This is a genomic window from Paenibacillus foliorum (genome assembly GCF_013141765.1).
GTDB classification, from domain to species: Bacteria; Bacillota; Bacilli; order Paenibacillales; family NBRC-103111; genus Paenibacillus_S; species Paenibacillus_S foliorum.
Map to the genome: position 1 here is coordinate 1 of NZ_WHOD01000087.1, position 57,671 is coordinate 57,671.

The 57,671-nt window shown below is 45.5% G+C and carries 50 protein-coding genes (1 of these 50 running past the window's edge); 39 read left to right on the top strand and 11 right to left on the bottom strand.

What is annotated here, in order from left to right; genetic code table 11:
* The coding region (locus GC093_RS35540; protein ID WP_216624766.1) for a hypothetical protein at nt 1-223 on the top strand (223 nt) is incomplete at its 5' end.
* 112 nt (nt 224-335) lie between these two features.
* Here the strand turns inward: GC093_RS35540 and GC093_RS22525 are convergent.
* Nucleotides 336-437 carry a small, acid-soluble spore protein, H family gene (locus tag GC093_RS22525; RefSeq protein ID WP_171654164.1) on the bottom strand — a complete coding sequence of 34 codons (102 nt, stop codon included), beginning with the start codon at nt 435-437 and terminating at the stop codon, nt 336-338.
* Nucleotides 438-522: 85 nt separating this feature from the next.
* On the opposite strand from GC093_RS22525, the gene bluB reads away from it, so the two are divergent.
* From bluB to GC093_RS22600, 15 genes are all read left to right on the top strand, one after another.
* Nucleotides 523-1,170, top strand: coding sequence for a 5,6-dimethylbenzimidazole synthase (gene bluB, locus GC093_RS22530; protein ID WP_171654165.1), 648 nt, complete (start codon nt 523-525; stop codon nt 1,168-1,170).
* A gap of 111 nt (nt 1,171-1,281) precedes the next feature.
* Nucleotides 1,282-1,971: a TraX family protein gene (locus GC093_RS22535; protein WP_171654166.1), complete on the top strand. Its 690-nt coding sequence runs from the start codon at nt 1,282-1,284 to the stop codon at nt 1,969-1,971.
* Between the two features lie 152 nt (nt 1,972-2,123).
* The gene (locus GC093_RS22540; RefSeq protein ID WP_171654167.1) at nt 2,124-4,652 is read left to right on the top strand and encodes a PAS domain S-box protein; all 2,529 of its coding nucleotides are present in this window, start codon (nt 2,124-2,126) and stop codon (nt 4,650-4,652) included.
* A 210-nt stretch (nt 4,653-4,862) separates the two neighbouring features.
* A complete protein-coding gene (gene yhfH / locus GC093_RS22545) occupies nt 4,863-5,075 on the top strand; it encodes a protein YhfH (protein WP_246315077.1) in 213 nt (70 codons plus the stop codon).
* Nucleotides 5,076-5,440: 365 nt separating this feature from the next.
* On the top strand, nt 5,441-6,658 hold the full coding sequence (locus tag GC093_RS22550) for a threonine synthase (RefSeq protein ID WP_171654168.1): 1,218 nt from the start codon (nt 5,441-5,443) through the stop codon (nt 6,656-6,658).
* Nucleotides 6,659-6,676: 18 nt separating this feature from the next.
* Entirely contained in the window at nt 6,677-7,333 is a 657-nt protein-coding gene (locus tag GC093_RS22555) for a helix-turn-helix transcriptional regulator (protein WP_171654169.1), read from the top strand.
* 39 nt (nt 7,334-7,372) lie between these two features.
* Entirely contained in the window at nt 7,373-8,932 is a 1,560-nt protein-coding gene (locus tag GC093_RS22560) for an ABC transporter substrate-binding protein (protein ID WP_171654170.1), read from the top strand.
* A 22-nt stretch (nt 8,933-8,954) separates the two neighbouring features.
* Nucleotides 8,955-9,884 (top strand): ABC transporter permease, encoded by a 930-nt coding sequence (locus tag GC093_RS22565; RefSeq protein WP_171654171.1) that lies wholly within the window; start codon nt 8,955-8,957, stop codon nt 9,882-9,884.
* Complete coding sequence (locus GC093_RS22570) at nt 9,881-10,786, top strand: ABC transporter permease (protein WP_171654172.1); 906 nt, start codon at nt 9,881-9,883, stop codon at nt 10,784-10,786. Before GC093_RS22565 ends, GC093_RS22570 begins: the two co-directional genes overlap by 4 nt.
* An 8-nt stretch (nt 10,787-10,794) precedes the next feature.
* On the top strand, nt 10,795-11,601 hold the full coding sequence (locus GC093_RS22575) for an SDR family NAD(P)-dependent oxidoreductase (protein WP_216624767.1): 807 nt from the start codon (nt 10,795-10,797) through the stop codon (nt 11,599-11,601).
* A 1-nt stretch (nt 11,602) separates the two neighbouring features.
* Nucleotides 11,603-12,451 carry a polysaccharide deacetylase family protein gene (locus tag GC093_RS22580; RefSeq protein ID WP_216624768.1) on the top strand — a complete coding sequence of 283 codons (849 nt, stop codon included), beginning with the start codon at nt 11,603-11,605 and terminating at the stop codon, nt 12,449-12,451.
* Entirely contained in the window at nt 12,448-13,467 is a 1,020-nt protein-coding gene (locus tag GC093_RS22585) for an ABC transporter ATP-binding protein (RefSeq protein ID WP_246315079.1), read from the top strand. The genes GC093_RS22580 and GC093_RS22585 overlap by 4 nt, the downstream gene beginning before the upstream one ends.
* Nucleotides 13,464-14,471, top strand: coding sequence for an ABC transporter ATP-binding protein (locus GC093_RS22590; protein WP_171654174.1), 1,008 nt, complete (start codon nt 13,464-13,466; stop codon nt 14,469-14,471). The genes GC093_RS22585 and GC093_RS22590 overlap by 4 nt, the downstream gene beginning before the upstream one ends.
* A 62-nt stretch (nt 14,472-14,533) precedes the next feature.
* On the top strand, nt 14,534-16,492 hold the full coding sequence (locus tag GC093_RS22595; protein ID WP_171654175.1) for a S9 family peptidase: 1,959 nt from the start codon (nt 14,534-14,536) through the stop codon (nt 16,490-16,492).
* A 15-nt stretch (nt 16,493-16,507) separates the two neighbouring features.
* Entirely contained in the window at nt 16,508-17,656 is a 1,149-nt protein-coding gene (locus GC093_RS22600; RefSeq protein ID WP_171654176.1) for a M20 family metallopeptidase, read from the top strand.
* A gap of 103 nt (nt 17,657-17,759) precedes the next feature.
* Here GC093_RS22600 and GC093_RS22605 read toward each other — a convergent pair whose 3' ends face one another.
* Nucleotides 17,760-18,650, bottom strand: a complete 891-nt coding sequence (locus GC093_RS22605) for a LysR family transcriptional regulator (RefSeq protein ID WP_171654177.1) — start codon at nt 18,648-18,650, stop codon at nt 17,760-17,762.
* A 122-nt stretch (nt 18,651-18,772) separates the two neighbouring features.
* Between GC093_RS22605 and GC093_RS22610 the strand changes: the two genes are divergently transcribed.
* Together GC093_RS22610 and GC093_RS22615 are read left to right on the top strand one after the other, a co-directional pair.
* On the top strand, nt 18,773-19,729 hold the full coding sequence (locus GC093_RS22610; protein ID WP_171654178.1) for a metallophosphoesterase family protein: 957 nt from the start codon (nt 18,773-18,775) through the stop codon (nt 19,727-19,729).
* A 58-nt stretch (nt 19,730-19,787) separates the two neighbouring features.
* Nucleotides 19,788-20,252, top strand: a complete 465-nt coding sequence (locus GC093_RS22615) for a GNAT family N-acetyltransferase (RefSeq protein ID WP_171654409.1) — start codon at nt 19,788-19,790, stop codon at nt 20,250-20,252.
* 141 nt (nt 20,253-20,393) lie between these two features.
* Here the strand turns inward: GC093_RS22615 and GC093_RS22620 are convergent, their stop codons facing one another.
* The gene (locus GC093_RS22620; RefSeq protein WP_312886596.1) at nt 20,394-21,074 is read right to left on the bottom strand and encodes a FadR/GntR family transcriptional regulator; all 681 of its coding nucleotides are present in this window, start codon (nt 21,072-21,074) and stop codon (nt 20,394-20,396) included.
* A 179-nt stretch (nt 21,075-21,253) separates the two neighbouring features.
* Between GC093_RS22620 and GC093_RS22625 the strand changes: the two genes are divergently transcribed.
* From GC093_RS22625 to GC093_RS22690, 14 genes are all read left to right on the top strand, one after another.
* Nucleotides 21,254-22,756, top strand: a complete 1,503-nt coding sequence (locus GC093_RS22625; protein ID WP_376768675.1) for an FAD-linked oxidase C-terminal domain-containing protein — start codon at nt 21,254-21,256, stop codon at nt 22,754-22,756.
* A 7-nt stretch (nt 22,757-22,763) separates the two neighbouring features.
* The gene (locus GC093_RS22630) at nt 22,764-24,131 is read left to right on the top strand and encodes a (Fe-S)-binding protein (protein ID WP_171654180.1); all 1,368 of its coding nucleotides are present in this window, start codon (nt 22,764-22,766) and stop codon (nt 24,129-24,131) included.
* 302 nt (nt 24,132-24,433) lie between these two features.
* Entirely contained in the window at nt 24,434-25,570 is a 1,137-nt protein-coding gene (locus GC093_RS22635; RefSeq protein WP_171654181.1) for a DNA sulfur modification protein DndB, read from the top strand.
* On the top strand, nt 25,570-26,742 hold the full coding sequence (locus GC093_RS22640; RefSeq protein ID WP_171654182.1) for a DNA sulfur modification protein DndB: 1,173 nt from the start codon (nt 25,570-25,572) through the stop codon (nt 26,740-26,742). The genes GC093_RS22635 and GC093_RS22640 overlap by 1 nt, the downstream gene beginning before the upstream one ends.
* 196 nt (nt 26,743-26,938) lie before the next feature.
* Nucleotides 26,939-27,958, top strand: a complete 1,020-nt coding sequence (locus tag GC093_RS22645) for a LacI family DNA-binding transcriptional regulator (RefSeq protein WP_171654183.1) — start codon at nt 26,939-26,941, stop codon at nt 27,956-27,958.
* Between the two features lie 211 nt (nt 27,959-28,169).
* Nucleotides 28,170-29,189, top strand: coding sequence for a LacI family DNA-binding transcriptional regulator (locus GC093_RS22650; RefSeq protein WP_171654184.1), 1,020 nt, complete (start codon nt 28,170-28,172; stop codon nt 29,187-29,189).
* Nucleotides 29,190-29,354: 165 nt separating this feature from the next.
* Nucleotides 29,355-30,707, top strand: coding sequence for an ABC transporter substrate-binding protein (locus GC093_RS22655; protein ID WP_246315081.1), 1,353 nt, complete (start codon nt 29,355-29,357; stop codon nt 30,705-30,707).
* Between the two features lie 146 nt (nt 30,708-30,853).
* Nucleotides 30,854-31,711, top strand: coding sequence for a carbohydrate ABC transporter permease (locus GC093_RS22660; protein WP_171654185.1), 858 nt, complete (start codon nt 30,854-30,856; stop codon nt 31,709-31,711).
* A 14-nt stretch (nt 31,712-31,725) separates the two neighbouring features.
* Nucleotides 31,726-32,553 (top strand): carbohydrate ABC transporter permease, encoded by an 828-nt coding sequence (locus tag GC093_RS22665; protein ID WP_171654186.1) that lies wholly within the window; start codon nt 31,726-31,728, stop codon nt 32,551-32,553.
* Between the two features lie 25 nt (nt 32,554-32,578).
* A complete protein-coding gene (locus GC093_RS22670; RefSeq protein WP_171654187.1) occupies nt 32,579-33,607 on the top strand; it encodes a sialidase family protein in 1,029 nt (342 codons plus the stop codon).
* A 40-nt stretch (nt 33,608-33,647) separates the two neighbouring features.
* Entirely contained in the window at nt 33,648-34,571 is a 924-nt protein-coding gene (locus GC093_RS22675; protein WP_171654188.1) for a dihydrodipicolinate synthase family protein, read from the top strand.
* Nucleotides 34,572-34,839: 268 nt separating this feature from the next.
* Entirely contained in the window at nt 34,840-36,699 is a 1,860-nt protein-coding gene (locus GC093_RS22680) for an exo-alpha-sialidase (protein ID WP_171654189.1), read from the top strand.
* A 56-nt stretch (nt 36,700-36,755) separates the two neighbouring features.
* On the top strand, nt 36,756-40,268 hold the full coding sequence (locus tag GC093_RS22685; RefSeq protein WP_171654190.1) for an S-layer homology domain-containing protein: 3,513 nt from the start codon (nt 36,756-36,758) through the stop codon (nt 40,266-40,268).
* A 259-nt stretch (nt 40,269-40,527) separates the two neighbouring features.
* Complete coding sequence (locus tag GC093_RS22690; protein ID WP_171654191.1) at nt 40,528-42,816, top strand: ATP-binding protein; 2,289 nt, start codon at nt 40,528-40,530, stop codon at nt 42,814-42,816.
* A gap of 183 nt (nt 42,817-42,999) precedes the next feature.
* Here the strand turns inward: GC093_RS22690 and GC093_RS22695 are convergent, their stop codons facing one another.
* The 3 genes from GC093_RS22695 to GC093_RS22705 form a co-directional block, all read right to left on the bottom strand.
* Entirely contained in the window at nt 43,000-43,575 is a 576-nt protein-coding gene (locus GC093_RS22695; RefSeq protein ID WP_171654192.1) for a MepB family protein, read from the bottom strand.
* A gap of 74 nt (nt 43,576-43,649) precedes the next feature.
* Nucleotides 43,650-44,639, bottom strand: coding sequence for a formylglycine-generating enzyme family protein (locus GC093_RS22700; protein ID WP_171654193.1), 990 nt, complete (start codon nt 44,637-44,639; stop codon nt 43,650-43,652).
* Nucleotides 44,640-44,731: 92 nt separating this feature from the next.
* Nucleotides 44,732-45,943: an ROK family transcriptional regulator gene (locus GC093_RS22705; protein WP_171654194.1), complete on the bottom strand. Its 1,212-nt coding sequence runs from the start codon at nt 45,941-45,943 to the stop codon at nt 44,732-44,734.
* 304 nt (nt 45,944-46,247) lie between these two features.
* Here GC093_RS22705 and GC093_RS22710 point away from each other — a divergent pair, with 304 nt between their 5' ends.
* From GC093_RS22710 to GC093_RS22720, 3 genes are all read left to right on the top strand, one after another.
* Nucleotides 46,248-46,988 (top strand): class I SAM-dependent methyltransferase, encoded by a 741-nt coding sequence (locus GC093_RS22710; protein ID WP_171654195.1) that lies wholly within the window; start codon nt 46,248-46,250, stop codon nt 46,986-46,988.
* Between the two features lie 6 nt (nt 46,989-46,994).
* A complete protein-coding gene (locus GC093_RS22715; RefSeq protein WP_171654196.1) occupies nt 46,995-47,969 on the top strand; it encodes an MBL fold metallo-hydrolase in 975 nt (324 codons plus the stop codon).
* A 693-nt stretch (nt 47,970-48,662) separates the two neighbouring features.
* Nucleotides 48,663-49,601 (top strand): Ger(x)C family spore germination C-terminal domain-containing protein, encoded by a 939-nt coding sequence (locus GC093_RS22720; protein ID WP_171654197.1) that lies wholly within the window; start codon nt 48,663-48,665, stop codon nt 49,599-49,601.
* 43 nt (nt 49,602-49,644) lie between these two features.
* Here GC093_RS22720 and ytvI read toward each other — a convergent pair whose 3' ends face one another.
* Together ytvI and GC093_RS22730 are read right to left on the bottom strand one after the other, a co-directional pair.
* Nucleotides 49,645-50,688: a sporulation integral membrane protein YtvI gene (gene ytvI / locus GC093_RS22725; RefSeq protein WP_171654198.1), complete on the bottom strand. Its 1,044-nt coding sequence runs from the start codon at nt 50,686-50,688 to the stop codon at nt 49,645-49,647.
* Between the two features lie 86 nt (nt 50,689-50,774).
* Nucleotides 50,775-52,079: a hemolysin family protein gene (locus GC093_RS22730; protein WP_171654199.1), complete on the bottom strand. Its 1,305-nt coding sequence runs from the start codon at nt 52,077-52,079 to the stop codon at nt 50,775-50,777.
* 263 nt (nt 52,080-52,342) lie between these two features.
* Here GC093_RS22730 and GC093_RS22735 point away from each other — a divergent pair, with 263 nt between their 5' ends.
* Nucleotides 52,343-53,128, top strand: a complete 786-nt coding sequence (locus GC093_RS22735) for a DUF1836 domain-containing protein (RefSeq protein WP_171654200.1) — start codon at nt 52,343-52,345, stop codon at nt 53,126-53,128.
* A gap of 107 nt (nt 53,129-53,235) precedes the next feature.
* Here the strand turns inward: GC093_RS22735 and GC093_RS22740 are convergent, their stop codons facing one another.
* Together GC093_RS22740 and GC093_RS22745 are read right to left on the bottom strand one after the other, a co-directional pair.
* Nucleotides 53,236-53,757, bottom strand: coding sequence for a phosphatidylglycerophosphatase A family protein (locus GC093_RS22740; RefSeq protein WP_171654201.1), 522 nt, complete (start codon nt 53,755-53,757; stop codon nt 53,236-53,238).
* A 62-nt stretch (nt 53,758-53,819) separates the two neighbouring features.
* Nucleotides 53,820-54,701 (bottom strand): sensor domain-containing diguanylate cyclase, encoded by an 882-nt coding sequence (locus GC093_RS22745; RefSeq protein WP_171654202.1) that lies wholly within the window; start codon nt 54,699-54,701, stop codon nt 53,820-53,822.
* A gap of 213 nt (nt 54,702-54,914) precedes the next feature.
* Between GC093_RS22745 and GC093_RS22750 the strand changes: the two genes are divergently transcribed.
* The 3 genes from GC093_RS22750 to GC093_RS22760 all read left to right on the top strand — a co-directional run bounded on the left by GC093_RS22750 (nt 54,915) and on the right by GC093_RS22760 (nt 57,550).
* Nucleotides 54,915-55,961 carry a GerMN domain-containing protein gene (locus GC093_RS22750; RefSeq protein ID WP_171654203.1) on the top strand — a complete coding sequence of 349 codons (1,047 nt, stop codon included), beginning with the start codon at nt 54,915-54,917 and terminating at the stop codon, nt 55,959-55,961.
* Nucleotides 55,962-56,163: 202 nt separating this feature from the next.
* Entirely contained in the window at nt 56,164-56,928 is a 765-nt protein-coding gene (gene rph / locus GC093_RS22755) for a ribonuclease PH (protein ID WP_171654204.1), read from the top strand.
* On the top strand, nt 56,909-57,550 hold the full coding sequence (locus GC093_RS22760) for an XTP/dITP diphosphatase (protein WP_171654205.1): 642 nt from the start codon (nt 56,909-56,911) through the stop codon (nt 57,548-57,550). Before rph ends, GC093_RS22760 begins: the two co-directional genes overlap by 20 nt.
* 74 nt (nt 57,551-57,624) lie before the next feature.
* Here the strand turns inward: GC093_RS22760 and asnB are convergent, their stop codons facing one another.
* Nucleotides 57,625-57,671 carry the end of an asparagine synthase (glutamine-hydrolyzing) gene (gene asnB / locus GC093_RS22765; protein ID WP_171654206.1) on the bottom strand. 1,798 nt of this gene lie beyond the right edge of the window, so only the last 47 of its 1,845 coding nucleotides appear in the window; its start codon lies off the right edge, out of view; it ends in the stop codon at nt 57,625-57,627.

The following is a 57,671-nucleotide window of genomic DNA, read 5'->3' on the forward strand; positions in this document are numbered from 1 at the left end:
GGAACTGCGTAGCGTTATGCAGACACTTACAGAAAAAGTAACTGATATTGTAGAGCAAGACATCAAAAGTGAATTAATGGCCACAGCAGATTCACTGAACACACGATATGACGAAATATATCAAATGATTATTTCTCAGCAAGAACTGGTTGTCAAAATTGCAAAACTAGTAGGAATTCCTTCACAATATACATCGTACCCTCCTCAGATCACAAAAGGGTGAAGGATAAATTTGAGGAGTTCAAAGAAGCTGGTAATGTAATATATATATAAATAAAAGGGCTGCTCCGGCAGCCCTTAATCTTTTCGATAATACTGTTATTCTTATAAGCCGCCTAATCCCGTACTAGTATAGAACTATAGACCGAAACTCCGTCAAATGTTACATTAGCCATAACAGCTGAAGAAGCAATTTCTTTTGCACGTTGTTTATTCATTTTGAAATGACCTCCATATATGGGTGTACTAAATATAATGTTTACACGCAGCTATATAATTATTCTAATGCATCGGGGTGAGAGGATGTTTACTGAACAAGAAAAGGAAGCATTGTACAAGATCATTTATACAAGAAGGGATGTAAGAACATTTTTATCGGATGCTATACCGGAAGAGACGTTAATGAAATTGTTAAATGCAGCACACCATGGGCCTTCGGTAGGATTCATGCAACCATGGAATTTTATATTAATTTCCGATGATAAAGGTAAAGAGCGCTTGGCTTGGGCGGCAGACAAAGAGAGACGGGCATTAGCCATTCATTATGAAGGGGCACGGCAAGATGAGTTTCTAAGTCTTAAGATTGAAGGGATAAAGCAGGCACCGCTAACTATATGTATCACGTGCGACCCCACACGCGGCGGTTCTCATGTTTTGGGACGCAATTCTATCCCGGAAACCGATATGCTATCTACTGCTTGTGCCATACAAAATATGTGGTTAGCGGCTACAGCTGAGGGTTTAGCAATGGGATGGGTTAGCTTTTATAAAAAAAGTGATATTCGAGATATCTTGGGAATTCCTCCGCATATTGAACCAATAGCCTTGCTGTCAGTTGGGTATACAGAACATTATCCATCGATGCCAATTTTAGAGTCAGCGAATTGGGAGAAAAGAAGAGCTCTTAAGGACCTTATCTTTAACGAATCATGGGGCAACCCAATTGTTTAACCTTGTACAATCCCAAAAAATGCGCAGAGGAGCAGATGCTGTGACCCGTTATAGAAAAGCACAGACAAATCTCTTAGGTTGCCCGGAAATCGTCATAAAGGAAGTCAATAGATGAGTGGATTTGCGAATGGGTGGGAGAGACCGTTATTAAATACCAAGCCGTTAGGCATGCAGCGAGAGCTTCTACAAATTGTTGCGATGCTGACGATGCTTATAGACCATATGGGGGTTGTATGGTTTCCAGAGCAGTGGGGATTGCGTATAATTGGCAGAATATCTTTCCCTCTCTATGCATTCGGTATTGTACAAGGCTATCTGCATTCTGGGGACGTTAAAGGCTATATCCGTAGAATAGGGCTGTTGGCACTTATTTCGGAACTGCCATTTATAATGGCTTTTAATATATGGAAAGTCAACGTTATTGGGACCTTTTTTATTTGTATAATGACGTTGTATTTGCTTGATCGATTCGGATCAAAAATAGGGAAAACATTGGTTCTATGCGCCTCCACAGCGATACTGATTTGGATTCCTGCCGATTATGGCCTTTATGCTCTATTACTCATACTTATATACCGTTATGTTTCTTCGAACTTGTCCGTACCTCTTCATTTCTTGTTGAACATGTATTATTGGTTGAGCGAAGGAGTATTGTATCAGCATTTCAGTCTCATATCCACCGCTTGGTTAGCGTTTGGAACAAAGCTCGAAATGAGGATTTCGGTTCCGCGCTGGCTATGGTTGTCGTTTTATCCAGCACATCTGGCGCTATTGGTTATTGTTAAAATGCTGGTTTTCTAATGTATTTACTGAGGTTTCGAAAAAACATAATGAATATCTGCTATTTATTGTAGTATAGTAAAGAAAATATAAAAAATACTATACTGTATAGGTGATAGACATATATGAGGATCAGCGGAAAAGGAATTAACTTGCTAAAAGTTAGAGAAGCATTGAGGAAACAGAAAATGCTCTCCGGTTATGAGTTATGTAATCGTAATCTTTTGGATGGCTCTGCCGAGCCAATCATGATCCACGATGAAAGTACAGTGTTATATGTTAATACTGCTTTTGTCCATATGATGAATGGTTTCAGTCCAGAGGAATATACAGGTAAATTCATTTCTGAACTATTTGCTGAGCAAGAAATAGCAGATAAGATTTCCTATGCAGTAGAACGATTAGTCATTCGAACTAAAGAAGTTACCGTTGAGGTGGAAACGATTCGTCTGCCTACGATTTTTCATGGCGAGCCTGCACAGCTCATTATGTTTAGAGAGATTTTCTCTCAAAGAAAAACGGAAGAAGAATTGAGGACAGTTAAGCATCTTCTCCATTCCGTAGTTGAGAATACCTCTGATGGAATTGTGATTGTCGACAGACAAGGATGCGTACTTCAGATTAATGAAGCCTTTGAGAAATTGCATGGGTGGAAGCAAGAAGAACTTGTAGGTAAGGTTATGCCTATGGTCCCGGATTTCTTGCTGGAGGAAGCTAAGCAGATACATGCAGAGGTTTCAAGCGGGAAAATAGTTTGTGATTTCGAAACCTACAAGCTCAGAAGAGACGGGAGCATTTTTCCGGTAAGTGTGACGGTTTCTCCATTAAAGGACTCGGTTGAAAATATCGTCGGTTTTGTTGGAGTCGAGAGAGATATTACACAAAGAAGGACGATAGAACAAAATTTGCGCTTAGCGCAGGAAGAACTGGCCACAACAATACGTGAGCAGCAAGGGCTCATCTTTAAATATAAAAGAATAAATGATCAATACATATTAACCTTATGCGATGGAGAGCTGCTGTACCGATTTGGAATGAGACCTGAACAAATTATTGGCAAAAATGTATGGGATATATTAGATGGAAAAGAGACGCTAGACTTTTTAGTTCACTATAAAAGTGCGATTAATGAAATGGAAAATGTGATCTTTGAAGGAAGCTTTAATGGGATCACATTTATTAGTTCATTAAGGCCAATTATTCAGGATGGTATCGTTGTTGAGGTGATTGGTTCCTGTGTGGATATAACCGAGCGGAAACGAACGGAAATAGCATTGCAAGAAAGTGAGGAACGGTTTAGGCATTTGGTTGAGCTATCTCCTGCTCCAATTATCGTCTATGGAGAGGACTACAGCATATTATTTGTGAATGGGGCCGCAATTAATCTGCTTGCAGCCACTATAGCTAGTGAGCTCATCGGCAAACCAGTGAACCAATTTGTTCATTCAGACTCGGTGGATTCTTTTTGCGTGGAGATAAAGCATTTGCTAACAGAGAGCAATCCCTCTAATACGATTGAACTCAGAATGGTTCGGCTGGATGGAAGTATCCTTGATATTGAAGCACGGGGCGTACCCATTAAGTATTCAGGCAAAAAAGCGGTACAATTTCTGTGCAATGATGTTAGAGACCGCAAAATAGCAGAAGAAACACTTCGTGAAAGTGATCGCAGATACCAAATGCTCTTGAAGCTATCTCCGGAGCCGGCAATTGCTCACGATGGGGAATTGATCGTTTATGCTAATGATGCAGCCCTCAAGCTTCTAGGTGCGGAAAGTCGCGAGGAATTGATTGGAAAGTCTTTATTAAGCTTCTTCCATCCGGATTGTCAGGATGCCTTTAGAGAAACAATGCTGCTTGTGAAGGAAACGGATGCTCAATTGAGCTTGGCTCAAGCTAAGCTAATTACTTTGAATAATGAAGTTGTCGAGGCTGAGGGAAGCTCTGTTTATGTATATAAGCATTTGAATGTACCATTAATTCAAACTGTATTTAGAGATATCACGGAGCGAAAACGGACAGAAGAAATGATTATACGTTCTGAAAAGCTTTCAATTGTCGGACAATTAGCGGCAGGCGTAGCCCATGAAATCAGAAACCCGCTTACTACCTTAAAAGGATTTACCCAACTGCTAAAAGCAGGTAAAAGAAACGATGCCTACATCGATCTGATGCAGGTAGAGCTGGAGCGAATTAATCAGATCGTCAATGAGTTTATGGTAATCGCCAAACCGCAAAACGTAGAGCTTCAACAGCATGATCTGTATAAAATCATCGATGATGTTATTCAATTCATGGAAATGCAAGCTATCATGAGTAAGGTGGAGATCAGGTATAACCTCATAGAAAATGTCATTTGTATTTGCAATCAAGATCAATTGAAGCAAGTTTTTATTAATATTCTTAAAAATGCTATAGAAGCAATGCCTAGTGGGGGGAACATAGAAATTCGGATGACCTGTACGGAAGATAGTATAGGCATTCAATTTTTCGATGATGGTACTGGAATTCCGGAAGAAATCCTTACAAGGATAGGGGAGCCTTTCTTTACGACAAAGGAGACGGGAACAGGTCTAGGGATCATGGTATGCCATAAAATCATTGAAGCGCACCATGGAACCATGCAGATTGAAAGTGAATTAAATAAGGGTACACAGATTAAGATTGTATTACCAAACGTTGACCATTCAACTGAAATTTGATAAGCGAAGGAATTTTCCCTTCACATAATTGTATAGGGTTAGGTAACAGCCTGGCTTTCGGCCAGGTTTTTTTGTGTTGAAAAAAACCAGATGATAAACTGGAAAATTTTATTGATAGCGCTCGCATTTGTGCCTTAACTGTTATATAATAATAACATATTTATTGAACTGTTATTGTAACAGATTATGCTATCAAAGGAGTGTTGAACTTTGGCTGTTGAACCGATGAATCCTTTTGAATTGTATGCTGCAAAACGATGTACGCAGTGCGGTACTCTGCTGGAGGAACAGTCAGAGTGCCACAAAAGCACCTGCGATGAATGTGAAGGCAATACGTTTTATCCGTTATCGCCGCTTCAAACACCTGGCAAGCCAGTACGCTTCATGCAAGGCTGCAGCATAATCGATGATTATACCAATTAGCAATTAATTCTAATCCCTCGACCGTTACCTGAATAAGGCGATCGAGGGATTTTTGTGTAATCAAATAAGAGTAAACTAGCCTGTATCTATTAAAAAATTGTGGTTGATCCAATATTTTTGTAATTTATGTTGACAATCATATATTTTCCATGCTAAATTGTTTTTCAAGATAACTGAGTATTCCTACTAGATTAATAGAATAAAGCTGATCGGACCACCGAAGGCTCTAGTTCAACCTGTATGCAACAGGTGAATTAGAGCTTTTTATTTTTTCTAGAAGGTAACTGCTCATTTTGATTACAAAAAAATTGTAGCTGATAAAAATTTGTGAGAACTAATTACACCTAAAGAGGAAGGTTGCATTTATGGAATTCAGTTTTATTAGCCATCTACATTGTCCCAAATGCCAAAAGGAGTACCGGGCTGACGAAATCCAGCAATTATGTACATGCGGTTCCCCATTATTGGTCGATTACGATCTGCAGGAGCTTAAAAAACATTGGACACCGGCAAGTCTTGTTGGACGCTCCAACGATCTATGGAGATACCATGAGCTTCTTCCCATTGTAGATCCGGGGAATATCGTGACGCTGGGCGAAGGGTTGACTCCGCTATTACGGATGGATCGAATCGGTTCGACTATGGGAATTGACCATCTCTGGATGAAGGATGAAGGTATTATACCTACAGGCAGCTTTAAGGCGCGCGGGGCAGCTGTCGGTGTCTCCAAGGCCAAGGAGCTGGCGGTGCAGGAGCTGGCTATGCCTACCAACGGCAATGCTGGTGCAGCTTGGGCATTGTATGCCGCTAGAGCCGGCATTAAAGCTTCTATCGTGATGCCGGTTGAAGCCCCGGTCATTACTCGTAATGAGTGTGCGATTTCGGGTGCCAATCTGAATCTGGTGAACGGTCTGATCAGCGATGCGGGAAAAATAGTAGGACAAGCCGTTAAGGAATACGATTATTTGTTCGATGCATCCACTTTGAAGGAGCCTTACCGGATTGAAGGCAAGAAAACGATGGGACTGGAGATTGTAGAGCAGCTAAATTGGAAGGTTCCTGACGTGATCCTTTATCCTACAGGCGGCGGTGTTGGGCTAATCGGGATATATAAAGCGCTGAAGGAGCTGGTCGAATTAGGCTGGATCGAAGACAAGCTCCCGCGTTTGGTCGCCGTTCAGGCTGAGGGCTGCGCCCCGATCGTAAAGGCATGGGAAGAGGGTAAGCCTGACTCCCAATTTTGGGAGGATTCGACGACTATAGCCTTCGGCATCAACGTACCTAAAGCGCTGGGCGACTTTCTTGTACTCGAAGCCATTTACAAAACCGATGGCTGCGCGATTGCCATTGATGATGCTGCACTGCTGAAGGAGCAGGAGCAAATCGCTCGTTTGGAAGGGGTATTCGTATGCCCTGAAGGCGCGGCGACATTCTCGGCGGCACGCAAGCTTAGGGAAAGCGGCTGGATTAAAGCGGGCGAAACCGTCATTGCACTAAATACGGGCAGTGGAATTAAATATCCTGAAACCGTTCAGGTGGAAGTCCCAGTACTGGAGCCTGGAGAACGGATGACAAGAGGATAAGGAAAAAGGAAGGATCACATGAACCATATACAGCAATCCATTTTCGACCAAGCCATTAGGACTGCGGATATGCTGGTGAAAATGCTAGGGAACGAATGTGAAGTTGCGATTCATGATCTTTCTAACCTGGAGCAGTCTTTGATTTATTTGGCGGGAACCATAACGGAGCGGAAAGTTGGAGCGCCAATTACGGATCTAGTTTTGCAGGAATTGAAGAAGCCCGATAAGGAAATCAAGGATATAGCCAACTATAAGACGGTATCAGCCAACGGGTATGTGCTTAAATCTTCCACGGTTTTTCTTAGAGATCCCGTGGGCAAGGTTATCGGTGCGATGTGCATCAATCTGAATGTCAGCCACTTGATCACTATAAACAATCAACTGCAGCAGCTGGTTCAATTCGAGCATGAAGAAACGGACAAGGAAAACTTTTATTCTTCCGTGCAGGAGGTGATTGCCAACTTGGTGAGCCAAGTGCTTAAGGGCTTTAACAAGGCGCCGTCGCTGCTGGAAACGGATGAAAAGATTGAATGCGTACGGCTATTGGAGCAAAAGGGGACGTTCCTGATCAAGGGATCTACCGAATATGTGGCCGGAGCGCTCGGAGTTTCAAGATTTACCGTTTACAGCTATTTGCAAAAAATTCGTGCAGACACCATGCTGCACCCTAATTAAGCTTTTAATTTATTTTAGTAATTATACTGGAGGATGGCTATGAAACCTTTATTGAAAAGCACGACTTTTATTTTCAGCTTATTTTTGATTATCACTCTGGTTGGGTGCAGTGTAGCCAACAAGCAGGCGGCCAATAACGAACAGAAGCCGCAAGCCGGAACCCAAGCGGAAAGCCGCAAGCTGGTGGTCGATCTCGCTAATGAGTCGTCGAACCTGGACCCTGGGCTTCAATATAACTTTGACAGCTATTCGGTGTACCGGAACATCTTCGATAATCTGATTCATCGTGATGCCAAAACGAACAATTTTGTACCATGGGTAGCCGAATCGTGGAAGCAGGACTCGCCGACGGCCTGGACGTTCAAAATCCGTGGCGATATTAAGTTCCACAATGGCGATGCACTAACAGCAGAGGACGTTGCATTCAGTATTCAACGTATTCTGGACAAAGATTTCCGCAGTCCGCAGTATGCCAACTTCAATATGATTACTGCAGCTAAAGCTGAGGGCAGCGAGCTCAAAATTACGACAGATAAACCGAGTCCAACTCTGCTGACACAGCTGGTCAATTTGAGCATAGTTCCACAAAAATATGTGAAGGAAAAAGGGAACGATCAGTTTAACCTAAATCCCGTAGGCAGTGGTGCTTACCAATTTGAAAGCTGGGCGAAGGGAACACAGATTACATTGAAGGCCAACGCTGGCTATTGGGGCGGGAAGCCGGAAATTCCCGCAGTTGAGTATCGCTTCGTTTCCAATCCGGCGAGCCGTGTAGCCGACTTGCAGTCGGGTAAGGCCGATTTCGCGTCCGCTATTAGCCCAGATGATGTAGACAACATCAAGAGAAAATCAGAGCTTCAGATATTCTCCACACCGACTGAGCGCGTAGCTTATCTGGCGTTCAACATGGTAGGCGATACGCCAACCAAGTCGAGCCAGGTTAACCAGGCAATTGCTTACGGAATTAACTATGATTCGTTGATTACTTCGCTTCTTCACGGCTATGGCAAGCCGGTTACTCAGGTGCTGACGCCGCTCTCATTCGGCTATGATACAAGCATTCCTGGCTACACCTACAATCCTGAGAAAGCTAAGGCTTTGTTGAAGGAAGCGGGTCATGCCAACGGTATTACACTTGATTTTGCAACATCTCCTTCTTTTGACCAGCGAATCGTCCAAGCGGTTCAAGGAGATCTCGATAAAATCGGCATCAAGGTCAACATTGTCAGTACGGATCAAGCCACTTATTTGAAAAAGGTGCAGGACCCTGCCCGCAAATGGGGCAGCATCCGCATGGGCATTTGGTCTTGCGCATGCATGGACGCGGACGGCACTATTCTTCCTTTGTTCCGTACGGGAACGATTTGGAGCAGCTATACCAACCCTACGTTTGACCAGGCGGTAGATGCAGCAAGAACTACAACAGATGATGCTGTGCGGACGGACAATTATAAAAAAGCGTTAAATGTGCTTCAGCAGGATGTGCCGGGTATCGGATTGTATCAGGCTTATGCTTTATATGGAGCTTCCAAGCAATTGCAGTGGCAGCCGGATCCGCAGGAGAACTTCTTTGTTAAGGACATGAAATGGGCGAAATAACAAGGCTTAGGAGGGATCGCACATGCTTTATGTAGGACAGCGAATCATCCAAGCTCTGGTTTCAGTGTTTGGTGTAGCCACCATCATTTTTTTCATCCTGCGTTTAACCGGGGATCCTGTCCTGCTGATGGTCCCTCAAAATGCAACCGCTGAAGACATTGCTGTGCTTCGTCACGCACTCGGGCTGGATCAGCCCGTGGGTCTTCAGTATCTGAGCTTTCTGCAGCAGATCTTAACCGGAAATCTGGGCTATTCCTACGTTCAAAAAATGCCGGTTATGGACATTATGATGGACCGGATTCCTTATACGATCGACTTGGCGATGTCTGCACTTATTCTTACTGTAATCATTGGAGTGCCTATGGGAATGATCACGGCGATTTACAAAGGCACTTGGGTTGAAAAAGTGTGCATGCCTTTCATTCTGGTTGGACAAAGTATGCCTGCCTTCTGGACAGGCATACTTCTCATTATGCTGCTTGCGGTCAAGCTGCGCTGGCTGCCTTCCTCCGGGGCGGAAAATCTCCAGTCGCTTATTCTTCCCGCGATTACTTTGGCTTCGCTGTCTATCGCAACAGTAGCGCGAATGACTCGCTCCAGCGTGCTGGAGCAGCTGGGGCAGGATTATGTGAGGACGGCACGCTCGAAAGGAGTGGGAGTTCCGCGGCTGCTGTACCGGCATTTGCTGCGGAACGCCTCCATTCCGATCATCACCATACTTGGCTTGGAATGTGCCAATTTATTGGGCGGCTCAGTAGTTACCGAGACGATTTTCGCATGGCCCGGATTGGGGCAGCTGACTATTCAGTCCATAGCAGCCAGGGATTTCCCGTTAGTTCAGGCTGTCGTTGTGCTGGGGGCCTCGGTCTATATTTTCATTAACCTGATGACCGACTTGGTGTATGGATGGGTAGACCCAAGAATCAAGCTGGGGAGAGAAACATCACAATGAGCATATTATCTACACCGGAGCAGCAAGCTCCAACGATTTCTCGGATACAGCAGGCAAAGGCCAGACTGTGGAGGCTGGGTCCGATATCCATCGTTCCTTTTGCCATCATTCTCTTGCTGTTCGTCCTCATTGCTCTCATGCCGGGATGGTTTGCGAAGCATGATCCTACGCTGACGGCACTTTCGATCCGTTTAAAAGCACCGGGTTTTGTGGGGCCGGACGGATCCTCCTATTTCCTCGGGACGGATGAATTGGGCAGAGATGTGTACAGCCGGCTAATTTACGGAGCCCGGGTTTCTTTGTTCGTATCGGTGACCGCTGTTTTTATATCCGGCATCATAGGTGGCTTTTTGGGAATGCTGGCTGGATTCTATAGAAATTGGGCAGGCGCTCTTATCATGCGTGTGGCAGATATATTGCTGTCCATCCCCTTTTTTTTGCTGGCTATTTTGACCGTTGCGGTGCTGGGGCCCAGTTTATTAAACCTGATTATCGTCCTTGGTCTCGCTCGATGGCCTAGATATGCCCGTGTTACTCAAAGCACGACACTTTCTACGGTGAACAAGGATTTTGTAAAGGCAACCGCCGCATTGGGCGCCCGTCCGGGCCGGCTGCTTATCCGACATATTTTACCTGAAGTGATTCCACCGCTGGTGGTAGTCGCTACACTGGAAGTTGGACTCATGATTATATTCGAAGCTTCACTATCGTTCATTGGTTTGGGAGTTCAGCCGCCTAATCCGAGCTGGGGCTCGATGCTGTCTGTCGGACAGCAGTACGTTTCGACGGCTTGGTGGCTCGCAACGTTCCCGGGCATTGCCATCTTTCTCATCGTAATCTCAATCAATATGATTGGAGATTATGTCAGGGATCGGTTGGATCCGAAAAATCAAAAAAGATAAACCTCGAGGTGATCGTATTGCATTTTGAAGGAACATTTATAGGTAAAAAGGTTGTCATCACAGGAGCAGCGGGCATATTCGGCACTTGGATCGCACAGGCCTTTGCTTCCCAAGGGGCCAAGCTGATCTTATCCGACATTCGTGATAAAGAATTGAGGGCGATGAGAGAGGATCCGCTGTTGAAAAATGTGGAGCTGTTGTTCCATACGACCGACTTGGCGCAGGAAGCATCCATCGTTGAATTAGCTGAATTTGTTGAGCAGGAATGGTCTTCGGCTGATATTTTGATCAACAATGCCGGTATTTATCAAAGGCACAGGCTTCTGGAAATGAATGTGAAAGATTGGAATACTTCAATTGGAGTAAACGTCACGGCTCCATTTCTGTTGACGCAGCTGCTTGCACAGCAGATGATCAAGGACGGCAAGCCGGGCTCGATCATCAATATCAGCTCCGGCGCAGCGCTTAGCAATCAAATCGGCGGTGGGCATTACTCTACGGGTAAAGCAGCCTTATCCATGCTGACCCGTTCCTTCGCGCTGGAGCTCGCTCCATACCAAATTCGGGTGAATGCTGTAGCTCCGGGCTTTGCCCCAGGCAGTGAGGTAAGCGAGCTCTCAGAGGACTATGTGCAAAATATGCTTACGCAAATTCCACTCGGCCGCACTTCAGGTCCACAGGATGCTCCTACGGCTATTTTATACTTATGCTCCGAGGCTGCTTCTTTCATAACTGGATCTACGTTAACGGTAGATGGCGGGCGTACGGCTGGCACGTTCAAATCGCCCAAGCCCCAAGCCGGAAAGCAGGCCTAAGATGATGAATGCTACTTATGCATGGCCGGATGGGAAGCGCTGTGTCGCGGCCTTCAGTATTGATTTCGACGGCGAGACCCCTTACTTGTGGCGCTCCCGCCATACACAGCCGAATACGCTTGGAGAGCTGGAGCAAAGAGCCTTTGGACCCCGTCAAGGGATTTACCGAATCCTGGAGATGCTGTCCCGCCTGGATATCCGCTCTAGCTTCTTTATTCCCGGGGTTATTGCCGAGAAGTATCCAGCGGCGGTGGAGGCAATCGCCAAAGAGGGGCATGAAATCGGGCTGCACGGGTATCTGCACGAACGTGTGGATGAACTGAGCAAGGAGCAGGTGGAAGAAAGTATTATCCGGGGAAAGCAGGCCTTGGAGAAAGTCATCGGTCCGAGAACGATGGGCTTTCGCTCACCCTCCTGGGAAATGACGGCAGACACCTTTGAGCTGCTGCAGCGTCACGGCATCCCTTACGACAGCTCCATGATGGGATATGATCATCCGTATTGGATCGAGGGGCTGCCCGAAGTGCCTGTTCAGTGGCTGCTCGATGACGCCATCTTTTACCGTTACACGGGAGGCGGGGCGGGGAATCCACCCTTAAATCCGAATACGGTAATCGATACATGGCAGCAGGAGTTCGAGGGGATCAAGCGGTATGGCGGACTTTTTCTGCTGACGGTTCACTGCTGGATCAGCGGAAGGGGATCGCGTATTATTGCGTTGGAACGGCTGCTTTCCCAGCTAAAAAATGATCCGGACGTATGGTGGGCCACCTGTGGCGAGGTTGCCGAGTATCATGCCAAGCAATATGCAGGGCAATTTCGCGAGACACTAGGAGGGCGTACACCATGACCGTCCGAATGGAGACAGCCGCAAGCGGTAAGGACTCCTCCACCATCATGAAAATCGATAAGCTATCCTTATCCTTTCAGCAGTCCTCGGGTTCGGTAACGGCCCTTCGGAATGTTTCTTTACAGTTGAAAAAAGGTGAAATCCTGGGCCTTGTCGGGGAGAGCGGCAGCGGCAAAAGCCTTACGGTTTTATCCCTAATGAAGCTGCTTCCAGCCAATGCCCGTTTTGACCATGGAGACATTGAGCTGGAGGGTGTATCGCTGAAAAATATGCCAGAATCAGGGATGCGGGGCATTCGCGGCAACACGGTCTCGATGATTTTTCAGGAACCGATGACAGCCTTGAATCCCTTGATCCCGGTGGGGCGGCAAATCGAAGAATTATTTATTTTGCACAAAAAAATGGGCAAATCAGAGCGTAAGAGAAAGGTCATCGACCTGCTGAAATCGGTAGGCATCTCGGAGCCGGAAGTCCGCTTTCGGCAATATCCGTTCGAGCTGTCAGGAGGGATGAGGCAGCGGGTTATGATTGCGATGGCATTGGCCTGTAGTCCTAAAATGATTATCGCGGACGAGCCGACAACGGCCTTGGATGTTACCATTCAATCGCAAATTTTGGATCTTTTAAAAGACATTAAGCGGGATTACGGTACGTCGATTCTGCTGATTACTCATGATATGGGCGTCATTGCAGACGCAGCTGACCGGGTTGCCGTAATGTATGCGGGACAGTTGATGGAGCTCGCCGCCGTTGACGACTTAATCGAGTCACCGCGCCACCCATATACAGTAGGATTGCTGAATAGCATTCCCGATTTAACCGGTGACGCAGATGAGGAGCTGAGCACCATTCCAGGCAGCGTACCCGATCTGAAAAACTTGCCGAACGGCTGCCCCTTTCATCCGCGCTGCGCTTTTGCAACGGACCTTTGCAGGGAGCAAAATCCAGAGCTGATTGCGGATCAGCGGGGGCATGCTGTAGCTTGCTGGAACCCGGTAGAGGGGGAGTTTAAATGAGTCAAACCAGAAATCGAGAAGGGACTGGGGCAACTCCCCTGATCGTTGTGGACCATATAAAGAAGCACTATACACAATCGTCCAAGCTGTTTGGGATGGGTCGTTCCTCTGTGGTCAAAGCGGTGGATGGAGTAAGCTTTGAGCTGGCCGCGGGCGAAACGCTAGGCCTTGTAGGAGAAAGCGGCTGCGGCAAATCGACGACAGGCCGCGCGGTGCTTTATTTGGAACGCCCTACGGAAGGGAAAACATGGTACAACGGACAGGACCTGTCCACTCTTCAGGGGGAAGAGCTTAGGCGGTTGAGGAAGGACATGCAGATTGTTTTTCAGGACCCTTATTCATCTCTGAACGTCAGAATGAAAATCCGCGATATTTTGGCGGAACCTTTTCACATTCATGATCTGTATCCAGGGCTGGAGGTGCAGCAGGCTAAGCAGCTGCTAGAGATGGTTGGCTTGCCTCAAGCCAGCCTGGAGAAATACCCGCATGAATTTTCTGGGGGGCAGCGCCAGCGTATTGTCATTGCCAGGGCAATCGCTTTGCGGCCCAAATTTATCGTATGCGATGAACCCGTATCGGCTTTGGATGTCTCCGTACAATCACAAATCGTAAATCTGTTCGGTCAGCTTCAGAAGGATCTTAATCTCACCTATTTGTTCATCTCGCATGATTTGTCTGTCGTTCGTCATGTAAGTGACCGAGTCGGTGTTATGTATCTTGGAAAAATGGTCGAGCTGGGAAGCAAAACATCGATCTTTCAAAAGCCGCTGCATCCGTATACACAGGCGCTAATGAGCGCTATTCCTATTCCGAATCCGAAATTGCAGCGGCAGCGAGAGAAGATTACGCTGCGTGGCGAACTGCCGAGTCCGCTCAATCCGCCTGCAGGCTGCCGCTTTCATACCCGCTGTCCTTGGGCGGAAGAGCAATGTCGGCAGGTGGAGCCTGAATGGCGAGAGGCGGAACCGAATCACTGGGTGGCCTGCCATTTGGTTAATCCGTAGAACCGCGTGAGCGGGCGGACATTTAACTACTATCAGAGAAGTAAAAGGAGCTGAATATCGACATGCTGCAATCAACAGATCTAGCTCGTCTTACGCTCCTTGGGGCGCCGAGCGTTCACCCCCTGGAGCGGGAGAAGGTGGTGCTGGCCAAGGGAAAAATGGAGATAGAACAGGATACTTATAGTAGTCAGCTGGTCGTTTGGAATACGAGTACGCATACGGAGACTGTTCTATTTGCGGTGCCGCAAGAAGGGGAATTGCCCTCGGATCAAAGTCCTAGATGGTCGCCTGCTGGCGACCTGCTGGCTTTTATACGCAAGGTAGGAGCGAACGATGAGCTTTGGCTGTACCGACCATCAACCGGAGATGTTTATGCACTCACGCCCAAACGGAAAGTGAAGGAGTTCTTATGGGCCCCTGATGGCCAAACTATCGTATTTACAAGCCGAGAGAATGAGATCAATACAACGGCTTATACGGTAAAAAGAATCCGGTATAAGCTGGATGGAGAAGGGATGACAAATGGGTACACCCACCTGTTTGAAGTGGATGTGGAAACGTCTGGAGTGTCCCGAATAACTACTCTAGAATCGGATCATGGGAACCCTGCTTTTTCGGCAGACGGAAGAAGCCTATATTACACAATAGATTATCCAGACGGGCTTGACCTTGTCAAAAATCCCCAAGTTCATGTGCGGGACAGGGCAAACAGCTCAACCTCTGTGATAACGCCAAATGTGAAATCGGTCTCGGCGCTTGTACCGCTGCCGAATGGATCCTTGCTCGGCGCGGGGAAGAAGCATACACCCAACAGCGCCGAATTCGACCAATGGTTCCAATTGGAACCGGGTGAGAGGGAGTCCTGGCTGCAGGGGAATGTCGATGTGCCGCTGGGCTACCATGTTATAGGCGACAGCAAGCGTACAGGCTTAAATACGACAGTAGTGCATCATGCGGAGAGCGGGTTTATTTTATTTTCTGGAACGAATGAAGGCAGACAGTCGATTTACCGATTGGATACCTCTACTTCCCAGGTTACCGCTCTTTCACTATCGTTGAATGTCCTTGCATTTGCAGTTGAATACTGCGATGAGCGGGGAATTGCAGTTGTATTTGTTGGTGATGCCATGGATCAGCCGGGAGAGCTGTACCGTGCGGTGTGGGAGGATCATAATCTCATTCAGATGGAACGAATTACCCGTTACAACGAGGAGCTGCAGAAGGACGTGCCTTCGGTGGAAATCCAAGAACATTTTCATGAAACCCCGGATGGATTAACTATTCAGGGATGGACGATGGAGCTGACGAATAAGGATGCCAATCCCCGAGCGGGTACCATTCTAATGATTCATGGGGGGCCGCATCTGGCTTACGGCCATTCATTCCATTATGACTTCTGGTACCTTGCCAGCCGAGGGTATCGAATTGTGTTTTGTAATCCGAGAGGCAGCTACGGCTATGGGCAAGCTTTCTCCTACGGGATTGTCGGGGAGTGGGGTGGCAAGGATGTTCAGGATATTATTGGGTTCCTAGAATCGGCATCTGCATCCGATGGATCAGTGGCTGACGAACCTCTCTATGTAATGGGAGGCAGCTATGGGGGCTATTTAGTCAACTGGTTGATAGGCCATGATCACAGGTTCACAGCAGCCGTGACCGAACGGTCGATTTGTAATTTGTACAGTAAAATAGGTAACAGCGATCTTGGGTTTCAGATTAATCTGTACGAGCTGGGCGGCCAATCCGATCTTTGGAACGATGAAGAACACATCATGGATCGTTCACCGATAAGATATGCTGAGCAAGTAACCACCCCGGTGTTGATCCTCCATGGCGAACAGGATCACAGGTGTCCTGTCGAGCAGGGAGAGCAGTGGTTTATGGCCTTGAAACGACTTGGCAAAGACGTGGAGTTTATCCGGTTCCCAGGTGCTTCTCATGCGATGGCTTCATCGGGTCGACCTCAGCAGCGCATAGCCCGGTTGGAGGCAGTAGCGGATTGGTTCGCTAAGAACGTATAAGGTAGGTGAGACCTCATGAGTAAATTATTGGAGTTTGTACAAGGGCAGCAGGAAGCTTTGTTGTCGGATTTGGAGCATCTGGTTAATTTGGATACTCCAACAAGCAGCAAAGAACGGGTGGATCAGGCGATGCAGTTTGTTATCACTCGTTTTCAGGAGCTGATGGGTGGCTCTGTTGAATGGATTCCCCAAGAGAAATATGGTAATCAAGTGAAGTTGCGGTTGGGTGAAGGGTCAGGGTCAGGGCAAATTTTGCTGATGACGCATATCGATACGGTTTGGCCTGAAGGTGAAACGGTGAAACGTCCTTTCAGGAAAGAGGGACAGCGCTTGTACGGACCGGGAATTTTCGATATGAAATGTGGTCTGCTGCAGGGATTGTATGCTATGCACGCGGTTATTTCCCGATACACGCTTACTAAAAATATTGTGCTGTTCATCAACACGGATGAAGAGGTAGGCAGTCCCTCATCTAGAAAGTGGATTGAAGAAGAGGCTCTGAAAAGCGAAGCTGTCTTTGTATTGGAGCCTGCCTTAGGCCCCTCAGGGAAGCTGAAAACCTCACGCAAGGGGGTTGGCAGATTTGCCTTGGAGATTGAGGGCGTTTCCGCTCACTCTGGGATTAACCACAGCGAAGGCGTTAATGCGCTGGAAGAGCTAGCCCATCAAATACTGTATTTGCAAGGATTGACGGACTACGAAAAAGGCTCGACGGTTAATGTGGGCATTGCTTCAGGAGGCACGGCTGTCAATGTGGTAAGCGGTCAAGCACGGGCTGAGCTTGACCTTCGAATCGAGTCGATGGATGAAGCGGAGCGGCTTAGCCAGCATATTCTGAATGCTTCACCTGTCTTGGCTAACACTAAGCTGCAAGTGCGGGGCGGAATTATCCGCCCGCCGATGGAACAGGCAATGAGCCGCAAGCTGTTTGCCAGCGCGCAGGCGATAGCAGACGAATTGGGCTTTTCCCTGCAGGAGACCGCGACTGGCGGGGCCAGCGACGGCAATTTCACTGCGGCGCTGAACATTCCGACCTTGGACGGATTGGGGGCTGTGGGTCATGGCGCCCATGCGCTTGATGAATATGTGGAGTTGGATAGCATCTCCTTACGCTGCGCTTTGCTGGCTCATCTGATCAAGGAACAGATGGAGAAACCAAATTAAGCGTAATTATTCGAAGCAATCAGACGTATAAGCAATGTAATGCAGGCTTTTTTTAACCCTCGACTGTATCCTGAATAAGGGCGATCGGGGGATTTTTGTGTAATCAGACAACAGTAAGGTTTTGACGGATAAATTCTATGAATTGCTGCGTAATCGGCGTCGGTACATTGTCTTCTAACGTACAAATTGCGATAGGTCTCTGAAGATCCACATGTTTGACATAAACACGGGCGACCTCGCCTCTCTGGATATAATCCTGCACGGCCATCGCTGAAATCAGGTTTGCTCCGTAGCCGGCCATTACCGCGGTTATAGTTTCATTGAGGCCACTGAATTGCATGCCGATTTTGGGTTGATTAACATTATAAGTCCGGCACATGGAGAGAAACCGTTCCCTCGTAGAACTGCCTTCTTCACGTATCACAAACGTTTCATTCATCATTTCCTGTAAGGAGATTTCCTGTTCAGCCAAGGGGTGACCGGGATGTACAATAAACCATAATTCATCATCTCCCAGATGCTCCCAACGAATTCCGGGGATTTCCCAACCACCTCCGATAACTGCGACATCTGCTTCATGTTTACTTAGCTTGTCGATTGCATCTCTTGTATTTAAGGTGATTAATTTGATGCTCACATGCTCATGTGCTTTCTTGAATGCAGCTATCCATTTGGGAAGCAGCTTGTTGGCAGGAAGATAGGTGGCGGCAATTATGAGCTCTCCTCGTATCCCTGTGACGATTTCTTCCATTCTAGCTGTAATCTCACGTTCAACGGCAAACAGCTTATGAGACAGCTTTTCCAATTCTTCACCCGCATAGGTTAGAGCAATTCCCCGCCCATGCGGGACAACGAGGTGAACTCCAAGCTCTTTTTCTAAATTACGGAGTTGTAAGGTAACAGCCGGTTGGCTGATATGCAGTTCATTTGCTGCCTTCGTTACACTGCCGAACAACGCAACAGAATGGAAAACTCGTAACGCATGAAGATTCATAATGGATTCCTTTCAGGTTCTCTCATCAGTTTTACTTATGAATACACGATAAACTTCTATAGCAACAGTACACGTTCATCTGGTAAATTGAAAGTAGCAATTGGAAAAAAGGGGGAGTTAGTATGAAATCAGGAAATTCGCTTAACTACAACTCAGACGGGACATTTACAATCGTACAATTTACGGATCTGCATTGGAAAAATGGAGAGGCAGCTGACCAAAGGACAGCCCAGTTAATGCAGATTGTGCTTGATTTGGAGCAGCCCGATCTGGTGTTCTTTACAGGAGATACGATTGAAAGTGAGTATTGCCTTGATCCTAAGCAATCCTTTCATGACGCTATTTCTATTGTGAGTGACAGACGAATTCCTTGGGCTGCAGTGTTTGGCAATCATGATGCTGAGTATCGAACATCGAAATCAGAGCTGCTGCAGGTACAGCTGGAGCATCCAACCTGCTTATCGGAAGCAGGTCCTGAGGAATTGCATGGAATTGGAAATTATACCATCCCAATCTTAAGCAGCGAAGGTAAGGCTGCAGTAATTTTGTATGCGCTTGATTCAGGTGATTATGCTGCACCCCTTCTTAAGGGCTATGATTGGATTCATCGTGATCAAATTGAATGGTTTGCGAGGCAGGCGGATGCTTTTGCAGAAGGGAATGGAGGGCAGCCTGTCCCATCGCTTGCTTTTTTTCATATACCTGTGCCTGAATACGAAGAAATGTGGAACAATGAAACCTGCTTTGGTTTGAAAGAAGAAGGAGTCGGATGCCCGAAGGTGAATTCGGGATTTTTTACAGCGATGCTGGAAAAAGGTAATGTGATGGGAACATTTACAGGACATGACCATATCAACGATTATCACGGGCAATTACATGGGATTAGGCTGTGCTACGGAAGAGCAACAGGGTTTAACTCCTATGGGAAGGAAACGATGCAGAGGGGGGCGCGTATTATTCGCTTAAACGAAGGGGCAGCCGGGTTCGATACATGGATTCGTTTGGAGGACGGAAGCCGAATCGATAACCAGCCCGAGCATTTACCGGAAATGAAAAGAGCCAAAGGGCAGGTGGTTTAATAATACCGAGAGGAGTCATCACATGGATCAAGGTAAATATAAGGATACCGATTCGGCGATGAGCCGAGCCGCAGATTCAAGCCAATGTATCCGTAAGGCAGTTGCTGAGGATACTCCCATGCTGTGCAAGCTCATGTTTCAATTAAGTGAAGAGGCTATTTCCTATGATGATATGCAAGACAGGCTGAGGATGACGGAACAGAGCCTAAGCGATACGATTTACATATACGAACAAGAAGGATGCGTTCTGGGAACATTAGTATTTCGCGTACGTGAAAATATCCGTGAGGTCAGCCGTTATGGGGAAATTTGTATTATTGTGGTGGATGCAGCGGCAAAAAGGTCCGGGATTGGGAGAGCCTTAATGCTATTTGCTGAGCAAATGGCGATAGATCTGGGCTGCAAAGGCACCTACTTAATTAGCGGCTTCGGACGTAAGGAGGAGGCTCATCTATTTTATCAAGAGCTGGGGTATGAGATAACGGGATATCGTTTTGTTAAGAGGCTAGAGAAGTGTGAATAAACGTGTGCAAAAGGAAAAAAAGAAATAGACCCGTGCAGGCTGCTTAAGGCTGCTGCTGGTCTATTTTTTTGCTTAGGTGAGAGTTCAATAGGGGATTGATTTTTTGAACATTTTTGAATATGAAAGGATAGTTTGCTTGACCTAGAGCTTATGCAGCACCTGCTCTACTTTACGAAGATGGGAGGCCATTCGTTCTTTGGCTAAATCAGCATGGCCTATTTGAATGGCTTCGACAATTTGCCGATGTTCTTCAGACAAGCGAGCTGCCTCAGTTTGCTCGGCAAACAGCCACAGCCTGCGGCTTTCACGCATTACAGATCCCATCGATTGGAACAACGACTGTAGGGTACTAACAAGCAGATGATTCTGAGCGGCTTCGGCTACAGCTATGTGAAAGCGAATATCGGATTTTTCCAATAAATCCTCATCCTGCAGTGTGGTCATTTCATCTATTATAGTGTGCAGTTCTTGCAAATTGGACTCATTTCTGCGGATGGCAGCTAAACCTGCGCTTTCTGTTTCCAGCATAAATCTTAATTCAAGCCATGCGCGAAGCTGCTGGATATCGGTAATTTCAGGAGCTTGCCATAGCTGCTCGGATTCTTTGTCTTTTAATACAAAGGTCCCGCCGCCGTGTCTTACGTCGACCCAACCATGAGCCTTCAAAGACATTAATGCTTCGCGGATGGTTGATCGGCCTACATTTAACAATAGGGCTAGCTGTTCAACGGAGGGGAGCCGAGTACCTACCGGCCATTCGCTTTTTTGAATTCGTTCAAGAATGGCCTCGGCAGCAATTTCGTAGGCTTTTCGAATTATCACATGGATCACTTCCTTCAGTAGCCTTCTGTTTTTGATTGACAGATAGCAAATTACACTTTTATAATAAAGTCATCAGATGACCTGATCTAAATTATAGCTGATTCATATCTTATATACAATCCAGAAACAAGATGAAAGGGGATACTATCCAAGTGCTGCCACAAAATGTCCGTGAACGTATGCAATCAATTGTAGGCGATAAATGGTTTAAGGACGACACGGAAACTTTGGTTTCCTATAGCTATGATGCTACGCCGTTGTACCAAGCAATGCCGGATGGCGTTGTGTTTCCTGCCTCGACTGAGGAGGTGTCCGGTATCATGAAGATATGCGCTGAGCATAAAATTCCTGTGATCGGACGCGGAGCAGGCAGCAATCTTTGTGCGGGTGTCGTTCCGATGCAAGGAGGACTTGTCCTTGTTATGACACGGATGAACCGTCTGATTGAGATCGATCAAGATAACCTGACCGCGACATTTCAGACAGGATTGAATACGAAGCAATTCCATACGGCAGTGGAGCAAACAGGGCTATTTTACCCACCCGATCCTGGGAGTATGATTATTTGCACGATGGGCGGGAATATTGCGCTTGGAGCGGGAGGGCTTCGTGGGCTTAAGTACGGAACTACGAAGGATTATGTGATTGGGCTTGAAGCGGTGCTGGCGAACGGAGATATCCTTCGTACAGGCGGGAAGCTGGTTAAAGATGTAGCTGGCTATGATTTGACCAAGCTGCTTGTAGGTTCCGGCGGGACACTGGCGATAATGACAGAGGCAACAGTTAAGCTTGTTCCTAAGCCCGTATTTCGTAGGTCTATGCTTGCTATTTATAGCGATCTTTCTTCAGCTGCGCGATCTGTTTCTCAGATCATTGCTAACCGAATCACCCCCTGTACGCTTGAATTTATGGATAAAGCTACGATACGTGTGGTTGAGGATTTTGCAAGAATCGGTCTGCCCGTTGATGCAGAAGCTGTGCTAGCCATAGAGCAGGATGGTGATGAAACCATTGTGGAGCGGGATTTGCTGCTTATTGAGGAAATTTGCCGCCGTGAGGGGGCTATCGAAGTAAAAGTAGCAGCAACCCCTGAGGAAGGCGCAAAAGTAATGGAAGCAAGACGCAGCGCATTGGCTGCCTTGTCGAGGCTGCGTCCGACGACCATTCTTGAGGACGCCACAGTTCCGAGATCGAAGCTAGCTGAGATGGTACAGGAGGTTCAACGTGTAGCTGCTAAATTCGATGTTCAGATTTGTACGTTCGGGCATGCCGGCGACGGCAACCTGCATCCAACGGCAATGACAGATGCCAGGAACCCAGAGGAACTGCACCGGGTGGAACAAGCTTTTGATGAAATATTTGAGGTTGCACTTAGTTTGGGAGGTACGATAACTGGAGAGCACGGTGTTGGATTGGTAAAAGCGCCGTATCTTGAATGGAAGGTCGGAGCCTCTGGCATAGATATTATGAAACGGTTGAAGCTGGCATTCGATCCGGATAACATAATGAATCCGGGCAAGATGTTTGCGGAAACGCGCAAACGGGTAGTATTGAGTAGGCCTGATGGAGGTTCAAACGCTAATACACAGGTACCTGTTCAGCAGCAACAGCAACAGCAACAACAGCAGCAACAGCAGCAACAGCAACAACAGGATCAACAATCTTCGCGGGAAGGGCAGTGAAGCAGTGATGGCAATTGAACAATCAAGGCTGGCAGAGAAGTTAAAGCTTACGCTTGATTCTGACCAACTAACTAACTGTATGCGCTGCGGCTTCTGTCAAACGGCCTGTCCTACGTTCAATGAGACTGGACTTGAGGCTGCCTCTCCGCGAGGACGTATTGCACTGATGAAAGCTGTTTCCGACGGTATTATGGCGCCAGATCAGCAATTTAAGGAGCAGATGGATTTATGTCTGGGCTGTCGTGCCTGTGAGCCTGCCTGCCCATCGGATGTGAAATATGGTCAGCTTATTGAGCAGGCGAGAGAATCCATTGCCTCGGAAACCGAATTTCCTTGGCATGTAAAGGCGATTCGCTCCTTATTCATGGAGCGACTGTTTCCGCATCATGGTCGCATGCGATTGGTTGGCGGCTTACTGAAGCTGTACCAGCGCTCGGGTATGCAGCAGCTGACGCATAAAAGCGGCGTGATGCGCATGTTTCCCGAGCATATGCGTCAGATGGAAGCGATTCTGCCTCAGGCTTCCTCTGACGGCGTTGTCCGCGCTTGGGAGAAGCTAGGCCTCCCAGCGACTTGGGAAACAACGCGAAGCGGACAGCGCGTGCTCGTGATTCCGCCTGTCGGCGACAAGGTGGCACGCGTCGGCCTGTTCCGCGGATGCATCATGGATGTGCTGTTCACGTCCACCAACGTGAACACGATCAAGCTGCTCCGCAGGGCCGGTTTCGAGGTCGTTATCCCGACCTCGCAGACCTGCTGCGGAGCGCTGCACGCCCACGCGGGCGAAACGGATGCGGCACGCCGTCTCGCCCGCGTGAACATCGACGCCTTCGCCGATGCCGGCGTCGATAGCATTGCGAGCAACGCCGGCGGCTGCGGCGCGAGCCTGAAGGAATATGACCATCTGCTGCACGCAGATGCGTCATGCTCAGAAGCTGCGGACAGCTTCGCCCGCAGCGTCAAAGACATCTCCGAGCTGCTCACGGAGCAGGGACGACCGCTGCCCATCAAGCGGGAGCAGCCTGCAACCACTGTCACGTATCAGGATTCGTGCCACCTGCGCAATGTGATGCGCGTTCAGAGCGCGCCTCGTACTCTCTTGAAGTCGGTGCCAGGCGTCCGCCTTAACGAGCTGCAGGGAGCCGAACGCTGCTGCGGCTCGGCTGGAATTTACAATTTGACTCAGCCGCAAATGTCTACTCAAGTACTCGACCACAAAATGGAGCTTGTGGAAGAAACCAATGCGCAGGTTATTATAACAGCCAATCCGGGCTGTCTGCTTCAAATGCAGTGGGGAGTCTACCGGTCAGGGCAATCGGATCGGATTAAGGCTATGCACCTTGTAGATTTTCTCGCGGAAAATTTGGAAAACTAACCGTACTGAATTTGTATAAATAGTGGTATTTGCACTGTAATTATCCGTATGTAATCTAATAGTCCTGATGACCTATAAGGGGGCGCGGGGCTATTTCTCGTTACATAAATGGAAAATATTTAATTTTATGTAAAATGAAAAAGGAAAATGGACAAACTTGGAGAATTATTTGATTTGTCACTTGCAATATTATCCTATAATTTGAATGTTTCGTGGATATTCGGTGTATAATGGAACTATATGAACCTATTTATAGTACTATCTCTAGAGAGTGAATGTATAATTTAAGGAGGACATAAGTAATGGATCCAATATCTTCTCTGTCAGAACTGCTGGCGGAGCAAAAAGCATCTTCGTTCATTGAGATTCCCGGTGTAGCATCAAGAACATTTGGGCAAGCAACCCTCTCCACAACGCTGCCCATGAGTAAATTATTTTCCATTTATGAAGTTGATTTAGAAGTCCAACGTTCCATCGTTCCACAGAATCTTTCCAAGCTCATGGATTACATCATGCTTTTTCTGGATCACAATCAGGGCATCTATTTTCCAGGTTTAATTTTATCGGCTAGAGGTGCTGGTGAATATGATGACGAGCAAAAAGTGTACCGCTTACAAGCTATTGAAAAGCTGTATGTGGTCGACGGACAGCACCGATTGGCTGCATTCCGCAGATTGATGGAAACATTGCAAAGCAACATGGCTCGGGCCAAGGACCGTAGGGAATACGAACGGATGGAAGAGATTACAGCCAAGCTGAGCAAGCTTTACACGTTCCCAGTATCTACGATGATCTATTTGGACATCAACTCCCGACAGGAGCGTCAGCTGTTCTCGGATATTAACAAGCTTCCGCGTAAAATAGGCGGTAATCTTGCCGTTCTAAGAGAGCAAAGAAGATTTTATCATGTGCTGGCGACCCAATTAGCTGAACAGGATCCTGCGATGAAGCAAATATCCGTTGATATGTTCACTGAACGTGGTAAAGGACCTGAGTTTTTATTTTCCTACCATCTGCTTGTGGAAATTTTGGCTGGTTTATTTGAGGGCCGGTTGAAATCAGCTGCCCGCAACAATGGCTACTATTTTGAGGATAAAGAAGTGGAGGAGCATCAAAAACTAGCTTCCTTTTACTTTGACACCTTACTAAGATATTTACCTGACCCTGTCAAAGGCGAGCAGTGCTGGACGGAAAATATCCAGATCGCGCTAGCTATGTTCTTCCATGATGAAGTAGTCAAAACCGGTACGTTCAATCGCTATGCGCTTGAATATGCAATGAAAATTTTGCCTCACATCGATTGGAACGGGATTTATTCGGGAGATGAAAAGGATAGATTGCCAAGACGCTCACGCATTGTAAAAGCATACCAGTATATCAAAGACTTTTATCAGGAGCATCATCTGTTTCTGATTCGTGATAAGGAGGACGCCGGCTAATGGATGGACTTTGCTTAAATATGACGATTCACCCGTTTTGTGAAAAATTCGGGTTAGCAACGGTGGCAATACAAGTACAGGATTTACTGAATTACACTTCAATCGATCCGATGGTTCAGCGTAAGCTAAGCGGAGGACAGCGCCGTAAAATTTCTAACTATTTGCAAGAGCGTGAGCTGGACCGCGTATTTTTCGGACCTGTAACATTGTCATTACGTGAAGTAAGCTCATTGGCAAAAATGGAAAAAGGATTGTTTTTACGCCCTGGCTCCAAGCTCAGCATTTTAGATGGACAGCATCGGATTCTAGCATTAGGCTATGTAAATGAGCAAATGCTGAAAGAAGTACGCAGTCATGAGAAAAAAGTATCCGCATTGACAATCAAGCAGCGCAGATCTCCAGAAAATGAAGAGCTGAAGCTGGAGCTTGAACAAATGCAGGGGCTTGTAGAACAAATCGAACGCCGTCGCCTTGAATTGATGGAGAGCGAGCTGGCTGTTCAAATTTATATTGGTCTAAGCGAAGAAGAAGAGAAGCAGTTGTTTGGCGACATTAACTCGAAGGTACAGCTGGTTAGTAAGGAGCTGGGCCACTCTTTCGATAGTATCGATCCGTTGAACCTTGTTATTCAGCAGGTGGTTGACCACAACGTCTTTCTTAAAGGCGCTGGAGTGGAACGTCGTGCCAACCTGACCTCGTATAACAAAAACTTTACCTCCTTCAGTTGGTTATATTCAACGTCGACCATGCTGTTTACTGGTAAAATGCAGCCATCCTACGAGCTGGCTCGCAAGATTCGTCAGGACCCGTCTACTTACATTGAGATTCTGCATCAGTTTTACAGTACCTTGCTACCTTTGATGCCAGAGCAGCCGGGGCTTCCTCAGTACAGCTCTGCCAGTCGGGCCATGCAGGAAAGCATCGCTTTGTATGCGAATGGTCACTTGTTTAAGGATGGTAAATATACGAAAAACTGGACCTCATGTCTTAGTGTTTTTGAGGGCTTTGATTGGACTCAGGAAAATGAGAACTTGATCGAGCGCTTCGGAACATTGGATAACGGCAAGTTAAACCTTATTCATGAGAAATCGCTGCGCAAGCATGCCAAGCTGGTACAGCTTTTTCAAGAGCTGCATGGCGAGTCAACCGGAGACGAAGCGTCTACGGCTTAGTGTCACATAATGCGGTGTGAGAAATTTAGTGAAAACATCCTTGACTTTCGCTCACTTTGTATTAAAGTGGAGCGTTCCAGGATGTTTTTTTTGTTGTAATATTCACAAAGTTTGATTCTATCAAAAAATGGATTATGATAGTAAGTAAGAGTTCGAAAAACCTTACTATTACTATATGGATTGAGGTGTTACCTGAATGTCGAGTATTAAAGAAATCGCACGATTAGCGAATGTATCGCAAGGTACAGCCTCTATCGTTCTTAACGGGAAGGGGGAGCAATATAGGATTTCTACGAATACGCAACAAAAAATATTTGAGGCTGCCAGAGAGTTGAACTACCAACCGAATATTTCGGCAAGACGTCTGCGCAGTGGCGGAGAAACGGTACTGCCGATCATTGCTCTATTTTGGGCGTTGGATACACGGACGGCTTTGATCAGCCGGTTTTTAAAAGGAGTACAGCTTACACTTGCAACGATTGAGGGAGAATACGAGCTGCTTATTCAGCCATATGTCGGCTCCAAATTGAGTGAGGTTCAGGGCTTGATCACGGGGACACGCTTCAACGGGGCGATCATTGCCAATTCGACAGAGGAGGATGAGCAGTTTCTGCATCAGGCGAGCTTGAATGTGCCTATCGTGATGTATCAAAGAAGCTCATCTAAATATTGCACTGTGAATGTCGACGGGTATAAGACGGGGGAGGAGGTTGCGAAATTATTGGCAAGCCGGGGACATCGCCAAGCAGGTATTATCGTACCGGATGTGTCATCGCAAGCCGTACTCCGTCGTAAGGAAGGCTTCTTGGAAGAAGCAGCAAGGCTCGGTATAGAGGTGTCGCCGTCTCATATTGCACACTCTAATTTTTCAGAGGATGGCGGGTATGAGGCTATTCGAAGCTTGCTTGAAAATAGTTCAAATCTGCCAACATCATTGTTTATCCTCAGTGATCGGATGGCTGTCGGAGCCTTGATGGGGTTGAATGAAGCAGGCAAAATAGTACCTGATGACATCGAAATCGTAGGGCATGACGACGATGATGTGGCCCGGTTTACGATCCCAACCTTATCGACGGTGCATTTGCCGGTTGAGGAAATGGCAAGCGAATGCGTGAACATGCTGGTTGGGCTCATGCATCATAGAATCACCACACCGATAACTAAAGTATTTGACACGCATATAGTCACTCGCAAGTCCTGTGGAAGCTATAAATAGACTTGTGCGGAATGATAGGTTTATATAAGGCAAAGGCTCTCTGTTGATAATTCGACAGAGGGCCTTTTGTGCATTCTCAAAATAAATGAACTTCTAAAATAAAAAAAAGTTGACAAGGTAAGTTTTGTAAAATATGATAATAACGTATTAGCATAACGTTTTAGCAAAACGTATTAGCATAACGATTCAGCTAGAAAGTGGTGTGTGAATTATGGCAAGCGTCAAGGAGATTGCCCAGCTGGCGAACGTATCTCAAGGCACGGCTTCCATGGTGCTTAATGGCAAAGGAGATCAATATCGGATTTCCGCAGCTACGCAGCAAAAGGTAATCGAGGTTGCCAGGCAATTAAACTACCAGCCTAATATTTCTGCCAGACGTTTACGCAGTGGTGGAGAGACGGTGTTGCCGATCATTGCCTTGTTCTGGGCACTGGATACTCGTACAGCTTTAATCAGTCGAGTTTTGAAAGGAATTCAGGACTCCTTCACATGCCTGGAAGAGGAATACGAGCTTATGATTCAGCCATATGTTGGAACGAGACTATGCGATGTACGGAGCTTACTGACAGGGACACGATTTAATGGGGCCATTATCGCTAACCCGACGGAGCAGGATGAGGAATTTTTGGAGCAGGCTAACCTGCTAGTTCCCATCGTATTGTACCAACGGAGCTCAACCAAATATTCATATGTGAATGTCGATAGCTTTAAGTCAGGCGAGAACGTGGCAATGTTATTTGCAAGCCGTGGGCACAGCCGGGTTGGAGTGATTGTTCCGAATGTATCCTCCAAAGCGATCCGACTTCGTAAGGAAGGTTTTATAGCCAAATCCCGTGAATTGGCATTGGCAATAGCTGAGCAGCATCTAGTCTATTCAGACTTCTCTGAAGAAGGCGGATATGAAGCGATCAGGATTTTGATGGAACAAGTCGGTGAATTGCCATCAGCCATATTCGTAATCAGCGATCAGATGTCAGTCGGTGCTCTGATGGCACTGAATGAAGTGGGGATCAGGGTACCGATGGATATCGAAATCGTTGGCCATGACGATGATGAAGTAACGCGGTTTACCATTCCACCGTTAACAACGGTTCATCTCCCAGTAGAGAAAATGGCTGCCGAATGTGTCATGCAGCTAACCAATTTAATGCAGCATAAGTCCAATGCAACCGTTTCACATCTGTTTGAAACGCATCTGGAATTAAGGCAATCATGTGGAGGTTATAAGTAAACAAGCGTTCACTAGTTTATAGCCACGAAGACAGCGCTTACATCAACTCTGTACATCGAAAGTCCATTCATTCTGCTTATTAGAAGCTTTGATCTATGACGGCATCGCGTCTTTTATTGAAGCTCTTTAAGAAATATATAAATTATTTTTAGGAGGAAAAAAAGTATGACGTTAAAAAAGGTGCCAACACTACTCGTATCCGCAGCACTAATGGTAGCTTTCTCAGGGTGCCAAAGCAGTGGGAATAAACCAAGCACGGCACAACCGACAGCTACCAACACGACTGCAGCACCAGCGCCAGCGCCTGCGCCAAGTGGACCGATCAAAATCGATTACTGGGGGGGGTGGACGGGTCCAGATTTAGAGACAATGAAAGGCTTGGTAGATAAATATAATAAAGAGCAAAGTAAAATCCAGGTCGAATTCACATCATTGCAATGGACTCCTCTATTCGCAAAGTTTCTTACCGAAATGAAAAGCGGACATCCGCCAGATGTTCTAGCCATGCATCCGTTTGAGCTTGGTCAATTTACAGAAATGGGTGTGTTAGATCCCAAAACGGCAGAAGCTGTAAAAATGAATAAAGCTGATTATTCGGAATATGCATGGGGAGGAACATTCTACAAAGGCAAACAGTATGCCGTACCTTTGGATGTACATATGCATGGGCTTTACTATAACAAAGGATTATTTGAGAAAGCTGGATTGACCGCTCCACCAACAACAGGGGAAGAGCTTATTGCGATGGCACAAAAGCTGACTGTAGACAAAAATGGCAAACATCCTAATGAAAGCGGATTCGATGACAAAAACGTTGAGCAATACGGACTTGGCTTCGCCATGAATCATCATGTGTTCTATCAATTTTTTGCCTTAATGAATCAACAAAATGCCAATCCGTTTAATGAAACGATGACCAAAGTTGACATAGACGTGGATAAAGCGGCCAAAGCTTTTGGTTTCTTGCAGGACCTGGTCTTTAAGTACAAGGTTGTTCCTAAAGGCGAGAAATCGAATATGGATGATTTTGTTGCCGGTAAGATCGCAATGACTTTTGATGGTCCATGGAATATGCCGAAGCTGGAGGCTACTCCAAACCTTAAATGGGGAACCTCCGCATATCCAAAAGTATTTGAGAAACAAGCAGCATGGGGCGCAGCAGAAATATTGACGTTCCCGTTAAATGAAAAAGGAGATCCGAACAAGAAAGCGGCAGCTGCCGAATTTGTTAAATGGCTGGATAAAAACTCCGGTGATTGGGCTAAGTCAGGCCAACTGCCTTCAAGCAATGCGGGTATGGAAGTAGCTAAGAAAATGGTAGGAAGAGATGCTTTTGTCGGAAGCTTAAACAGTGCGTTTCTATTGCCTGCACATCCTAAATCCGCACAATTATTCTCGAGCACAGCTCCGAGCCCGATTCTAACTGCTGCTCAAGATGCGATTCTAAATAACAAGAATACGTTGGAAATTGCTAAGCAGCTGAAGAAAGACATGGAAAGTATATTAGCTGATAAGTAAGAGATGAAGTGTACTCCGCCAAAAATGATGTAAACCGGATTGCTTTTGGTGGAGCCCCACTATCAGTAGTCAGTACTAATAGACAGGGTCGGCTGCGCTGGCTGTGTCTACCATCTAAGTATTCTAGCGAAAGGGTTGTAGACTCTATGAGAAGACAAGGAAAGGTCGCGGCATTGTTTTTATTGCCTTACTTGTTGATATTCGTTGTCTTTCGTTTTGGACCGAGTGTGGCAGGGTTGTTCGTCGGTTTTACCAAATGGAATATTGTTGGTAACGCGACGTTTGCGGGTTTAAATAATTTCGAGAAGCTATTTCGCGATCCCAACTTTTATATTTCTTTGAAAAACACATTAACCTTCTTATTAATGACTTTACCAGCGCTAATCGTACTCAGCTTGCTGTTAGCCGTGCTGTTAAATCAAAAACTGCGCTTTCGTAATTCGGTCAGGACAATTGCAATCATCCCTTATGTTCTTATACCTGCGGTTGTAGGGATCATATGGAATTGGATGTACGATAACAATTTCGGCATTCTTAATTATTATTTAAAAGCAATTGGGTTAAGCCCCGTGGAGTGGTTGACGAGTGACAAATACGCCCTTTTCTCGGTGGCCATAGTAACTATATGGTCATACATGGGATACAACATGATTCTATATCTGGCAGGGCTGCAGGACATTTCTACAGAACTCTATGAGGCTGCAAAAATTGATGGCGCTAACAAGATGCAGTCTTTCACGAGAATTACGTTACCTCTCTTAAAGCCAATCACATCGATGATTATTACTTTGACGTTAATTAACACGATTCAAGTTTTCGACCAGATTTTTGTCATGACCAACGGTGGGCCAGGAACGGCGACTTTAACGCTTGTTCAGTACTTATACGGAACGGCCTTTCAGAATTATAACCTTGGCTATGGCTCAACATTGGGCATCGCTATTCTGGTCATACTGGTCGTACTTGTACAAATCCAGTCCAGATTGCTGAAGCTGGATGACTAGGAGTGAATCTAAATATGCATATAAAAAAAATTCTCGTATATCTGGTCATGGCGTTTACAACCGCTGTATTCCTTTTACCGTTACTTTGGTCCGTAATTTCATCACTTAAACCGGAAGCCAAGATTGTGAGTTATCCTCCGCAATGGATTCCGGATCAATTTACACTTGAGAATTACGTACAGGTATTACAGAAGCACCCCTACCTAAGCTGGATGCTCAACAGCATTTATATGACCGTAGCTTCCACCGTGTTTGTTCTCGTTCTAACGACGTTGGCCGCTTATGCTTTTGGTCGACTTGAGTTTAGAGGCAAGAAATTAATATTCACTCTTGTGCTTTCTATGCTTTTGATTCCTATTCAAGCTTACATTGTTCCGCTGTTCTTGCTCGTATCGAGTCTCGGTATATTGAATTCCTACTCGGCTATTGTATTGGTGGCTGGTGCGAATGTGACAAGCGTGTTTATTCTAACCAGCTTTTTCAGAAGCATACCGAGAGAGCTAGAGGAAGCTGCACGTATTGACGGATGTCAAGATTTCGGTATTTTTTCCAAAATCATGCTTCCGCTCTCTAAGCCGGCGCTTTCTACGGTTACGATTCTTATGTTTATTACGAATTGGAACAATTTCCTGTGGCCGCTAATCGCGATCAGAGAAAATGCTTTGAAGCCTTTGACTGTAGGGATTGCTCAGTTTATGGGAGGTGCTAATTCTACAGCTCAGTTTCAATACGGAACCTCTCTGGCGGGTGCTTGCATGGCTATCATTCCGTCCATTATCGTATTTCTTGCATTGCAGCGTTATTTCGTTGAAGGGATAGCGAATACGGGGATTAAAGGCTAGATAAACAGTTGGGGAGGCTTGCTCCATGATTCATAAAGTAGCTAAAGCGTATATTTTTGAAGCAAAAACATCGTTTGAAAGCTGTCATGCTTCCCATTTGGCGCTGCTTCCTGGGGGAGACATCCTTGCGGTTTGGTTCGCAGGGAGTAAAGAAGGCGCCGATGATGTTGCCATATGGTGCGCGAGGAAGCATAACGGAAGCTGGTCTTTGCCGTATCGATTGGCTGATGAGGAAGGGCTGCCGCATTGGAATCCCGTTCTGTTTGTGAAACAGGATGGAGAAATCCTGCTTTATTATAAAGTGGGACGTCTGATTAAGGAGTGGTCTACTCTATATAAGTCTTCACGGGACAATGGCTTCACTTGGAGCGAGCCGATAGAGTTAGTCGAAGGAGATCGTGGGGGGAGAGGAGCTGTCCGCAACAAGTTAATCGTGCTTACTAACGGTTCTTGGTTGGCCCCCGCTTCTACGGAGAATGGTATTTGGAAGGCTTTCGTAGATAGTTCCTCAGATCAAGGGGGCAGCTGGATTAGAAGTGATGCTATTGGTATTGGCAGCTTCGATGAAGCTAGCAGCATTGATGAGGTTGCAGGCAGTACTATTCCCGTGTCCCCTCAATCGTTTTATGGAAGAGGCGTAATTCAGCCAACCTTATGGGAGTCTGAACCAGGTCAGGTTCATATGCTGCTGAGAAGCTCCGAAGGCCGTATATATCGCAGCGATTCTTCGGATTATGGGAGAACCTGGAGTGACGCGTACCCAACACGGCTTCCTAACAATAATTCGGGCATTGATCTTGTGAAGATGGATAACGGAACTTTGGTTCTTGCTTATAATCCGGTAGAAACCAATTGGGGAGCTAGAACGCCACTTGTTCTAGCATCTTCCACTGATAACGGTGCTTCATGGGAAAATGAGCTTGTGCTGGAGGATGGTGAGGGGGAGTATTCTTATCCTGCGATTCTCTCGGATGGAAATGATATTTATGTCACCTATACTTGGAAAAGGGAGAATATCGTATGGATGCAATGCTCCCTTGGTTTTGAAGCATAGAGAAATGAACAGCCAAATTAAGGGGAGTGGAGGGAAACAAATGAAACCAAATATTTCAAAGGGAATATGGCCAACGATGGTCACTCCTTTTACAGATTCTAATGAGATCGATTATGACGCTACCGAACGTCTCGTTGAATGGTATATTCATAACCAAGTGGATGGACTCTTTGCAGTATGCCAATCCAGTGAGATGTTTTTTTTGACATTAGAGGAAAGAGTGAAGCTTGCGGCATTTGTTAAGGAGAAGGCGGCAGGACGTGTTCCTGTAATTGCTTCAGGTCACATCGCAGATGATTTTGCAGATCAAGTCACCGAATTGAATGCAATGGCCGCTACAGGAATCGATGCATTAGTGTTAATCACAAACCGACTTGCCCTGGAGGGTGAATCCGATGAGGTTTGGAAAAGAAATTTAGAGAGTCTGTTGAAGCAGATTCCAGAGGATATTGCTCTTGGCTTCTACGAATGCCCTCATCCTTACAAGCGTCTTATCTCACCGGAGCTATTGAAATGGTGTGCGGGTACAGGAAGATTCCTATTTCTAAAGGACACCAGCTGTGATGTGGACAATATGAAGGGGAAATTGGATGCCGTACAGGGTGGAGGTTTGCAAATATATAATGCTAATACAGCAACCTTATTGGAAACGTTGAAGCTTGGTATAACTGGATACAGTGGCATCATGGCTAATTTTCATCCAGATCTTTACGTTTGGTTAGAGCGCAATTGGGTGGGTAAACCGGAGCAATCGGCCCATTTAGCCGACTTCCTAAGCCTAACGTCCTTTATTGAAAAACAACTATATCCGGTAAATTCCAAATACTATTTAATGCTGGAGGGTGTGCTCACTAATTATCATTGCCGATCCAAGAATCATCATGATTTTACAGCAACCAATCGGCTTGAAGTGGAGCAGCTGCATCGGCTGTCCAAAGTATTGTCGGCGCAGTTCCGCATTTAGTTTTATCTGATGAAAGAAAGTTCCGATAGTTTGTGTTAGTGTGACTGCTCCCAACAGACTATCGGAGCTATAAAGTCGAATGATGTAAACGCTATCATTCAACTGCTTATAAGAACTCATGCAGCAGCCAAAATTGAAAGGGGGTGGGGCGATAAGCAGAAGGGAAGCGGAGGTTTTAATTAAATACGAGGTAGCTGGTAGTACAAGATGATGGAGTCTTACATCCTTAATAGAGCTTTTAAGATTATTTGAAAGGAAGTGCAGTAATTTGAAAATCAATAGACGTATCAGCCTTCTATTATTTCTGATGATGACATTTAGTTTGTTTCAAACAGCCATCGTGTCCGCAGATCCTGCAGCGATGGAGGGGATATTTAAAAGGGATATTTTCCCTTATCACAATGAGCATAACCATGGCCCTTCCATGGTGGAGCTGAAGGATGGCAGCTTGTTTGCAGTTTGGTTTAGAGGTGAAGGCGAGAGAGATGCTGACACTACTAGACTTATGGGAGCAAGGTCGAAGGACGGCGGGAAAACATGGACAGATCCTTTCCTAGTTTACGATACATATGATTTCCCTGATATCAACCCAGTCTTATTTGTAGACAGCCAAGATCGGTTATGGCTTTTCTATTATATCGTGCTAAACGGGCAGTGGGTTTCATCACAACCCAGATATATGTATGCTGACCTTGGGAGCTATGAATACGATAACACCAATGGCAGCAATCCCAAATGGCATTATCCGGAAGTCGTTTATATGAATGTTGGCGATACAATGTCTGGTGCGGGCTCGTATGCGAACGGACAATGGAATTACCGTATTAAAGGCTCCGAAATCAGACATGTTTTGCCAAGCAAGGTTACAGCAGCGTCGCCTCTGGACCCTTCAAAATATGTTGAGGTTACTTCACGATATAAACCGTCCGACAAACGCTATGTTACGGACAGCTTCGTAGTGGAGATGAAGAATGAATATGAAAAATACACGAATTATTTAATAACCGAAAAGCCATATGATGATGTTTACGCAGGTAGAAGTCAAGAGATTGCTGATTTGCTTAAAAATGGGAAATACGTTATGAACGCAAATGGAATCGGCTATTCTACCTATGAGCCCCCCATTATCAAGAACTCTATTGAGCGTGCCTCAGGTGCAGATAATGATTGGAAAACGTGGAATCCAGCGTATAACCGAATGGGCTGGCAAACGAAGAATAAGCCGTTAGAGTTTGAATACAATGGCAAGAAACGTTTGCTGCTGCCCCTGTATTCTGACTCCCTGGCAAACTCCGTCTTTGTATACACCGATGACAGAGGAGCAACCTGGCAAATAAGCGAGCCTGTTGTTGGATCCGGTACGATTCAAGGCTCTATGATTCAACTGAAGGACGGTACGATCCGCGCTTATTTCCGGAGCGGTAAGCTGGATGGCCGAAACGGACGTCTAGCATGGCATGTATCTTACTCAGAATCCAAAGACGGCGGCGCTACTTGGAGTACCGCGAAGGTCGATCCTTATTTGAAAAATGACGGCGGCTTTGAGTTTGCCAAGCTGCCTAACGGTGACTGGCTTGCCCTGCATAATCAAGAGTTGAAACGTGACACACTGAAAAGCGGTCACAGAAACTCCGTTAGCTTATCACTTTCCAAGGATCAAGGTCAAACATGGAAATCGATCCTGATTCATGAAGATCCAGTTAAAAATGATGACCAGACGTACCAATATCCTTCGGTTATCGTAGGCTCAAACGGCGATCTGCTGATGATTTATTCCCACCATGCCAAAGCTGGCAAAACGATGGGCTTTGCCAAAATTGCAAGCGAAGAAATGGAGAAATTGTTTGCTGCCACGATGACGGCTAGTGATAGCGGAACCCCTGTAGGTCCATCTCTTAGTATGACAGCAGGCAGCAGCAAGCAATTAACTACTACATTAACCGTAGATAACACGATCCAAACAGACGGAGATCTTGTCTGGAGCTCAGATGCAGATGATATTGCAACCGTAGACCAAACAGGTAAGATTACAGCGACGCTTAAAGCAGGTACGGCATTAATTTATGTGAAAAGTGTGAAATACGGAACTTTGCTGAAATGTCTAGTTACGGTCACAGCTGCTCCTTAAGTTAACAGATCTTCATGGAACGGTTCGACGAAGTTACTTTTAAAGGGGAAATGAAAATGAATAAAAGGATAACGTTTGCCTTACTTCTTGTTATCTGTTTGAGTTTAACCGGAACAAGTTTTCCCGTAAATGCCGCAGATGCAGGAGCAATAACAGGAGTTCTTAAAGTGGATAGTAAGGCTATGAACATATTTGAACCTATTAAAGACGATGGCGATAACGGCGACCATGTTCACGGCTCCAGCATAACAGAATTGCCAAGCGGTGAGCTGCTGTCTGTATGGTTTCAAGGAAATGGCGAGCGTGACGCAACGACGACAAGAATTATGGGAGCAAGATCTGTGGATGGGGGGAAAACTTGGAAAACCCCTTTTCTCATGGCAGATTCCAAGGGCATTGCTGATATTAATCCCGCTGTATATGTGGATGCAGGAGAGAGGCTCTGGTTTTTCTGGTATCCTGTTCTGGCAGGAAGATGGGAAACCTCACAGCCTAAATACGCATATGCCGAAAAAGGGAGTTATGAATTTGCTGTTGTTGGCAATAACAAGCCGAATTGGACATGGTCAGAAGTCATTAACGTAAAAATCGGGATGAATATCGGAGACCCGGTTAACCCAAGCAGCCCAGATGACTTCATCAGTCCTAGACTGCAAAAGGGATATGTAAATACTTTGAAACAAAAGCTTGATGAATTTAAGGCATACAGCTTTAAGCCTGTAGATCAAGGCGGAGCAGGCGTTAATGTAAGGATTAACGGAGAAGACTGGGGCGGCTTTGTTGAGGAAAGACTGAAGCTAGCTGGCGGAGACGCATATACTCCGACAGTTGCCGATAAAATCTTCACACGCTCGGGCTACCCCCTTGCACGTCGTATTGGCTGGCAAACCAAGGATAAGCCTTTTACAATACCGCTTGCTGGCGGCAAGGTCCGGATGCTGCTTCCGTTATATTCGGACACCATGGAACAGAGCATGATGGCTATTACGGAGTACGACCCGACTCAACCGCTTAAGGATAATTCTATTCAATGGGAATTTAGCGAGCCTATTGTGGGAGCAGCTAGTATCCAAGCATCAATGGCGCAACGGAAAGACGGGACCTTGGTAGCTTATATGCGCGACAACGGGCCGCTTCCTAACCGAGTTGTAGCTTCCGAATCGAAGGATGGAGGATTTACTTGGAGCATCGGCAAAGATATCCCTGAATTATTGGATCCGGGTGTCGGCCATGACTTGGTGCAGCTTAAGAACGGTAATTGGGCTTTCGTACATGTCGATGCGGAGAAGAAAAGGAACAGCTTGGCTGTCGCCCTGTCGGATGACGAAGGAAGAACGTGGAAGTATAGAAAACATCTCGCTATCGATTCAAGAGCTAATCCGGGAGATTACCACTATCCTGCCATTTCCGAGGCAATGAATGGGGATATTCTTATTACCTTTACCCGTGACTTTGCAGCAGACGATGGAGCACTTAGCGGATTCAACAATATCATGTACTCCAGAATTACGGAGGATTGGATTAAACAAGGAGATTCGGATACCGAGTCGGGCAGAACGGTCTATGATTTTGGCAAAGCTGAGTTCGACATCGCGGTTCCAAAATCATTTTCAATCAGCACAGCAACAGATAAAACGCTAAAAATTTTGCTGCCTGCTACCGTAAAAGGATATTTGACATACGGCAAGGGTGCTGTGAATGAAAAAATGGCATACAAGGATCTTCCGGTTAACTGGGACTTGAATATTATAAGATCTAATTTCCAATTGAATGAATATATCGATGATAAGTTTTATGGAGATATTGATACAACGAATCTTCCAGTAGGACTGACCAAGGAGCAGCTTCCTGCATTCAAGCCTTTGCTAAGAGCATTTTTCTATGAAGATGACTCCGCCTATTTGATCGTAGATGTTAAAGACGAAAATATTATTACGAATGCCGGAGTAGCACCTGTAATGCCTTCAGTCGTTACTGCCGTATACAGCGATAATAAGGAAGCGGCCACAAGTGTAAAATGGCAGCCAATCGATCCATCCAAGTACGCTGTAGCAGGGAAATTTGATGTATCCGGCGAAGTGCAGGGTACGAACATTAAAGCAGCGGCACATGTCACAGTTGTAGAAATCGACAAGCCGAGAGTAGTAACCAGCTTGAAGGATGTAAGCCTAGTAACGAGTGTCGGAAAAGCTCCTGTGCTTCCAACGGTCGTGACAGCTGTCTATAGCGATAACAAAGAAGAACCGGTTAATGTTACGTGGGAGCAGATAGATCCGTCGAAGTATTCAGCTCCAGGTGATTTTGACGTACGAGGTTCTGTTAAGGAATCGAATATTAAAGCAGTGGCCCATGTAACTGTACAACCAATACGGGTTGAAAAGGTTACTTTGGATCAAAGCAGCATCAATGTATGGAGAGGCGATACAGCTCAATTGAAAGCTACGGTAACACCGGATAACGCAACTAATAAGATGGTATCGTGGAGTTCAAGCAATCCAACTGTAGCCACTGTGGACGTAAATGGTCTGATAACTACTATAGCCAACGGAGATGCCATTATCACAGCTAAGACGGTAGATGGAAACTTCGAGGCGAAGGTTAACGTACAAGTCAGTGTGAAACCAACGCCAGTTGAAAAGGTTACTTTGGATCAAAGCAGCATCAATGTATGGAGAGGTGAAACCGTTCAACTGAAAGCTACGGTAACACCGGATAACGCAACTAATAAGATGGTATCGTGGAGTTCAAGCAATCCGGCTGTCGCCACTGTCGATGTAAATGGCCTAGTAACTACTATAGCCAACGGAGATGCCATCATCACAGTCAAAACGGTTGATGGAAGCTTCGAGGCGAAAGCTGGCGTACAAGTCAGAACTAGGAGTAATCATTCAGGCAGCAGTGGTTCAGGAGCGCCAGCTACACCAACCACTCCAACTGCGCCGGGCACAACAACACCTAAGCCAGATGAAACAAAGAAACCTGATTCCAATCCTGGTAGCGGTCAAAATGAAGGAAGCAAGCAGTCCTTTAACGACATTGCCGGTCACTCTTGGGCTCAAGAGGCAATCAAAGCTTTGAAGGAAAAAGGAATTGTCAACGGAACCTCGGAACAAACCTTTGAACCGGATAAAAATATATCCAGAGCGGATTTCCTAACCATGCTAGTGAGAGCTTTGGGTGTAAAAGCAGAGTTTACTTCTAATTTCGATGATGTAGCAAAGGGTGATTACTTCTATGAAGCGTTAGGCATATCTAAAGCCCTTGGCATCACAGATGGAGTGGACGGCTTCAAGTTCAATCCGCAAGCGGAAATTTCCAGACAAGATTTAATGGTGCTGGCAGCTAGAGCTTTGAAGCTTGCAGGCAAAATAACGTCATCAGGCACAGCAGCAGATTTGAGCGGCTTTACAGACGCTAAAGATATCTCAGCTTATGCTCTGGAAAGCGTTGCAACGCTTGTGAAGGAAGGAATTATCCAAGGCAGCGATAATAAAGTAAATCCTCAAGGAAAAGCAACTAGAGCTGAAGTCGCGACTATTGTGTATCGAATTCTTAATAAAATAAAATAATGTGCAAGTAAGGCAGACTATCCTGAGTGTTATTTGGGGTAGTCTGTTTTATGTTGAAATTAAGCATTTTCGTAAGGGTTCATTCTGGATAACACCTATAAATATACAATTTATTGGAATTACTCCTTTTGTTTTTTTGATTTTATAGCACAGACATCGAAAACTTACATATTTTTACATTATAAAAAGAACCTGCGACAAAAAAAATCTGCTAGAATGTAAAATAGGACATGACATCATAGATATGGGGGACGGAATTTTGTCGATCAAAGTAAAGCTTACTATCTGTATTTCCCTACTCGTGGCTATTATCTTAACACTGAATATTTCCATCTATTATTTCACTTCTAAAGAAGAGCTTCAGGCCAACGCCACACAGCAAATGCTTACCATAGCGGAACAGATGAGTGCCTCTGTTGAAGTTTCGCAGCAAGCCCGCCAATACATAGAGGATATGATGGGCGAAAAGCTCAGGGCCACCGCAATAGCCGCTCAGGCCCAATTAAATCCCGATATCAGTAAGGTAACCAATGAAGAGCTGGTTGTTCTCAGCAAAGAACTGGGAATCGATAATCTTACTCTTTGGTCCAAGCTGGACAACGATATCGTAGCGCTCAAATCCTCCAATCCGAAAGAAATCAATTTAAGCTCTAAAAGCTGGGATTATTGGTATGCGGCTTTTTTGCAGCTATTCGATAAGCATAATGTCACCATCCAGCAAGGGCAGAGGCTGCCGAATTATTGGTCAGGCCCTATTAATTTTTCAACCTCCGATCCTTCTATAATCAATAAATGGGGAAACTATTACGACGGGACAACCAACTACATGATCAACCCGTATATGAATGCTAAAACAATTTTGGATTTTCAGCAGACCGCCGGAACCGAAGCCATAGTAAACAAATTGCTGCAGAAAAATCCGAACATTGTCGAGATTACCGGCTTTGATCCTGATTTTATTGGGAAAGCTCCGATTATTAAGATCAAGCAAGGCATCCCTGTCTATAACCTGGACGTTCGTGATGTTATTTTTGGGGCATACACCTATAAGGATGAAGAGAACGATGTGGTCAATATCCATAAGACAATCCAAACAGGGGAAATCATCACGACAGAAGCTAATCTTAACGGCAAACACATCATAAAAAGCTTTATTCCCGTCAAAGAAAACCATCCTTATGTCATCGGAATCAATTTCGACAGGAGTGCTATTGATCAGGTACTGAATCATCAGCTTTTTGTCCAGTGTATGATTTCATTGGGGCTTTGGCTCGTAACTATGGTTACTAGCTATTTTATGGCGGGGTTATTAATTCGACCTATTCATCAAATATTAGGAACAGTCAATGAAGTGGCGGCTGGTAATTTCGGCACCCTCACCAGCTCCCGACGCAATGATGAGCTTGGGCTTTTGTCCTCACGGGTAAATACGATGACGCTTAATTTAAGGAGCTATACGACTCAGCTTAAGGAAGCGGCGGAGGAACTTAGGAATACTAAGGAATATCTGGAATCATTGGTAAATCACACTTCGGATGCGATACATGTGTCGGATTTACAAGGAAATGTAACTCAAGCGAACAAAGCGTTCGAAACTATGTATGGATGGGGCTTGGACGAGGTGCTGGGCAAGCCGCTGACCAATATTCCCGAACCCTATTACGAAGAATACAACGATAAAGTACTCAGCATGCTTCAAGGCCACTCGGTAGCCGATTATGAAACCATCCGGTATGACAAAGATGGACGTCTACTCGATGTTAGTATAACGATATCGCCTATTCGCGATGAAATGGGCATTATCGTCGCTGTAGCCTCCATCACAAGAAACATTACCACACGAAAACAGACCGAAGAAGTATTAAGACGGTCGGAGAAGCTATCCCTCATTGGTCAGCTGGCCGCTGGCGTTGCTCATGAAATCCGCAATCCTTTGACCACATTGAAAGGATTCGTGCAGTTGCAGAAGCAGCTCAAGGGCCCACTAAAGGAAAGCTACTTGGATATAATGCTCACTGAATTGGACAGGATCAATTTTATTGTCGGCGAATTTCTCGTCTTGGCCAAACCTCAGGCCACGCACTTTCAGCTGGCTGATATAAGGGATATTTTGAAGGACATGGGAATGCTTCTGGAATTACAAGCGATTTTAAATAATGTTGAAATTGATCTCCAGTTTGCCGAGGAGGTTCCACTTATTCATTGCGAGGTTAACCAATTAAAACAGGTTTTCATTAACGTACTTAAAAATGCGATCGAGGCTATGCCCGACTCCGGCAAAATCATTATCGAGCTGTTCAGTCCCAACAGTGACCATGTAGTGATCCGGGTTACTGACCAAGGCTGCGGTATTCCGGAAGAGTATCTGAAGCGGGTTGGCGAACCTTTTTTTACCATTAAGGAAAATGGAAACGGCCTAGGAATTATGGTGACTCAAAGGATTATCAACAACCATAAAGGAAGTATTACCATTCAGAGTACTCCCGGTGAAGGAACCTGTGTGGAAATCATTTTACCCTGTGCTCCTGTGGAAGAACGGCAGCCCTGACCTCTTAAATAATATGAGCGCACACGGTAATCACAAGCAAAACCACTCTAGTATGTATAATTCAGGTGAACCAAATACGGATCACCGCATGGCAGTTCAATTTGAGGTGCCACGCGGTGATGTCCGTATAACGGAAGTGCTATGAATGAGTAAACACATTGTTATGGATATAGGGGGGGCCACTTACGATTTGGAACCGTAAAGCGTTTGAGCACGAACCATATCTATGGGTAGATTCATAGGGATCTCTAGGAAATATTTCAACTGCCAATCTTGAGTTTTTTGTGCCTGTCGGCTCGTAGGCTTGTCCCAGGGCGGATAAACGCGTATTGCTCTTTTACCACCCTTACCTTCTTTGGATACTATATCTCGATCACATAGTACAGCTTTTGGAAATATAAACTGACCCAAATTACTACCTTCGCGTGTACTAATAACGAAAAGATCGACTGGGTCTGACACGTCATAGGGTTGGATAGGTCCCTCCCCAATTCTCTCCCATAAAGTCACAAATTGCCCGATCTTTGTAGGAGTAAGTTTTGCGACACGAAATCTTATGGAGAGAGCATTCAAGTTAAATACATAAGCACCATATTCAGCATTTTGTGCTTCTTGGCGTGGGCGAGAGCAATCAAGCCTGCACGGATTATAAATAAGATCCTTGGTTGCAAGTAGGTCACTATGAATCATGTCAGAGGAAGTCCAAGAATGCTGATTGCTAAGGCATGCTTCTGAAAAGTCTCGATTTTTTTCGTCCATCTGTTTAAATCCCCCAACTGAATCTCATGTTGCTATCTATTGCAGCTTTTCATGTTCACTACCAATAAAGCTCACTATCTTAATGCGTCAGCTGCACAGCGGAAGCCCATGTTGCCTGCTGAGCTGTCTGGTGTGTTGGAGCTGCGAGCAGCAACCCGGTAACGGTTGCAGTAAGATTTATGACACAAGTAAGAACCTCCACGCATGACACGCGATAGGCCCTTCTGTGGGCCTTGCGGATTGGAGCGAGGACCGTTAATATGCCACGTTGGGTTGAACCAGTCAGCGCACCATTCCCACACATTACCGGATACATTATACAAACCGTAACCATTCGGCTGGAACGAATGAGCCGGAGCCGTTCCAGCGTAGCCGTCACTCTGATTATTTTTATCAGGAAATTTACCTTGCCATATGTTGCATAGATGCTCGCTGCCTGGCTTCAGCAAGTCGCCCCAAGGGTAGCGTTTTTGCACGAGGCCGCCCCGCGCCGCATATTCCCATTCCGCTTCTGTTGGCAGACGTTTACCTGACCACCTGCAGTAAGCGGAAGCATCATTCCATGAAACATGGATAACCGGATGGTCCAGCCGATCCTCTATGGATGAATCTGGGCCTTCTGGATGTGCCCAATCAGCTCCTTCTACATTCCACCACCAAGGTGTGTTTTGTACGACGTGCTTTACTTGGGCAGCGGTTTCAGAAGAAACAAATAGATGGAAAACGAAAGACCAACCGAAGGCTTCTGCTTCCGTTTTATAGCCGGTTGCCTGGACGAATTCGCGGAATTCACTATTGGTGACAGAGTAAGGAGCAATGTAGAAGGGGCTGACGGATACGGTCCGCACAGGACCTTCTCCGTCTTGTGGAAAGCCTTCCTGATCGTCCGTACCCATCAGGAAATCACCGCCAGACAAATAAATCATCCCGTCTGTTGCTGGAGTAGGGGAGTGAGTGCCTATAGGGGCAGCGTTATCCGTTACATGGATGCTGTCTAACTTTACGCTTTGCGCAGCAGATCTGCTTGTTGAGCTGCAGCAGGAAGGTTTGGCTGATTCGTTCATAGTTATCCTCCTAAGGGCTTTCCATTATGGAAGCCTGCTTCGTAAGTATTTACTGGACTTTCCTAGAGGGAATCCCGCATAGTGCATAAGCTTTAGACTTCAGTCAATTGATTAATAATCATGATCGCGGCGCCTGTGACTAATGCTTCCTCACCCAAATGGCCTTGACTGAAAACGACCTGATAGGTTGGATAATGGTAGGTATTGCGTATCGCAACGCGTGTAGCCATTTGAAAGAAGCTAGGATGGCTGCTGATCAATGATCCACCGAGAATGACTTTCTCTGGATGCAAAATGTTCAACAGATTGGACAGGCCTATGCCGAAATAGGTCGCTGCTTGTGAGTAAATTTCGACGGTTAGAGGGTCGTTTTCTTTTAAAGCTTGAACCAAGTGCGTGAAACTGATTTTATCCGGATCCTTTTCCATATACCTAAGTGAGCTTTCACGTCCTTGCTTTAACCGCGAATGTGCTTTCTGTTCCAAAGCATGGATAGACGCGAATGTTTCCAGACATCCATAGTTGCCATGATCTCCAAGCCTTGGACCGTCCGTCTGAATAATCATTTGTCCGATGGATCCTTCCATGTCGACAGCGCCATACACCACTTTTCCATTGGACATCATAGCGGATCGGATTCCGACGCCTACATGGACGTAAAGTAAATGGCGATAGTCGCGGTTGCGATCTGACCATGATTCACCTATGATTGCAGTGTTTGCACCGTTATCGAGTGAAATGGGGAACCCAAGCTTCTCTTGCAAAAAGCTGGTTATATGAACATCACGCCAACCGGCCGCAGGAAAATATAACGGCTCCATGATAACCCCCGCAAAGCGATCCAAGGGTCCAACAGCCCCGATTCCCATACCAAGTACACCATCTGCTGTAAGTCCATGAGCTTCCATCATAGCAAGCGCTGTCTCAGCGATTTCATTTAGAAGGCGTACAGGCGTCATATTTTCGTCCATTATCCAGCTTTTGGATTCCAGTTTGTTCATATGCAAGTCGCATAAAATCAGCTTGGAGCTCATTCGGGAAATATCAAGGCCGAATACATGGCCCGCCAACGGATTAGTCTGGTATAGAATGGGGCGTCTGCCTCCAGTTGATTCTCCGAATCCAGCTTCTACAAGCCAGCCCTGTGCCGTTAATTCCTCAAGGGTTCGGGTTAGAGTGCTGCCTGTCATTTGACTTTGTTCTAACAAATCAATTTTGGATACAGTGCCCTGGCGCCGAATGAGCTCGTATATTTCCTTGTGTTTGCGGCTGCCGATTCTTTCATGTATGGATAATAACTGCATGGTTAGCCTTAACCCCCACTTATCCCCGGAAAGCCTTATACAGCAAAAAAAGTTTCCCGCAGCATCTTATCTGACTATTTTTTTGAACATCGCTAGTATCGTTTGTGAGCTTACATTTAAGCTTACATTATACACCAGTAACCAGCTCTAAACCATAGAACAATATGCGGAATCAACCTGAAGTCATTGTGACATCCTTGCGAAGTTTGGTAAGATAAGAGTACTGCATTTGCAGATCATACGACTTAATAATTCATTTCTATATTATGGTAATTATTTTCAGGAACTCTAAGGAGAGAAGATCATGTCAGAATGGTACAAAAAAAGCTTTGGCGATGATTATTTATTAGTATATAAACACCGGGATCTTGAGGGAGCCTATAACGAGGTCAAACGGATGATGGAATGGCTTCAACTGCCAGCTGGGGCCGAGGTGCTTGATTTATGCTGTGGAATGGGAAGGCATTCGATGGCGCTGACTGATTTCGGCTTCAAGGTGACCGGAGTTGATTTGTCAGACGTACTGCTTCGAGAAGCAGTACGTATAGATACGGAAGAGAAGGTTCGTTGGCTGCAAGGGGATATGCGCGAGGTGCCGCTAAGCGAAACTTATGATGCGGTAGTTAACTTGTTTACTTCGTTTGGTTATTTTGAAGAGGCTGATGAGAATGAAAAGGTATTACGGGAAATTCACCGATTGCTTTCCCCAGAACACGGGCAGTTCATTATAGACTTTTTAAATCCTGATTATGTAATCGCGAATTTAGTTCCTTTTTCGAAGCGGGAGGAAGGGGATTGCATCATAGAGGAAACTCGTAAAATTGAGGAGGGCTTTGTGCGGAAAAGTATAGTTATCCGTGAGCCTGGCACACAAGAGCGTACGTATTCGGAGCAAGTAAAGCTGTTAGGACTCGATACATTCTTAGGTATGTTGGATAATGCTGGACTTGATGTGCAACATATATATGGTGGCTATGATGCTTCTCCCTACAATAAAGCCGATTCGAAACGGATGATTTTCGTTGGGCGCCGGAAAGGAAATTAATACTCCATGAGCCTATTTACCTTACATAATGATTCTATATACCAGATCAAATCGCCACTTCCCTTTCCGCTTCGTTGGGTCAACAGCTATTTGATCCGAGGCGTGGACGGATATACGTTAATTGATCCGGGCCTGCATACAGAAGCAGCGGAGTCTTTCTGGGCGCAGGTGATGAATGAGCTTGGCATAGGCTTTCGGGATATTGAGCAGATCGTGTTGACTCATCATCATCCTGATCATTACGGTCTTGCCGGTTATTTTCAAGAGCGCTCGAATGCTCCGGTCCGTATGTCTTCTGTAGGCTACGAGCAGGTAAATCTGCTGTGGGGAGAAGGGCAGCCGATGACCGCGTCATTGCTGCGTCTCTTTACCAGTCATGGGATGCCAGACGAAATGCTGCTGTCCATGCAGGATCATATGGACAGCTTTGTCTCCATGGTATCGCCGCAGCCGAAGGTATCGATGATTACCATTGGCGATAGCATAAGACTGGGTGATCACGAGTACGAAACCCTGCATACTCCGGGCCATGCAGCGGGGCATGTGTGCTTCTACAGAGCGGAAACCAAAGAAATGTTGTGCGGTGACCATGTAATACCGCAGATATCCCCGAACGTTAGCTATCTGCCTGGGGGAATCGATGAGAATCCACTTGGAAGCTTTTTGCAAAGCCTTGAAGAAATAGGCCGCTATGAGGTGGCATGGGCTTACCCGGGACATCGGGAGCCTTTTGAGAAGTTTGGGTTGCGGACACAAGAGCTCATCCTGCATCATGAGTCACGGTTGGAGCTGATGCGGGGGATGCTGATTGAACGACCGCAGACGGCCTACGAGGTATGCCGGAATACCTTCGGTCACAAGCTGACCCTTCATCAGCTTAGGTTTGCTCTTTCCGAGACGCTGGCGCATCTTATTTATTTGCGTGAAACAGGGATGGTTAAGCAAGTAGAACAAGAAGCCATGGCATACTTTCAAGCATAGGCTTATATATAGTCTCTTCTCCTGAGAACATCCGTCTAATAGGCGGATGTTTTTATTGTATCTTGTATAGAATATATGAAATATTTACTGCGCTAAAGGAATAAAGGGTGAGCGAGCACCCTGACTTACTTACATGTTTAGAAGCCTAATCCGAGTGGAACTCAGATATCCTGTTAAATTACAGCCATATCCAAAGAAGTGAACGAGAATAGTGGAAGTATTTGTTCCTTTATCTCCTTGAAAACTCAAAAAACAGAGAGATAACGGAACAGCTAGTTCCTTTATCTCTCTGTTTTTGTGCATAGTACGCCTATTCATCCAAAATAACGGAATTCTGACTTCCGCTATCGCCATAAATTGGAGGCGGCAGGTGAAATAACGGAAATACCTGTTCCACTAAAATTTATCAGGGCTCATAGCAGCCTCACAAATACACTTACAAAAAATCCCCAGATCATTGAGTACATTAGAGATCTTAAGCTCTCATCGAAGACGTATGTTGCCAGTTGCAAGCCGACGTCCACTTGTGCAGGACAAAGATCGTTCGTGCATAGGGGCAGTGATTCCGATTTACTTGGAAGCCTCTAAGCTTTTTCACGCAGGTTGTTAAGATTCATTTCCTTGCATGATTATGGTTGAATTTGGGAACGCTGAGATCATCGGTTTTGTTTATCAAGAAAGGGTGTACGAAGGATGAGGATGGTCGATGGAAGGATTATGCTTCTTGCCTCAGTAATGCTAGCGCTTTTATCCGGATGCTCAGAAAATCATAAAGCCAAAGCTACTGCTGGGGCTGATACAGCAGCAAATACAGTATCACAGGTAATAGCTGTAGATGTATCGGCACAAGGGAATGTGAGGATGACGAGTTTGCCTCGAGGAATAACGGCGTTAACTGCTGCGGAAACACCACCTGTTATTCTGCTTGGCACGGAATTTGTAGAACGGCATGGTACAGCGCCTAACGGAGGAAAGCTGCCCTATCAGGCGTCTCAGCAGCTGGATGGGCCGCAGCCACTCGTAGCGATGGTGGAGGGGGCTGCAGATGTGTTTATAGGGCAAGCTCCACTCACGGCTTGGCTGCCTGAGCTGCAGCTTATTGAGAGTGGCCTACAGCAGTTTAAGCATCGGATGGACGGGGATGGTAGAAGGCATGACACACTTGTACCCTATTTAAGAATGCAAGCACAGAATAGCGGCGCAGCAGGAGTTGAAGTGAAGGCGGCAGTGCTTCGTGGTCGCGGACCCGCTCTCTTCTTAAATGCAGATGAGCTGGGGCTGTTAGCTTGTCTGGATGGTCAGGCCGTGGAGACTGGAGGCCGGAGCTTAAGCTGTCATACTGAATGGAGCAGCAATGGAGATTTGAAAGCTCCCAGAATTAATGGGGCGGTCACCGTTACCGTGAAGCAAGTGAAGCAGGATGATCGGCTGATGCTTAACCGAGAAATATCAGAGAAGACAATGGCTCAGAATATGACCGAGCTTGTGCATAGATTGCAGCTGCAAGGAACAGATCCGCTTGATATCGGACGAACGGTGCGTTCTCTTTACCGCGGCGTCTGGACTCATGAGCGTTGGCGGCAAGCTTTTTCTCATGCTGAAATAGCCATCAGACTCCGCCTAATATCATGATTCAAAAGGAATCGACCAGCCGCATAAGGGCTGGTCGATTTTTTTACAAATCAATTTTAATTTTGGCTATCCCGGCCTTCTTAAGTGCCTGGAAAAATATAATGACAATCGGGCCGAGAAATAAACCAGCTACACCTATTAATTTAAATCCGATGTACAAGCTGGCCAGAGTTGCCAGAGCACTTATCCCTACGGCATCTCCCACAATTTTCGGTTCGACTATTCGACGGAATACGGTGATGACAAGAAACAAGATGAGAAGACCAATAGCCAGATTCAAGTCCCCTTGAATAAAGCTATAAGCAGCCCATGGAACTAACACGGAGCCTGTGCCTAGAATAGGCAGCAGATCAACGATTATAATTATTAGAGCTATCGCCAAAGGATACCCTGTTCCTAGAAATAACAGCCCAATTAAAGTCACTATGTATGTAAGGACACTGATCAAGATTTGAGCTTTCAGAAAACCAATAATCGCTTCACGAAGATGACTCAGGACACTTTCCATCTTACCGCGGGTCCCATCTGAAAACCAATGGAGGAAGGTTCGTTTTATTTGCTCCAAACCAATACTGATTAAGAATAGAGCTAGGATAAATACAATCGAGAATATTAATAAGTTAGGCAGTGTTTTAGCTACATTCAATATCATTCCGGAGGCTGAGGAGATAATGCGATTAAGGCCATCCGTTAATGAATCCACCCCCATAATCAGCCCACTTTGAATATAACCCGCCCATTCCACTGGAAATGATCTATAAATAATCCCTTGACCCGTCAATGCTTCCTTCACAAAGAGATCGACTTCGCTAAGTATCATCGGGATTTTTCCTACGAATTCTACAAACTCCAAATAAATTTTCAATCCTATGAGAAAAAAAGCGCTAAGAATCCCCGCAATCAATAAAGAGCATGTTATTGCAGCACTCACAATGCGGTTAAACCGGAACTTCCTCATCATCCAGAGTACAACCGGTTCCAATAGAATGGCGATAAGTAAAGCCAACAAAAAAGGAAAGCCTACTGTAAAAAGACCATATAACAATAAGATCGATACAACAATAAATACAATCGTCTTAAGAGGCATCCAGATCTCTCCTTAAAGATAAAGCCGGGAGTGATCCCGGCTTCCAATCATATTATCCTGACTATTACTAATTGTGGAAGTTGTGTTTATTCTACAGTTGAGGCAGGCGATAGCTTCTGAATTTCAATTTTACGAATTCGGTGGCTATCTTTTTTGAGGATCACGAATGAGACGTCATCATAATTCCACCTTTTTCCGGCTTCCAGATCTGGGATTTGAGTGTATAACCATCCGCCAATGGTATCGACGTCCTCATTAATCAGATTGGTACCTAGTAAATCATTAACCTCATGCAATAAAACTTTTCCATCAAAAATATAATTGTTATCGTCGATTTTTTCGATCTCCTTGACTTCATCCGCATCGAACTCATCTCTAATTTCCCCGACAATCTCCTCAAGGATATCTTCCATAGTAATGAGCCCGGAGGTTCCGCCATACTCATCGACGAGAATCGCGATGTGAACACGTTCCTTCTGCATCCTCTTTAATAAAGTGTTAACCGGAATATATTCAGGAACCGTAAGTACAGGCTGTACTAAAGATTTGAAATCAAATTCCTCAGGATTATTATCATAATTCAAGAAAAAATGCTTCGTATTAATAATCCCTACAATGTTATCCTTACTTTCTTGGGCGATAGGAAAACGAGTGTATTGCTCGCGGCGAATGATTTTCAAGTTCTCCTCAAGGGATCGATCCGAAAAGAGACAGATCATATCGGTACGAGGAACCATGATCTCTCTTGCTAGCATATCATCAAAAGCAAATATTTTATTTACGTATCCGTACTCGGTTTTATTAATTTTGCCGCTTTGATAGCTTTCCGATACGATAATTTGAATCTCTTGCTCCGAGTGGGCTTCCTCATGTTCGGTTGCAGGTTTTAATCCAAATAGCTTAATTAGCTGATTCGCGGAGCCGTTAAGAACCCAAATAAAAGGGTACATGATTTTGGAAAACCAGATAATAGGCGTAGCGGTAAGCAAGCTGATCTGCTCGGCTTTTTGAATGGCTAGTGATTTAGGAGCCAGCTCACCCAACACTACATGAATATAAGTAATAAATACAAAAGCAATAATGAAAGACACAATTTGGTTTAAATCCTCGCTCAAATTAAGCGATTGAAATAAGGGATGGAGGATCTTTTCAACGGTCGGTTCGCCGAGCCACCCTAATCCCAAAGCAGTGATAGTTATGCCCAGCTGACAAGCGGACAAATAGCCATCGAGATTTCCTATTACTTTCTGTACCGCAATTGCGTTCTTACGTCCCTCAAGCACCAACTGGTCGACCCGGCTGGAACGCAATCTGATAATTGCGAACTCCGTTGCAACAAAAAATGCGGAAAGCAAGATCAAAATTGCCACTAAAAACAAATTGAAGCCCATATCTACCTTCCTTTAGTAAAGAGTATTTGAACTTCATCGAATGAGTTCTTATGAACTTATTATAATACATGTCATTGGAATAACAAAGCTGAATGAAGGGCTGCCTGACTCAGAATGGGGCTATTTTGATTCATTAGAACGGCAAATCCTAAGGATATCTACAAATATCTCCTTTGACAAACTATTTCCTTAGTTTTATGATGAGTTCAAATGAACTTATAATCAGAAAAGAATGTAGCAGTGCGTAGAAGGAGGGGCTCACATTGGAAACTTTTACTCTAACTCGTAAAGAAATGGCAATTATGCTCCTCTCTATGAAAGGAAGGGCAACTAAAACACCTATAACGGTTTTGCGAGAGGCTTGGAAAAAAAACCATCGAACTGATGTAGAGCAAGGTACCCCTCTATCTGCATTCCTGTCGACCCATCTGCCTCCGGTTCTTGAAAAAATGATAAAAAACGACAGTGTTGGAGGCTTTTCCTTACTGGATATAGTATCTCTAGGCAATCAAATAGAATATACGAATGTTTCCATTACTTCTATGCAAAATTGGGTTAAAAGAGATTTTAAAGATTTTTTAGGATCGCCCAAGGAAGGGAAAAAATATTCAATCGATCAGGCCGCTATGCTGTTTATTATTGATGATCTGAAGAACTGTCTGGATTTCGAGTCGATACGTAAATTATTCCAAATTACGTTCCAACAGCCGGATGATGAAACGGACGATCTACTGGGGCCAACCGATCTGTATGTGGCCTACAACAGTCTGTTTGAAGAAATGGACGCTAATAATGACCAGCTTCTTGATGTGCAAGGACATGGTGCGGGTAAACCTAATTATGATGCGTTGACGGAATCGACCATTCGGCATAAAGCAGACCAATATGTGTACAATCTCAGTCATTTGAATCCTCAGCAAAAAGAAGCACTTCGCAATTTGCTGTTTATATCGATGGTTTCCGTACAAACCGCTTATTTTCATTCATTAGCACGTAGATACTTAAACGGAACTTTATTTCTTCATAACTTGCATGGCCCCAATGATTAGATTACAAACAAATTAGCCTCCCTAACCACTGAATAGTGGAGGGAGGCTAATTTGTTTGTACAGCGTTATGCAATCAATGTACCCAATAAACGGGCGCAATTGATTGCTCATGATTGCGGTTGCTGATCTTCCTTCTCAGCTTGTTTGCGATGGGCGATCCGACTACTTGCTGCTGCCGCAATTGCCCCGACTATATCATCCAGGAAAGTATGCTTATGCTCTCCGTGCTTATCATTGAGCATTTTCAGAATCCCTGGCTTCAGCTTATCGACATAACCGAAATTTGTAAATCCGATGCTCCCGTACACATTAACGATGGACAGGGCAAGTATCTCATCGCAGCCATAAAGTCCCTCATCGTTCTCGATCATTTCCTGTAGAGGAGCGAGCAGCTTGCCTTCCTCCGCAAGTATATCCAGCTGGATCCCTGTAAGGATCGCATTTTGAACCTCACGTTTCTGAATAACTGCTTCCACGCTTATTACGGCTTCATCCATCGTTAGGCCTGGATAGTAATCCTTTTGCAGAAAAAAGGTTAATTCCGCAATGTCCAGGGTGGTTACTCCGCGTTGCTTCAGCCAGTCGTTCGCTGCCTGTGCTACCAGCTTCGAATTCAAATTGTATGTCATATCAATCTATCTCCTCCTGAAGGCTAATATCCGGGAAAGTTCCATAGGGGTTAGAAAGCAGATTAGAGTTCCGAATAGTGTTTACCATGTTTTTTGGCTTGATACATTGCGTTATCTGCCGATTGTATTAAATTTTCTCCACAACCATCTTGAGGATAAAAGGCAGCGCCTATACTGCATGTAATCGAAATCTCATGTTGTCCAATGACAAATCTGTTGTTAAGTGCATTAAGCACACGATGCGCTACCTTATCAAGGTCTTCAGGCACCTCAAACTGCTGCAGTAAAATTACAAATTCATCCCCGCCTAAACGGCTTACGGTATCAGGGTCCCTTACACAATGTAAAAGCCGTGCGGCAACCTTTTGCAGGAGTTCGTCTCCTACAGCATGTCCATAATTATCATTGATTGCTTTGAAGTCATCCAAGTCCAGATAAAAGACAGCGAGCTTGCGCTGGTATCTTTTGGCTAGCAGCATAGATTGGTTGTAACGATCATGGAACAGTCGTCTGTTCGGCAATCCGGTTAAAGAATCATAGTAGGCCATACGGACTAAATTCTCTTCCACGGATTTATAGCGGCTGATATCCCTTGAGATAAGTCCAACCCCGATTGGAGAGCCTTCATCCATAATTAAGCATGCCCTGCCTTCGACCCACAACAGAGTTCCGTTATTTAATTCGTACCTATACTCGAGAGTAAAAGGTTCGTGGTCTTCAATCAATTGATTGAAGTTGTGTAGAAATCGATGTGCATCTTGTTCGTAAATATGGCTGCAGCAGTCCCGTTCTACTAATTCTTCGTGGGGCAATTCCAGCAATCTCTGGAAGGAAGGAGAGCTGTAGGTTATTAATCCATCAAGGCCTGTGGCTAGGATGAAATCCTCGCTATGGTCGATCAACTGCCGAAAAAACTTGTCCTGAACCGTGTAATTGTTATCCATCGCCCTCACCTCTTTAGTTGGGAGTGACTGTGCTTCTAAGTAGTTACATAGATCTATTCTCATTATAGAAATAAGAATAAGGTAAAAGCAATAAGATGTCATTTAATCGTTTAGAATTTCACAAAAATGATTGTCATAAAACTTGTCTCATCCTCGTATAGTTGGATTAAGAGAGAAGGACAAACAATCCATATTTTCAAGGAGGAATCATCTATGAAACCGTACAGATGGATTCGATGGGTGGCAGTGACGGGCATCGTGATGCTGCTTACTTCAGGCTGCTCCATATTAGGAACTAAGGAACATTCGCAATCGATCGATCCTCCGCCAACAGGTGCGGGCGCTGATGCAGGAGCAGTGAAGGCAGTGACTGGCAGCATTATTCAGAATCCCTCATCGATTACTGTCTATGCCAAGGACAATAACGGTTTTATAGCTCCCGTTGGACTGACTGTCGAGAAATCCTTGGAAGTGGCTAAGAAAGCTTTGGAGTCTATGGTGGAGGACGGTGCATCTGCTGGGCAAATGCCAACGGGCTTTACCCCGGTTATTCCAAAAGGCACAATCGTCAAGGGAATCAATATTTTAAAGGACCAGAAGCTTGCCGTTGTGGATTTCTCCAAGTCATTTACAGATTATAACGTACAGGATGAACGGAAAATTTTGGAGGCTATAACTTGGACGCTAACAGGATTCCCATCTGTTGAAAAGGTACAGCTTCGCGTTGAAGGCAAGGCACTTAAAGAAATGCCTCAAGGTGGAACACCGCTCGATGAGCCGCTTACAAGAGCGCTTGGCATCAACATAGAAAAGCCGGAGGGAGTCGAATACGGGCAATCTACACCTGTAACGATTTATTTCCTCGGACAAAATCATGACAATTACAAATATTATGTGCCTGTTACTCGAATGGTTAAACGCACAGATAATATTGCTAAAGCGGTAATAGAGCAGCTTATTGCAGGGCCGGACCAGAAGAAAGGGCTTGCCGCCGTTATGACGCCGGGTTCGGAGCTGAAGAAAATTCAGAAGGCAGAAAACTTAATAACGGTCGATTTCTCTGAAAAAGTGCTAGGTCCTGATAAAAAGGCGCCTGCTGAAGCGTTAAACGCAGTAGTACTCTCGCTTACAGAAAACTCAGGCTCCGCAACGAAAGTACAAATTACAGTTAATGGCGAGGCGAAGGTTACAACCAGTGAGAATCAAAGCTACAGCAAGCCTGTAAGCCGTCCATTGAATATTAACCAAATAAAATTGTGAATTACACATGATTTGAACCAAATAGCACACATTAAAATGTGAATAGATGGATTATCAACAGAGGGAGCCGAGGCTCCCTCTATTTGTTGGAACTTGAAGCGCCGCTCTGGTACAATAGGAAGGTTGAAATTTAGCTTACGATAGTTAGTCCATGCTTACGATGCCGGTTTTGCAGTAGCAAAACCCTTAGGAGGAATTACACATGAGAAAAGACGGGAGACAGGAAAATCAAACCCGTTCTGTTTCGATTACAACTCACTATAGCAAGCATGCCGAGGGCTCGGTATTGATTGAAGTAGGGGACACGAAGGTCATTTGTACGGCAACGGTGGAAGAAAGAGTGCCGCCCTTTATGAAAGGGCAGGGTAAAGGCTGGGTGACAGCGGAGTATTCCATGCTTCCAAGAGCAACCCAGGTTCGCAATCAGAGGGAATCTGCAAAGGGTAAGCTGGGAGGCCGTACCATGGAAATCCAGCGCTTGATTGGACGTGCGCTTCGATCCGTGGTCAGCTTAGAATCATTGGGAGAGCGGTCCATCACATTAGACTGCGATGTTATTCAAGCGGACGGAGGGACACGCACGACGTCTATTACGGGGGCATTTGTAGCGATGTCGATGGCTATTGATACGCTTGTGAAGGAAAAGAAGCTGTCGAAGTATCCGATTACCGATTTTCTTGGCTCCGTTAGTGTTGGAGTGATTAATGAAAAAGCTTGTCTGGATCTTAATTATGATGAGGATTCTAAAGCCAAGGTTGACATGAATGTGGTAATGACAGGCCAGGGTAAATTTGTAGAAGTTCAAGGGACTGGTGAAGATGCTCCGTTTTCCCGCAGTGAGCTGGATGAGCTGTTAGCCTTGGCTGAAACAGGCATTCAAGCTATGATTCGTGAACAGGAGACGGCTTTGGGGCCGGAAATATCTGCCCGGATAAGGAGTGCATCCCATGCTACCGCAAGGGTCTGAGATCGTTGTAGCTACACGAAACGTTGGCAAAGTCAAAGAGCTGGCGTCGATGTTCTTGGAGAAAGGGCTTGTTGTAAAAAGCTTGCGTGATTTCAGTGATATGCCTGATATCGTTGAGGATGGGGTTACTTTTGCTGATAACGCTCTGATTAAAGCCCGTACCATAGCTCAGCTTTTGGGCATTCCTGTCGTTGCAGACGATTCTGGTTTGTGTGTGGACAGATTAAACGGCGAGCCAGGCGTGTTTTCTGCACGGTATGCGGGAGAGCATGCCACGGACGAGCAAAATAACCGCAAGCTGCTGGAGGAACTGACAAAATTAGAGGGGCTTCCGGAGCAGCCATCTGATTCGTTGTCCAAACCGAATTCATTAAGCGCAGCTCAGTTTGTATGTTCGATCTGTTTGGTTGATTCGGCTGGTAATCCAATTGTTCAAGTAGAAGCTAGCTGCGATGGTGAAATTATTGCGGAGGCGCGAGGGGACAATGGTTTTGGTTATGATCCGCTCTTCTACATACCGGATTTTGATAGGACAATGGCTGAGCTTGAATTGGAACAAAAGAATACGATCAGCCATCGAGGGTCTGCCATACGAATGTTATGGAAAGCTATTGAGGTTTAGACGGGAATAGACGAGGAGCCGCGTGTGGCTGTGGCGTTGCCTCGTCTCATTTTTGTCTACCCTCATTAATCAGATCAACGAATCGAAACCTTATAGTGTCTTAACCAAGTATCCACTTGTG

Bases quoted from the DNA above. Each gene is read 5' to 3' on its own strand.
- GC093_RS22525 (WP_171654164.1), bottom strand. From the start codon at position 437: ATGAATAAACAACGTGCAAAAGAAATTGCTTCTTCAGCTGTTATGGCT.
- bluB (WP_171654165.1), top strand. From the start codon at position 523: ATGTTTACTGAACAAGAAAAGGAAGCATTGTACAAGATCATTTATACA.
- GC093_RS22535 (WP_171654166.1), top strand. From the start codon at position 1,282: ATGAGTGGATTTGCGAATGGGTGGGAGAGACCGTTATTAAATACCAAG.
- GC093_RS22550 (WP_171654168.1), top strand. From the start codon at position 5,441: ATGGAATTCAGTTTTATTAGCCATCTACATTGTCCCAAATGCCAAAAG.
- GC093_RS22555 (WP_171654169.1), top strand. From the start codon at position 6,677: ATGAACCATATACAGCAATCCATTTTCGACCAAGCCATTAGGACTGCG.
- GC093_RS22560 (WP_171654170.1), top strand. From the start codon at position 7,373: ATGAAACCTTTATTGAAAAGCACGACTTTTATTTTCAGCTTATTTTTG.
- GC093_RS22565 (WP_171654171.1), top strand. From the start codon at position 8,955: ATGCTTTATGTAGGACAGCGAATCATCCAAGCTCTGGTTTCAGTGTTT.
- GC093_RS22570 (WP_171654172.1), top strand. From the start codon at position 9,881: ATGAGCATATTATCTACACCGGAGCAGCAAGCTCCAACGATTTCTCGG.
- GC093_RS22580 (WP_216624768.1), top strand. From the start codon at position 11,603: ATGATGAATGCTACTTATGCATGGCCGGATGGGAAGCGCTGTGTCGCG.
- GC093_RS22585 (WP_246315079.1), top strand. From the start codon at position 12,448: ATGACCGTCCGAATGGAGACAGCCGCAAGCGGTAAGGACTCCTCCACC.
- GC093_RS22590 (WP_171654174.1), top strand. From the start codon at position 13,464: ATGAGTCAAACCAGAAATCGAGAAGGGACTGGGGCAACTCCCCTGATC.
- GC093_RS22595 (WP_171654175.1), top strand. From the start codon at position 14,534: ATGCTGCAATCAACAGATCTAGCTCGTCTTACGCTCCTTGGGGCGCCG.
- GC093_RS22600 (WP_171654176.1), top strand. From the start codon at position 16,508: ATGAGTAAATTATTGGAGTTTGTACAAGGGCAGCAGGAAGCTTTGTTG.
- GC093_RS22605 (WP_171654177.1), bottom strand. From the start codon at position 18,650: ATGAATCTTCATGCGTTACGAGTTTTCCATTCTGTTGCGTTGTTCGGC.
- GC093_RS22610 (WP_171654178.1), top strand. From the start codon at position 18,773: ATGAAATCAGGAAATTCGCTTAACTACAACTCAGACGGGACATTTACA.
- GC093_RS22615 (WP_171654409.1), top strand. From the start codon at position 19,788: ATGAGCCGAGCCGCAGATTCAAGCCAATGTATCCGTAAGGCAGTTGCT.
- GC093_RS22625 (WP_376768675.1), top strand. From the start codon at position 21,254: ATGCAATCAATTGTAGGCGATAAATGGTTTAAGGACGACACGGAAACT.
- GC093_RS22630 (WP_171654180.1), top strand. From the start codon at position 22,764: ATGGCAATTGAACAATCAAGGCTGGCAGAGAAGTTAAAGCTTACGCTT.
- GC093_RS22635 (WP_171654181.1), top strand. From the start codon at position 24,434: ATGGATCCAATATCTTCTCTGTCAGAACTGCTGGCGGAGCAAAAAGCA.
- GC093_RS22640 (WP_171654182.1), top strand. From the start codon at position 25,570: ATGGATGGACTTTGCTTAAATATGACGATTCACCCGTTTTGTGAAAAA.
- GC093_RS22645 (WP_171654183.1), top strand. From the start codon at position 26,939: ATGTCGAGTATTAAAGAAATCGCACGATTAGCGAATGTATCGCAAGGT.
- GC093_RS22650 (WP_171654184.1), top strand. From the start codon at position 28,170: ATGGCAAGCGTCAAGGAGATTGCCCAGCTGGCGAACGTATCTCAAGGC.
- GC093_RS22655 (WP_246315081.1), top strand. From the start codon at position 29,355: ATGACGTTAAAAAAGGTGCCAACACTACTCGTATCCGCAGCACTAATG.
- GC093_RS22660 (WP_171654185.1), top strand. From the start codon at position 30,854: ATGAGAAGACAAGGAAAGGTCGCGGCATTGTTTTTATTGCCTTACTTG.
- GC093_RS22665 (WP_171654186.1), top strand. From the start codon at position 31,726: ATGCATATAAAAAAAATTCTCGTATATCTGGTCATGGCGTTTACAACC.
- GC093_RS22670 (WP_171654187.1), top strand. From the start codon at position 32,579: ATGATTCATAAAGTAGCTAAAGCGTATATTTTTGAAGCAAAAACATCG.
- GC093_RS22675 (WP_171654188.1), top strand. From the start codon at position 33,648: ATGAAACCAAATATTTCAAAGGGAATATGGCCAACGATGGTCACTCCT.
- GC093_RS22685 (WP_171654190.1), top strand. From the start codon at position 36,756: ATGAATAAAAGGATAACGTTTGCCTTACTTCTTGTTATCTGTTTGAGT.
- GC093_RS22695 (WP_171654192.1), bottom strand. From the start codon at position 43,575: ATGGACGAAAAAAATCGAGACTTTTCAGAAGCATGCCTTAGCAATCAG.
- GC093_RS22700 (WP_171654193.1), bottom strand. From the start codon at position 44,639: ATGAACGAATCAGCCAAACCTTCCTGCTGCAGCTCAACAAGCAGATCT.
- GC093_RS22705 (WP_171654194.1), bottom strand. From the start codon at position 45,943: ATGCAGTTATTATCCATACATGAAAGAATCGGCAGCCGCAAACACAAG.
- GC093_RS22710 (WP_171654195.1), top strand. From the start codon at position 46,248: ATGTCAGAATGGTACAAAAAAAGCTTTGGCGATGATTATTTATTAGTA.
- GC093_RS22715 (WP_171654196.1), top strand. From the start codon at position 46,995: ATGAGCCTATTTACCTTACATAATGATTCTATATACCAGATCAAATCG.
- GC093_RS22720 (WP_171654197.1), top strand. From the start codon at position 48,663: ATGAGGATGGTCGATGGAAGGATTATGCTTCTTGCCTCAGTAATGCTA.
- ytvI (WP_171654198.1), bottom strand. From the start codon at position 50,688: ATGCCTCTTAAGACGATTGTATTTATTGTTGTATCGATCTTATTGTTA.
- GC093_RS22730 (WP_171654199.1), bottom strand. From the start codon at position 52,079: ATGGGCTTCAATTTGTTTTTAGTGGCAATTTTGATCTTGCTTTCCGCA.
- GC093_RS22740 (WP_171654201.1), bottom strand. From the start codon at position 53,757: ATGACATACAATTTGAATTCGAAGCTGGTAGCACAGGCAGCGAACGAC.
- GC093_RS22745 (WP_171654202.1), bottom strand. From the start codon at position 54,701: ATGGATAACAATTACACGGTTCAGGACAAGTTTTTTCGGCAGTTGATC.
- GC093_RS22750 (WP_171654203.1), top strand. From the start codon at position 54,915: ATGAAACCGTACAGATGGATTCGATGGGTGGCAGTGACGGGCATCGTG.
- rph (WP_171654204.1), top strand. From the start codon at position 56,164: ATGAGAAAAGACGGGAGACAGGAAAATCAAACCCGTTCTGTTTCGATT.
- GC093_RS22760 (WP_171654205.1), top strand. From the start codon at position 56,909: ATGCTACCGCAAGGGTCTGAGATCGTTGTAGCTACACGAAACGTTGGC.